Annotated in this window: 39 protein-coding genes and 1 pseudogene; 14 read left to right on the top strand and 26 right to left on the bottom strand. The window is 73.7% G+C overall.

The features are described 5' to 3' along the window. The first annotated feature begins 465 nt into the window (after positions 1–465). Both TR46_RS26205 and ptsP read left to right on the top strand, forming a co-directional pair. Positions 466–915: a PTS sugar transporter subunit IIA gene (locus TR46_RS26205; protein WP_042405633.1), complete on the top strand. Its 450-nt coding sequence runs from the start codon at positions 466–468 to the stop codon at positions 913–915. A 64-nt stretch (positions 916–979) separates the two neighbouring features. Beyond that, positions 980–2,650 (top strand): phosphoenolpyruvate--protein phosphotransferase, encoded by a 1,671-nt coding sequence (gene ptsP / locus TR46_RS26200; protein ID WP_042405672.1) that lies wholly within the window; start codon positions 980–982, stop codon positions 2,648–2,650. 43 nt (positions 2,651–2,693) lie between these two features. Here ptsP and TR46_RS26195 read toward each other — a convergent pair whose 3' ends face one another. From TR46_RS26195 to TR46_RS26185, 3 genes are all read right to left on the bottom strand, one after another. Continuing rightward, positions 2,694–4,706 carry an acetoacetate--CoA ligase gene (locus TR46_RS26195; protein ID WP_042405631.1) on the bottom strand — a complete coding sequence of 671 codons (2,013 nt, stop codon included), beginning with the start codon at positions 4,704–4,706 and terminating at the stop codon, positions 2,694–2,696. 299 nt (positions 4,707–5,005) lie between these two features. Then, the gene (locus TR46_RS26190; protein WP_042405629.1) at positions 5,006–5,842 is read right to left on the bottom strand and encodes an NUDIX hydrolase; all 837 of its coding nucleotides are present in this window, start codon (positions 5,840–5,842) and stop codon (positions 5,006–5,008) included. Between the two features lie 60 nt (positions 5,843–5,902). Beyond that, on the bottom strand, positions 5,903–6,475 hold the full coding sequence (locus TR46_RS26185; protein ID WP_042405627.1) for a TetR/AcrR family transcriptional regulator: 573 nt from the start codon (positions 6,473–6,475) through the stop codon (positions 5,903–5,905). A gap of 91 nt (positions 6,476–6,566) precedes the next feature. Here TR46_RS26185 and TR46_RS26180 point away from each other — a divergent pair, with 91 nt between their 5' ends. The 3 genes from TR46_RS26180 (at position 6,567) to TR46_RS42545 (ending at position 9,332) form a co-directional block, all read left to right on the top strand. Then, positions 6,567–7,280: an SDR family oxidoreductase gene (locus tag TR46_RS26180; protein ID WP_042405625.1), complete on the top strand. Its 714-nt coding sequence runs from the start codon at positions 6,567–6,569 to the stop codon at positions 7,278–7,280. A gap of 124 nt (positions 7,281–7,404) precedes the next feature. Continuing rightward, positions 7,405–8,982: a glycerol kinase GlpK gene (gene glpK / locus TR46_RS26175; protein ID WP_042405624.1), complete on the top strand. Its 1,578-nt coding sequence runs from the start codon at positions 7,405–7,407 to the stop codon at positions 8,980–8,982. 188 nt (positions 8,983–9,170) lie between these two features. After that, on the top strand, positions 9,171–9,332 hold the full coding sequence (locus tag TR46_RS42545; RefSeq protein ID WP_161790195.1) for a hypothetical protein: 162 nt from the start codon (positions 9,171–9,173) through the stop codon (positions 9,330–9,332). Between the two features lie 30 nt (positions 9,333–9,362). Here the strand turns inward: TR46_RS42545 and TR46_RS26165 are convergent, their stop codons facing one another. The 3 genes from TR46_RS26165 to TR46_RS26155 all read right to left on the bottom strand — a co-directional run bounded on the left by TR46_RS26165 (position 9,363) and on the right by TR46_RS26155 (position 16,483). Next, positions 9,363–13,976: a coiled-coil domain-containing protein gene (locus tag TR46_RS26165; protein WP_042405620.1), complete on the bottom strand. Its 4,614-nt coding sequence runs from the start codon at positions 13,974–13,976 to the stop codon at positions 9,363–9,365. 66 nt (positions 13,977–14,042) lie between these two features. Further along, positions 14,043–14,915, bottom strand: a complete 873-nt coding sequence (locus TR46_RS26160) for a hypothetical protein (protein WP_042405618.1) — start codon at positions 14,913–14,915, stop codon at positions 14,043–14,045. Further along, positions 14,912–16,483 carry a hypothetical protein gene (locus tag TR46_RS26155; RefSeq protein ID WP_236655508.1) on the bottom strand — a complete coding sequence of 524 codons (1,572 nt, stop codon included), beginning with the start codon at positions 16,481–16,483 and terminating at the stop codon, positions 14,912–14,914. Before TR46_RS26155 ends, TR46_RS26160 begins: the two co-directional genes overlap by 4 nt. A gap of 112 nt (positions 16,484–16,595) precedes the next feature. On the opposite strand from TR46_RS26155, the gene TR46_RS26150 reads away from it, so the two are divergent. The 4 genes from TR46_RS26150 to TR46_RS26135 all read left to right on the top strand — a co-directional run bounded on the left by TR46_RS26150 (position 16,596) and on the right by TR46_RS26135 (position 20,021). Continuing rightward, positions 16,596–17,366, top strand: a complete 771-nt coding sequence (locus TR46_RS26150; protein ID WP_042405616.1) for a LamB/YcsF family protein — start codon at positions 16,596–16,598, stop codon at positions 17,364–17,366. Next, complete coding sequence (locus tag TR46_RS26145; RefSeq protein ID WP_042405615.1) at positions 17,363–17,983, top strand: 5-oxoprolinase subunit B family protein; 621 nt, start codon at positions 17,363–17,365, stop codon at positions 17,981–17,983. The genes TR46_RS26150 and TR46_RS26145 overlap by 4 nt, the downstream gene beginning before the upstream one ends. Continuing rightward, positions 17,980–18,843 (top strand): 5-oxoprolinase subunit C family protein, encoded by an 864-nt coding sequence (locus tag TR46_RS26140; RefSeq protein WP_042405613.1) that lies wholly within the window; start codon positions 17,980–17,982, stop codon positions 18,841–18,843. The genes TR46_RS26145 and TR46_RS26140 overlap by 4 nt, the downstream gene beginning before the upstream one ends. A gap of 86 nt (positions 18,844–18,929) precedes the next feature. Next, positions 18,930–20,021 (top strand): WD40/YVTN/BNR-like repeat-containing protein, encoded by a 1,092-nt coding sequence (locus TR46_RS26135; protein WP_042405610.1) that lies wholly within the window; start codon positions 18,930–18,932, stop codon positions 20,019–20,021. On the opposite strand, the gene TR46_RS26130 is transcribed toward TR46_RS26135, so the two are convergent. From TR46_RS26130 to TR46_RS26110, 5 genes are all read right to left on the bottom strand, one after another. Then, positions 20,022–20,894 carry an SGNH/GDSL hydrolase family protein gene (locus TR46_RS26130; protein ID WP_152626677.1) on the bottom strand — a complete coding sequence of 291 codons (873 nt, stop codon included), beginning with the start codon at positions 20,892–20,894 and terminating at the stop codon, positions 20,022–20,024. It lies immediately after the preceding gene. Next, a complete protein-coding gene (locus TR46_RS26125; RefSeq protein WP_084718934.1) occupies positions 20,891–22,060 on the bottom strand; it encodes a glycosyltransferase in 1,170 nt (389 codons plus the stop codon). The genes TR46_RS26130 and TR46_RS26125 overlap by 4 nt, the downstream gene beginning before the upstream one ends. Further along, complete coding sequence (locus TR46_RS26120) at positions 22,057–23,205, bottom strand: glycosyltransferase family 4 protein (RefSeq protein WP_042405607.1); 1,149 nt, start codon at positions 23,203–23,205, stop codon at positions 22,057–22,059. The genes TR46_RS26125 and TR46_RS26120 overlap by 4 nt, the downstream gene beginning before the upstream one ends. Positions 23,206–23,352: 147 nt before the next feature. Further along, the gene (locus TR46_RS26115) at positions 23,353–24,777 is read right to left on the bottom strand and encodes a hypothetical protein (RefSeq protein WP_042405605.1); all 1,425 of its coding nucleotides are present in this window, start codon (positions 24,775–24,777) and stop codon (positions 23,353–23,355) included. A 263-nt stretch (positions 24,778–25,040) separates the two neighbouring features. Further along, positions 25,041–26,540 carry a DNA-binding protein NsdB gene (locus TR46_RS26110; protein WP_042405603.1) on the bottom strand — a complete coding sequence of 500 codons (1,500 nt, stop codon included), beginning with the start codon at positions 26,538–26,540 and terminating at the stop codon, positions 25,041–25,043. Positions 26,541–26,970: 430 nt separating this feature from the next. Here TR46_RS26110 and TR46_RS26105 point away from each other — a divergent pair, with 430 nt between their 5' ends. Further along, complete coding sequence (locus TR46_RS26105; RefSeq protein ID WP_042405601.1) at positions 26,971–28,071, top strand: aminoglycoside phosphotransferase family protein; 1,101 nt, start codon at positions 26,971–26,973, stop codon at positions 28,069–28,071. Between the two features lie 49 nt (positions 28,072–28,120). Here TR46_RS26105 and TR46_RS26100 read toward each other — a convergent pair whose 3' ends face one another. From TR46_RS26100 to TR46_RS26070, 7 genes and pseudogenes are all read right to left on the bottom strand, one after another. Continuing rightward, positions 28,121–29,368 carry an acyl-CoA dehydrogenase family protein gene (locus tag TR46_RS26100; RefSeq protein WP_084718933.1) on the bottom strand — a complete coding sequence of 416 codons (1,248 nt, stop codon included), beginning with the start codon at positions 29,366–29,368 and terminating at the stop codon, positions 28,121–28,123. Further along, positions 29,365–29,859 carry a hypothetical protein gene (locus tag TR46_RS26095; protein WP_042405594.1) on the bottom strand — a complete coding sequence of 165 codons (495 nt, stop codon included), beginning with the start codon at positions 29,857–29,859 and terminating at the stop codon, positions 29,365–29,367. The genes TR46_RS26100 and TR46_RS26095 overlap by 4 nt, the downstream gene beginning before the upstream one ends. A 558-nt stretch (positions 29,860–30,417) precedes the next feature. Beyond that, positions 30,418–30,660, bottom strand: coding sequence for a DUF397 domain-containing protein (locus TR46_RS26090; RefSeq protein ID WP_042405663.1), 243 nt, complete (start codon positions 30,658–30,660; stop codon positions 30,418–30,420). A 164-nt stretch (positions 30,661–30,824) separates the two neighbouring features. Beyond that, entirely contained in the window at positions 30,825–32,042 is a 1,218-nt protein-coding gene (locus tag TR46_RS26085) for a thiolase family protein (protein ID WP_042405593.1), read from the bottom strand. Then, positions 32,042–33,130, bottom strand: coding sequence for a thiolase family protein (locus tag TR46_RS26080; protein ID WP_042405591.1), 1,089 nt, complete (start codon positions 33,128–33,130; stop codon positions 32,042–32,044). The genes TR46_RS26085 and TR46_RS26080 overlap by 1 nt, the downstream gene beginning before the upstream one ends. 2 nt (positions 33,131–33,132) lie before the next feature. Beyond that, positions 33,133–34,169, bottom strand: a pseudogene (locus TR46_RS26075) (Zn-ribbon domain-containing OB-fold protein). Between the two features lie 32 nt (positions 34,170–34,201). Next, positions 34,202–35,005: a crotonase/enoyl-CoA hydratase family protein gene (locus TR46_RS26070; protein ID WP_042405589.1), complete on the bottom strand. Its 804-nt coding sequence runs from the start codon at positions 35,003–35,005 to the stop codon at positions 34,202–34,204. A gap of 133 nt (positions 35,006–35,138) precedes the next feature. Here TR46_RS26070 and TR46_RS26065 point away from each other — a divergent pair, with 133 nt between their 5' ends. Continuing rightward, a complete protein-coding gene (locus TR46_RS26065) occupies positions 35,139–36,746 on the top strand; it encodes an acyl-CoA synthetase (protein WP_042405587.1) in 1,608 nt (535 codons plus the stop codon). 139 nt (positions 36,747–36,885) lie between these two features. Here the strand turns inward: TR46_RS26065 and TR46_RS26060 are convergent, their stop codons facing one another. Continuing rightward, positions 36,886–38,007 carry a DUF2332 domain-containing protein gene (locus TR46_RS26060; protein WP_052433098.1) on the bottom strand — a complete coding sequence of 374 codons (1,122 nt, stop codon included), beginning with the start codon at positions 38,005–38,007 and terminating at the stop codon, positions 36,886–36,888. Between the two features lie 210 nt (positions 38,008–38,217). Here TR46_RS26060 and TR46_RS44550 point away from each other — a divergent pair, with 210 nt between their 5' ends. Further along, a complete protein-coding gene (locus tag TR46_RS44550) occupies positions 38,218–38,769 on the top strand; it encodes a DUF2087 domain-containing protein (RefSeq protein ID WP_042405583.1) in 552 nt (183 codons plus the stop codon). Between the two features lie 71 nt (positions 38,770–38,840). Here the strand turns inward: TR46_RS44550 and TR46_RS26050 are convergent, their stop codons facing one another. The 6 genes from TR46_RS26050 to TR46_RS26025 all read right to left on the bottom strand — a co-directional run bounded on the left by TR46_RS26050 (position 38,841) and on the right by TR46_RS26025 (position 46,052). Then, a complete protein-coding gene (locus TR46_RS26050) occupies positions 38,841–40,421 on the bottom strand; it encodes an acyl-CoA synthetase (protein WP_269084273.1) in 1,581 nt (526 codons plus the stop codon). Next, positions 40,418–41,548: a nitronate monooxygenase gene (locus tag TR46_RS26045; protein ID WP_042405581.1), complete on the bottom strand. Its 1,131-nt coding sequence runs from the start codon at positions 41,546–41,548 to the stop codon at positions 40,418–40,420. The genes TR46_RS26050 and TR46_RS26045 overlap by 4 nt, the downstream gene beginning before the upstream one ends. A 54-nt stretch (positions 41,549–41,602) precedes the next feature. Further along, entirely contained in the window at positions 41,603–42,625 is a 1,023-nt protein-coding gene (locus tag TR46_RS26040; RefSeq protein ID WP_052433097.1) for a serine/threonine-protein kinase, read from the bottom strand. Positions 42,626–42,799: 174 nt separating this feature from the next. Then, positions 42,800–43,606, bottom strand: a complete 807-nt coding sequence (locus tag TR46_RS26035; protein WP_042405578.1) for an SDR family NAD(P)-dependent oxidoreductase — start codon at positions 43,604–43,606, stop codon at positions 42,800–42,802. Positions 43,607–43,681: 75 nt separating this feature from the next. Then, positions 43,682–44,896, bottom strand: a complete 1,215-nt coding sequence (locus TR46_RS26030; protein WP_042405577.1) for an acyl-CoA dehydrogenase family protein — start codon at positions 44,894–44,896, stop codon at positions 43,682–43,684. A gap of 154 nt (positions 44,897–45,050) precedes the next feature. Further along, positions 45,051–46,052 carry a ketopantoate reductase family protein gene (locus tag TR46_RS26025; RefSeq protein ID WP_042405573.1) on the bottom strand — a complete coding sequence of 334 codons (1,002 nt, stop codon included), beginning with the start codon at positions 46,050–46,052 and terminating at the stop codon, positions 45,051–45,053. Positions 46,053–46,247: 195 nt separating this feature from the next. Between TR46_RS26025 and TR46_RS26020 the strand changes: the two genes are divergently transcribed. Then, positions 46,248–46,763 carry a PTS sugar transporter subunit IIA domain-containing protein gene (locus TR46_RS26020; protein WP_369406012.1) on the top strand — a complete coding sequence of 172 codons (516 nt, stop codon included), beginning with the start codon at positions 46,248–46,250 and terminating at the stop codon, positions 46,761–46,763. Here TR46_RS26020 and TR46_RS26015 read toward each other — a convergent pair. Beyond that, positions 46,742–47,272, bottom strand: a complete 531-nt coding sequence (locus TR46_RS26015) for an NUDIX hydrolase (RefSeq protein ID WP_084718932.1) — start codon at positions 47,270–47,272, stop codon at positions 46,742–46,744. The genes TR46_RS26020 and TR46_RS26015 overlap by 22 nt on opposite strands. A 125-nt stretch (positions 47,273–47,397) precedes the next feature. Between TR46_RS26015 and TR46_RS26010 the strand changes: the two genes are divergently transcribed. Next, the coding region (locus tag TR46_RS26010) for an O-antigen ligase family protein (protein WP_052433096.1) at positions 47,398–48,452 on the top strand (1,055 nt) is incomplete at its 3' end.

Below are 48,452 nucleotides of genomic sequence, written 5' to 3'. Positions count from 1 at the left end.
GTTCGTGTTTCGATCTTAGCAGACCATTTTCGCGGTCCGTTCCGGCTCGAATTCCGACTGCCGTACGCAGGCAAGACCGAACACCGGTGCAATGGTATTGCGAGTGGTAATTCGAGTGATCTCACCAACGAGCCGCAACCTCTCGGTCGCGGCGGGCAGGGTTCTAACGTACAGGGGCGTGCAGGACGGAGCAAATCCGTCTGCGGACGACCGAGGATGACGGTGTCGGTCGCCGGGCGCGTCACTCGTATGACGTAGAGTTCCCCCGCACCCGAGTGGTCTAGTCCACTTGACAGGTGGTGGCCCAGACCACGTCGTGGGTCGTGGGTGCCGGGTGCCCGGCAACGAACGCGCGCGGTCGGGTCGGAGTCGCGGAGTGTCCTAAGTCGTGGTGTTTTAGGCTGACTCCTGCTGACTACTTCCACTGGATCACCAGATGTTGACGCTGTGATGGAGGCTTGAAGCATGACGACAGTGACGTCCCCTCTCGCCGGTCAGGCAATCGGCCTGGCCGCGGTGCCCGACCCGGTGTTCGCCGGAGCGATGGTCGGGCCCGGCACCGCGATCGATCCTGTTCGTGAAGCGGGGGATGCTGTCGCGCCCGTCGACGGGACCATCGTGTCCATGCACCCGCACGCCTTCGTCGTCATCGACGAGAACGGGCACGGAGTCCTCACCCATCTGGGGATCGACACCGTTCAGCTCAACGGCCAGGGTTTCGAACTGCTGGTCAACAAGGGCGACACGGTGAAGCGCGGCCAGCCGGTGATCCGCTGGGACCCGACCGCGGTCGAGGCCGCCGGGAAGTCCCCCATCTGCCCGGTCGTGGCTCTCGAAGCCACAGCGGACCAGCTCGGCGATGTCCAGGAGACCGGCCGGATCGCGGCCGGGGACAACCTCTTCGTCTGGAAGTAGACGAGCAGCGAATCGCGGCACGTAGAACTGGCAAGTGTGGAAACCCCAAGTGGAGACCGGTGAGATGACAGAGACGCTGCGCGGCGTGGGCGTGAGCCACGGGGTCGCGATCGGACAGGTTCGGCACATGGGGACGGCGGTACTGGAGCCGCCGGCGCAGCAGACGCCGACCGAGGAGGCGCCGCGCGAGCAGGCTCGGGCCCGGCAGGCGGTCGGGGCCGTCGCCGCCGATCTGCAGGCGCGCGGCAATCTGGCCGGCGGCGAGGCCCAGGCCGTGCTGGAGGCGCAGGCGTTGATGGCGCTGGACCCTGAGCTGATGGCGGACGTCGAGCGGCGGATCGCCGTGGGCAGCACCGCCGCGCGCGCCGTCTACGACGCCTTCGCCGCGTACCGGGCACTCCTCGCCAACGCCGGGGAGTACCTGGCGGGGCGGGTCGCCGACCTGGATGACGTGCGGAACCGCATCGTGGCGCGGCTGATGGGAGTCCCGATGCCGGGCGTGCCCGACAGCGACGAGCCCTACGTGCTGTTCGCGCGGGATCTCGCGCCGGCCGACACCGCGCTGCTGGATCCCACGCTGGTGCTCGGCTTCGTCACCGAGGAGGGTGGGCCGACCAGCCACAGCGCGATCCTCGCCCGCGCGCTCGGGGTCCCGGCGGTCGTCGCGATGCCCGGGGCCACCGACATGGCCGAGGGCGTCGTCGTCGCTGTGGACGGCAGCACCGGCGAAGTCCTGGTCAGGCCGTCCGAGGAGAAGCAGGCGGAGTTGCGGCGGGTCGCCGCAGAGCGCAAGGCGGCGCTGTCCGCTTCGACCGGCCCCGGGCAGACCTCGGACGGGCACAAGGTGCCGCTGCTCGCGAACATCGGCGGTCCGGCCGACGTTCCCGCAGCGGTCGAGGCGGGTGCCGAGGGCATCGGCCTGTTCCGTACCGAATTCCTCTTCCTGGACGACTCCAAGCAGGCGCCCAGTGAGGACGCGCAGGTCGAGGCCTATCGCAAGGTCCTGGAGGCGTTTCCCGAGGGGCGCGTCGTCGTGCGGGTGCTGGACGCCGGCGCGGACAAGCCGTTGGACTTCCTGACGCCCGCCGACGAGCCGAACCCCGCCCTCGGGGTGCGCGGCCTCCGCAGTCTGCTGGAGCACCCCGAGGTGCTGCAGGCCCAGCTGCGGGCGCTGGCCAGGGCCGCCGCCGACCTGCCGGTGTACCTGGAGGTCATGGCGCCGATGGTGGCCGACCGCATCGACGCCAAGGCCTTCGCTGACGCCTGCCGGGAGGCGGGGCTGGCGGCCAAGTTCGGGGCGATGGTGGAGATCCCCTCGGCCGCGCTGCGGGCGCGGTCGATCCTGCAGGAGGTCGAGTTCCTCTCCCTCGGCACCAACGACCTGGCCCAGTACGCCTTCGCCGCGGACCGTCAGGTCGGCGCGGTGGCCCGGCTGCAGGACCCGTGGCAGCCGGCGCTGCTGGACCTGATCGCGCTGTCCGCCGAGGCGGCCAAGGCGAACGGCAAGAGCTGCGGCGTCTGCGGCGAGGCCGCCGCCGATCCGGTCCTGGCCTGTGTGCTCACCGGGCTGGGCGTGACCAGCCTGTCCATGGGGGCTGCGTCGATCCCCTATGTACGGGCCACACTGGCGAAGTACACCCTTGCGCAGTGCGCGCGGGCCGCGGCCGCCGCCCGCGCCACCGACACCGCGGACGAGGCGCGGGCAGCCGCCAACCAGGTGCTGTCCGGCGAGTAGGCGGATCCCGCCGGACAAACGAACAGGCAGTCCCTGGACGGGGTCATCCACCGGTGCGGTGGGTGGTCCCTTCCGCGTTGGCGAGGGCCAGGAACGGAGTGAGCGCCTCGGGGTTGTCGAGCGAGCCCGGGTTGACCGCCTGGGCCAGCGGGGTACCCGAGAGGATGCGCTTGACCGGGACTTCGAGGCGCTTGCCGGTGAGGGTGTGCGGCAGTGCCGGGACCGCGATGACCTCGTCGGGGACGTGACGGGGCGAGAGTTGCTCGCGCAGGGCGTTGCGGACCGCCGTACGGAGGTCGTCGTCCAGGACGGCGCCCTCGGCGAGGACCACGAACAGCGGCATCCAGTAGCCGCCGTCGGGCTGTTCGAGGCCGACCACCAGGGATTCGCGGATCTGCGGCAGCCGCTCGACCACCTCGTAGATGTCGGCGGAGCCCATCCTGACGCCCTGTCGGTTCAGGGTCGAGTCGGAGCGGCCGTGGATGACGACGGTGCCGCGCTCGGTGACCGTGATCCAGTCGCCGTGCCGCCAGACGCCCGGGTAGACGTCGAAGTAGCTGTCGTGGAAGCGGGTGCCGTCGGGGTCGTTCCAGAAGTACAGCGGCATCGACGGGATCGGCCGGGTGCAGACCAGCTCGCCCACGTCGCCGACCAGCGGCTTCCCCTGTACGTCCCAGGACTCGACCGCCGCGCCCAGGCTGGGCGCCTGGATCTCCCCCAGGTACACCGGCAGCGTCGGCACGCCGCCGACGAAGCAGCTGCAGAGGTCGGTGCCGCCGCTGACGCTGGTCAGCCAGATGTCGGGGCTGATCTCCTGGTAGATCCAGCGGAAACCGTCGGGCGGCAGCGGGGAGCCGGTGGTGCCGATGGCACGGAGCCGGGAGAGGTCCAGGTCGCGGCCCGGGTGCACGCCGCCCTTGGCGCAGGCGGTGATGTACGCGGCCGAGGTCCCGAAGACCGTTGCGCCGGAGCGCTCGGCAACGCGCCACTGGGCGTCCACGGCCGGGAAGCCGGGGCTGCCGTCGTAGCTGACGATGCTGGCCCCGACCAGCAGGCCTGCCAGCAGGAAGTTCCACATCATCCAGCCGGTGGAGGTGTACCAGAAGAACCGGTCCTCGGGACCCAGGTCGGTGTGCAGCCCGGCCTGCTTCAGGTGTTCGACGACGATGCCGCCGTGTCCCTGGACGATGGCCTTGGGGAGGCCGGTGGTGCCGGAGGAGTAGAGCACCCAGAGCGGGTGGTCGAACGGGACCTGCTCGAAGACCGGCCCCTCGGGTCCGTCCCCGTCGCCGCTGATCAGGTCGTCCCAGGCCAGGGCGGTGTCAGGAGCGGGGGTGCCGAGCAGCGGGATGTGCACGACATGGCGCAGCGAGGGGAGTTCGCGGCGCAGCTCGGCGGTGATCTGGGTGCGGTCGTGCTGCTTGCCGCCGTACCGGTAGCCGTCGACGGCGAAGAGCAGCACCGGTTCGAGCTGGCGGAACCGGTCCAGCACGCTGCGGGCGCCGAAGTCGGGGGCGCAGGAGGTCCAGACGGCGCCGACGGCGGCGGTGGCCAGCAGGGCGACGGCGGCCTGCGGGACGTTGGGGACGTAGGCGCTGACCCGGTCCCCGGGGCTGACGCCCAGTTCGCGCAGCCGGGCGGCCAGGGCGCCGACCTGGCGGCGGAGTTCGGCCCAGGACAGCACGGTCGGCTCGGTGGAGGCCTCGTCCAGGTGCAGGATCGCCGGGCGGTCGGCGTGTGACGGGTCCTCACCGAAGCGCAGGGCGTGCTCGGCGTAGTTGAGCCGGGCGCCGGGGAACCAGACGGCGCCGGGCATGGAGGCGTCGGCGAGGGCGGCGTTCGGCGGGGTGGAGAAGCGGACGTCGAACCACTCGGTGACGGCGGTCCAGAAGCGGTCGAGGTCCTCGGTGGACCAGCTGTGCAGTTCGGCGTAGTCACCCGTCGGGGCGCCGTGGTGTTCGGCCGCCCAGCGTTGGAATCGGGCCATGTTGGAGGCCGCGGCGCGAGCCGGATCGGGTGTCCAGAGCGGGGTGACATGCTGCTCTGCGCTGATCATGCGGGTGCCTCCGACGGTCGGCCTCGTTGCCGGGACTGAATCTGCCATGACGGGGCAGGTCGGGCCAAGAGCGCCATGGCGTTGTCACGGAACCGGCGGTCGGCTGCCCGCTCGGCCCGGCGGTCGCCGGGGCTGCCGGTGAAACGGCTGGTTGAGCGGCCGACGGAGGGTTGTCGGGACGGTCGGCGACACCGGGTCCGTGGTGGAGGAGCAGCACGGATGTGGCGAGCGTCTCGGCGACAGCCTCGGCCCATGCCTGCGGGTCGGGGCGTGCGGGGGTCGTGGCCTGCGGGTCGGGGTCAGCGAACGGCCTCCTCGCGGTCGGGCCGCAGGAGTGCGGGGTGGAGCAGGCGGGCGTCGCCGGCGCGGTAGAGGCGGGCCCTGGGTCCGCCCCGGCTGCCGGCGCGGGTCGCCGTCCCGCCGGTGCTCTCGACGAAACCGGGGACGGAGAGGACCTTGCGGTGGAAGTTGCCCGCGTGCAGCTTCTCCCCCCAGATCTCCTCGTAGACCGAACGCAGTTCCGAGATGGTGAACTCGGAGCCGAGGAAGGCCGTGGCCAGCGGGGTGTACTCGAGCTTGGAACGGGCCCGGTCGAGGGCGTCGGCGAGGATCGCGGCGTGGTCGAACGCGAGTGGGTGCCCGGCGGGACCGGTCCGGCCGCTGGGCCCTCCCCTGTGGGGTCCGGCAGTCGGATCGGTCCCGTCGAGCGGTACCCAGGCGGCCGCGGCCGCGTCGGTGCCCGCCTGCGGATCGGGCAGGTCGGGGGCGAACGCCAGGTAGGCCACGGAGACGATGTGCATCCGCGGGTCGCGGGCGGGAGCGCCGTAGGAGCCGAGCTGTTCCAGGTGGACCCGGCGCAGGGCGGCGGTGTCCACTCCGGTCTCCTCGGCGAGCTCGCGGGCCGCGGCTTGGTCGAGGCCCTCCTCTCCGGCTCGGACGAAGCCCCCGGGCAGCGCCCAGCGGCCCTGGAACGGCGGGCCTGCGCGCTGGACCAGCAGGACGTGCAGCCGGTCCTGGCGCAGCGTCAGAGCGACCACGTCCACAGTGACCGCGACCGGCGGGAAGGCCCGGGGGTCGTAGGCCGCGAGCCAGGCCTGTTCGGACTGGGCCTGCGGCGGCTGGTCCTGGGAGGACATCGGCGCTCCGCTCAGGTTGTTCTCAGTACGAGTCTTTCTCCAGCTGAGAACAACATAGCGCTAGCGGGCCAGCGCGTCGACCACAATGAGCAGTTCCTCTGTCAACTGCGGTCCCACCGAGGCGTGTTCGTTCATCAGCCGGTACCACATGGCACCGAAGGCCAGGTCCACCACGGTGTCCACCGGCACCGCCCAGGCGTCGCCGCAGCGCTCCAGCGCCTCGCGCAGCAGAGCACGGCGGCCGGAGATGTAGTCGCGCCGGACCGCGGCCAGCCCCGGATCGCTCACCGCGTCGGCGGTGATGCCGAGCAGCACATTGGCCACGGGCGCCTCGGCGGCCAGCGCGAAGGTCCGGTCGAGGAAGCGCCGCAGGTCCGCGCGCGGATCGCCGGAGGGCTCGGGCAGCACATGGGCCGCGCCGATCTCGGCGAGCGCCTCGATCAGGACCGCGCCCCGGGTCGGCCACCAGCGGTAGACGGTCTGCCGGCCGACACCCGCGGCCTCGGCGATGCCCTTGATGGTGACGGCCGCGTAGCCGTCGCGGACGGCCAGGGCCACGGCGGCGTCGAGGACCGCCCGGCGGGCGCTCTCGCTGCGGGGACGCCCCTGGGGGGCGCGGGTGGTCTCGTTCATGGTCCGACTTTACAAGTCACTGTGCCTCGTTACATAATCGAGGCACAGTGACTCGAAAGTGGGTCACCGGGAGGGATGGGAAGCGGACGTCATGTCTGAACGTGTAGTGATCGTCGGCGGGACCTCCGGGATCGGCCTGGCCACCGCCGAGCTGCTCCGCGACCGCGGCTACGGAGTCGTCGTGGCCGGCCGCAGCGCCGACCGCCTGGAGTCCGCGCTCAAGCTGCTGGGCGAGGGCGTCGAGGGCCGGACTCTGGACGCCGGCGACGAGGAGCAACTGGCCGCGTTCTTCGGCGAGACCGGACCGTTCGACCACCTGGTGGTGACCGTGTCGCCCCGGGGCGGGATCACCCCGCTGCTGGAGCTGACCGGGGCGGAGCTGCGACGGCACAGCGAGGGCAAGCTGATTCCGCAGCTGCTGACGGTGAAGGCCGCACTGCCGACGCTGCGGGCGGACGGCTCGGTGACCCTGCTGGGCGCGGTGAGCTCGCAGTTGAGCGGGGCGGGTCTGGCCGTGCTCGGTTCGTCCAACGCGGCGGTTGAGACGGCCGCCAGGATCCTCGCGGCGGAACTGGCGCCGCGCCGGGTCAACGCGGTGTCGCCGGGGGTGATCGACACCCCGTGGTGGGACTGGGTGCCCGAGGAGGGCCGGGGCGATGTGGTCGCCGGAGCCTGTTCCGGCACCCCGATGGGGCGGCCCGGCCGCCCGGAGGAGGTGGCGCACGCCATCGGCTTCCTGGTGGAGAACACGTACACCACCGGAATCGTGCTGCCGGTGGACGGCGGTGCCCGACTGGCCTCCTGACGCACGGTCGACCCGCTGCCGACGCGCCCGCGAACGCCTCCGGGAGGTTCGCGGGCGCGTCGGCGCAGGGCAGACCGGTGCCGGGACGGTGGAGCGGACGGGGAGCGGCTGGCAGACTCTTTCCATGTCTCCAGAGCCGCGCCCCACCATCACCGCCGTACCTGCCGCCGGGGGGCGGCCGCAGGGCCGCTACATCGCCGCGATCGACCAGGGCACCACCTCCAGCCGCTGCATCGTCTTCGACGCCGACGGGGCGATCGTCGCCGTCGAGCAGCAGGAGCACCGGCAGATCTTCCCCCGGCCCGGCTGGGTGGAGCACGACGCCGCGGAGATCTGGACCCGGGTGCGGTCGGTGGTCACCGAGGCACTGCGGCGGGCCGGCATCGGTCCGGCGGAGCTGAGCGCGATCGGGATCACCAACCAGCGGGAGACCACCCTGCTGTGGGACCGCCGCACCGGCGAACCGGTGCACAACGCCATCGTCTGGCAGGACACCAGGACCGAGGCGCTCTGCCGCGAACTGGGCCGCAACGTCGGCAAGGACCGCTTCCGCCGGGAGACCGGGCTGCCGCTGACCAGCTACTTCGCCGGCCCGAAGATCCGCTGGCTGCTGGACAACGTGGATGGGCTGCGCGAGCGGGCCGAGGCCGGGGAACTGCTGTTCGGCACCATGGACAGCTGGCTGATCTGGAACCTGACCGGCGGCGTCGACGGCGGGGTGCACGTCACCGACGTCACCAATGCCTCGCGCACCATGCTGATGAACCTGCACACCCTGGAGTGGGACGCGCGTCTGCTGGAGTCCTTCGCCGTCCCGGCCGCGCTGCTGCCGGAGATCCGGTCCTCGGCCGAGGTGTACGGGCACGCGGTGGGCGAGTTGGCGGGTGTGCCGGTGGCGTCCGCACTGGGCGACCAGCAGGCGGCGCTGTTCGGGCAGACCTGCTTCGAGCAGGGCGAGGCCAAGAGCACCTACGGCACCGGCACCTTTCTGCTGCTCAACACCGGTGAGAAGGCCGTGAATTCGTACCATGGCCTGCTGACCACGGTGGGGTACCGGATCGGCGGCCAGAAGCCGGTCTACGCCCTGGAGGGGTCGATCGCGGTCACCGGCTCGCTGGTGCAGTGGCTGCGCGACCAGCTGGGGCTGATCTCCACGGCCGCCGAGATCGAGGAGCTCGCCTCGACGGTGCAGGACAACGGCGGCGCCTACATCGTGCCGGCGTTCTCCGGGCTGTTCGCGCCGTACTGGCGCTCCGACGCGCGCGGGGTGATCACCGGGCTGACCGGCTACGTGAACAAGGGCCATCTGGCCCGCGCCGTGCTGGAGGCGACCGCCTGGCAGACCCGTGAGGTCGTCGACGCCATGGCCAAGGACTCCGGGGTGACCCTCAGCTCGCTCCGGGTGGACGGCGGGATGACGGCCAACAACCTGCTGATGCAGAGCATCTCGGATGTCCTGGACGCGCCGGTCGAGCGGCCGCTGGTGGCGGAGACCACCGCCCTGGGCGCCGCCTACGCGGCCGGACTCGCCGTCGGCTTCTGGCCGGACCTGGACACCCTGCGGGCCAACTGGCACCGCGGCGCGGAGTGGACGCCGCGGATGGCGAAGGAGACCCGGGAGCGGGAGCACCGCAACTGGCTGAAGGCGGTGGAGCGGACCAAGGGGTGGATCGACGAGGACTCCGTTCCGGGCGGGGCATGAGCCCGGCGGGGGTGGGAAGGACTCCAGTCGGTGCTGGTCGGTGGGTTGTTCTGCGTTCGGTGGTTGTTCGGTGGTTGTTCGGTGTTCGGTGAGGCGTGGGGGCGTGCGTGGCGGGTCGGGTTTCGGACAGGTCGCGCAAGGCGCGGGCCCGGCTGCTGGTGGCAGCGGGATTCACGCTGAACGCACTGATGTTCACGATCGTCGGCTCGGCCGCGCATGCCGACTACACCCCGTTGGCATTGGCCGTTACCGGCGCGGGGATCTTCCTGACGACCTGGTTCCTGCTGGACGCGGGCATCGCGCTGCAGGCCGACGTACAGCGGCGCAGGGCCGCGCGGCGGCGGTTCTGACCGTGCCCCGGAACGGGCCCTGACGGCTGGTCAGGTGGTGGCCTCCACCGGGCGGCGGAACATCCGGGTGGCGGTGACCTCGCCGTGGATGTCCGCCTCCTCCGGGTCGATTTCGGGCAGGCCGGGGCGCAGATGCTCCTCGACCGAGATGTACTTGAGGCCGGCCCTCAAGTCGGCGTCGTTGCGCAGCCGGATGATCAGTGGGAATTCCGCCAGCGCATTGGCGTCCAGCAGGCCGGTGGTGTAGATCAGCTGGACGCCGAGGGCCGAGGCCACCGCGCGCTGCAGCTCGATCAGATAGGTGGCGTTGGCGCGGCCGATCGGGTTGTCCAGGAACAGCGTGCCGGCGTGGGCCAGCCGGGCCTGGCCGCGGTCGTTGGCGCGCAGCGCGGCCATGGTGCAGTAGAGGGCGATGGCGGCGGTGAGCAACTGGCCGCCGGAGAAGACGTCCGACATCTGGCTGACCGACACCCTTTCGGCGCGGAGCACCGCGTCCGGCTTGAGGATCTCCACGGCGACGCCCTTGGGCTCGACGGCCGCGTGCACGCCGCGCAGCAGCAGCGACATCCCGTCCCTGCGGCCCCAGTCGCTGGTGCCGCTCGCCGCGCCGGTGCGGCGGACGGCGGCGCGGGTGGCCTCGTCGATGACCACGCCGAGGCGCTCGGTGAGCACGGCGTGGTCCGGATCCTCGAAGCGGATCCGGAGGAACTCCTGGCCGGACCACTCCCCCAGGCCCTCGGGCAGCCGGGAGAGCCGCTGGGCGGCGCGCAGGGTGGCCAGTGAGGTCTCGACCAGCCCGCGCAGCCGGTCCACGATGCTGTCGCGGTTGCGTTCCAGCTGCTCCAACTCGTCGCTCAGGACCCGCAGCCGGGGGGCGAAGGCGACCGCCCAGGCCGCGGCGTGCTCGGGCAGCGCGGCGGCGGGGAGTTCCCGGATCTGCTGGCGGGCGGGGGTGCGGACGGCCTCGTAGCGGGTCGAGTTGGCGTGCCGGACCAGGGCGTCCGAGGCGTCGCGGACGGCGAGGTCGGCGGCGGCCAGGTCGGCGACGGCGGCGCGCAGGGAGCGGCGGCCGTCGGCGGCGGTCTGCCGGGCCTCGGCCAGGGCGCCCTGGTAGGGCGGGGGTGTCTCGTCCTCGCCCTCGGGGGCGGCGGCGGGCTCCCGCAGGCCGTCCCGGAGCTGGGCCGCCGTCTCGTCGAACTCGGCGGCGGCGTGCTGGGTGGCCTCCAGGGCGCGCTGCAGCTCGTTGTGGGCCGAACGGGCGGCGGTCAGCAGATCGGTTCGGCCGGCCAGCTCGGCGGTGGCGGCCCGGAGCAGCCCCTGGGCGTGGTCGGTGTCGGCCGGGACCAGCTCGTCGGGCAGCTCGGTGTGGGCGTCCCCGGTGACCGGGGCGCTGCGTTCGGCCTCGCCGCGCAGCCGGCCGAGCTGCTCGCTGGCGGCCGAGGCGCGGCCCTCGATGGTCTGCACGAGGTCCTCGGCGCGGGCGGCGGCGGCCTGCCGGCCGGGGGCGTCGGCGCCGTCGGGGGTGGTCAGCAGCTCCTCGGCGCGGGTGCGGACCTTGTTGGTGAGCCGGTCCAGCTCGGTGCGGGCGGCGGACTCGTCGCTCTCGGCGCGGGCCTGCTCGGCGCGCAGGTCGGCCCCGACGCCGACCTGTTCGTAGAGCTGGGAGGCGGCGCGGTGGGCCTCCCGCAGGGCGGGAAGCGAGGCGGTGGTCCCCTCGGCGGGGTACGCACCGGACTCGGCGGTGTCGTCCTCGGCGCTGGGCAGTTCGGCCCGTTCGGCCCGCAGCGCGCGGACGGTGCGGCGGGCGTCGTCGGCGGCGCGCTGGGCGGCACGCCGGTCCTCGTCGGCGGCCTGGGCGCGCTCGGTGCAGAGTTGCTGGCGCTGCTCGGCCTGGGCGGTCTCGTCGGCCAGCTCGCGCAGTCGGCCGGTCCAGCCGGCCCGCTCGCGCAGCCGGAAGGCGAGTCCGGCCAGCGCGTCGGCGCGTCGGCGGGCCTGCTGGGCGGCCTCGCCGCGCTCGTCGCGGAGCCGGGAGGCCTGCTGCAGGTCGGCGTCGGCCTCCTGGTGTTCGGCGCGGGCCGAGGCGAGCTCGGCGGAGGCCAGTTCCAGGGCGGTGCGGGCGGCCTCGGCGCTGTGCTCCAAGGCGGCGAGACGGCCGTCGGGACAGCGGGCGCGCCAGGACGCCAGCCGGCCGCCGACCATCCGGTCGGCGCCGAGGCGGGCGGCCAGCGAGCGGATCTGCTCGTCCCTGGCGGTGGCCCGGTCGCGGAGCTGGCGGCGCTCCTCGTCGGCGGCGTTCTCGTCGTGCATGGCCGGGTTCGGCGGGACCAGGAACAGTCCGGTGCTCTCGGCGGTGACCGGGGCGAGCAGGGCTGCCGCAGTGCCGACGGCGACGGCGGAACGGGGCAGCAGGGCTGCTGCGGCCAACGTCTCCCTGGCCCGTTCCAGCGCGGCCGGGTCGGTCACGATGACGCCGTCCACCAGCTGCGGGCGGGCGTCGAGGATCCGGTCGTGGTCGGCCGGGTCCACCGACTGGGCCAGGTAGCGCCAGCCGGGCAGCGCCGGGACGCCGTGTTCGCCCAGGTACTCCACGGTGGCCAGGACGTCGGGTCCGGGCGGCAGCAGCCCGCCGTCGCCGAGGGCGGCCAGGACCCGGGAGTCGGCGGCGGCGGCCGTCCTGAGCTCGAACAGGGTGCGCTCGGCGGCGGTGACGGACTCGTCCAGCAGTTCGCGCAGGCTGTCGGCGGAGCGGTCGAGGGCGTCCGGGGTCAGCTCACCCGGCTGGACGCCCAGGAGTTCGGCGGCGCGGGGTTCCGCGGCGAGTTGGGCCGCCGCGTCCTGTTCGGCGGCCAGCGCGGTCTCGGCGGCGGCGAGACCGTCGCTGGCGCGGGCGGCGGCCAGTTCGGCCCTGGCACCGCGGGCCGCGGCCTCGCGGGCGCGGGCGGCGGCCCGGTCGGCGACCGAACGGGCCTGGTCCCAGGCCGCGGTGGCGTCCTTCTCGGCGTCGGAGGCGGCCAGGGCGGCGCGGGCCGGGTCCACCGCTTCAGCGTCCGGAGCCGCGTTGGCGGAGTCGATCCAGCCCGAGCGGACCGCGGCCTGGGTCTCCTGCTCCACCTCGGCGAGGCGCTGGCGCAGATGCTCGCTCTCGCTGCGGCCCTTCTGCGCGGCGGTCGCGGCGGCGGTGGCGTCGCGGCGGGCGGTCTCGCCCTCGGCCTGGAGCGCGTCGGCCCGCTGCTCCTCGCTGTCGGCCTGCGCCTCGGCCGCGGCTGCTGCCGTCTCCAGCGCTCCGACCAGCGCACGGGCGGCCCGGGTCCGGGCGGCCAGGGCCGGGGCGGCGTCGCGTTCGGCCTCCCGGATGGCGACCGACATCCGCGCCGAGCGGTCCGCGGCGGCGCGGTGACGGAGCACCAGCTCCGTCGCCTGCCAGGCGGAGTGCAGGGTCCTGGCCTCCAGCAGCTCCTTGCGCAGCCCGGCGGCGGTGCCGGTGCCCGCGGCCAGCGCGAGACTGGCATGACGGTGGGTCAGTTCGGCGGTGATCAGCGATTGCCGGGTGCGGCCGTCCTCGGCGTCGGCGACGGCGGCCGCCGCCTCGGCGACCTGCTCGGCCAGCTCGCGGACCTGGTCCCGCTCGGTGGCGGCGCGGGCGGCCAGGGTGCGGGCCAGCCGACGGGTGCGGCGTTCGGCGGAGCGGTGGGTCTCGCGGACCGACTCACGGGCGGTGGCCGCCTCGGCGATGCGGCGCAGCAGGTCCAGCGAGCCGGAGGTGAAGTCGCGTTCGGCGGTGAGCTCGGCGCGGCGGCCCAGCTTGTTGGCGAAGCCGTGCACCAGGTCGGCCAGGCCGTCGGTGTCCCGGGTGTCGGTGACGGCGCGCAGCAGCAGGTCGGTGAAGTCGGCGTCGTTCCGCACCGCGAACAGGCCTGCGGCCTCGCCCTCGTCGGCGTTCATCTCGCGCTGGTAGCGGAAGAGTTCGGGGTCCAGGCCGAGGCCGCCCAGGTGCTCGATCCAGCGGTCGTGGCCCTCCTCCCAGACCAGGTCCAGGGTGGGGTCGGCCTTGCCGGCCTCGGTGAGGGCGTCGCGGAAGCCCTTCATGGTGCGACGGCGGCCCTTGGCACTGACGGTGGGCGCTTCCTGGCCCGGGGCGGGCAGGAAGGTGGTGCGCTCGGCGACCGGGAGGCCGTCCAGGCTGAGGCCGGGGCCCGGCCGGAAGGAGTACCAGGCCTCGGCGAACTTGCGCGGATCGGTGGAGACCTGGCGGCCGCGCCACTCGCTGACCTTGCCGACCACCACGGTCTCGCCGGTGAGGGTGTGCTGCCACTCCAGGGCGACATGACCGCAGTCGTCGGCGAGCAGGAACTTGCGCAGCACGCCGGAGCTGGCGCCGCCCAGGGTGTTGCGGTGGCCCGGCAGCATCACCGAGAAGATCAGCTTGAGCAGCACCGACTTGCCGCCGCCGTTCTCCAGGAACAGCACGCCGGCCGGGGCCGGACGGCGCGGCGGGCCGCTCTGCTCCTCGTCGAAGAAGCCGGGCTGGCTCGGCGCCGGCTCCGGCACCGGGTCGCCGACACCGCTCAGGTCGAGCACGGTGTCGGCGTACCGCGCACCGGCGGGGCCGATGGAGTACAGGCGGACCCGGTTCAGCTCGTACATGGGGTGTCAGGTCTCCGTGCTGGTGGGGATGGGGTTGCGGACGGGGTCGGGGGTCGGGCTCGGGGGTCAGGAGGAGTGGAACGGGAGGCCGGCGTCGGCGACCAGTTCCTCGGTGGGGTCGGGCGGCAGCAGGCTGGCGCTGCCGTCGCTGATCTGGACCACGCCCAGGGCCAGTAGTTCGGCCATCGCGGCACTGCCGGCGAGGTCGCGGACCTGGAGCTGGTAGCGGGCGGTGGTGCGGAAGGTGCCGCCGGCGTCGTCCGAGGTCTTCTGCAGGAAGCCGGTGTCGACCATGAAGGACATGGCCTTGCCGACGATGCCGATGGTGGAGCCGGAGAGCCTGCGGGCGTCCTTGGTCGCGCCGGTGGCGCTGCGCCGTGCGTACACCCGCCAGGCGGCCTCCAGACCGGGGGCGTCGCTGACCGGGTCGGTGTTGGCGCCCTCGGTCTCGGCCTGCTCCTCCAGGCGGCGGCAGACCTGGCGGACGAAGGTGTCCACGCCGTTGACGGTGATCCGGCCCAGGTAGCCGTCGTCGGCCAGGTCCTCCGGGCGCGGGAAGGCCAGCGCGGCGACCGCGAGGTGCGCCAGACCGTGCAGGAAGCGGTCGGTGGACTCGGAGGCGGCGCGCCGGGAGTACTCGCCGAGGCGCACGGCGAAAACCGAGTCCTCGGACGCGGCGACCGCCATCCCGGCCCGGGGCGAGACCTCCAGCACGATCAGCCCCAGTCCGGTGGCGACGGCGTCGGCCAGCCGGGCGAAGCCGGGGTCGTCGCGGTAGCGGCGGACCAGCTCGCCGTACTCCGCGTCCCGGGCGGGCAGCAGTTTCGGCTGGAGGCCGAAGGAGACCAGGCGGGAGGCGTCGGCGACGTCGCCGGGGGTGATCGCGGGCGCGGCCGGGGCGCCGTCCGCGGTCGTGGCGTGCTCGTCGTAGCTGGTCATGGTCGGGACTCCAGGTGGTGCGGCATCCGCCCGGCCGGGATCAGGGTCCGGGCCGGCGGGTCGGTCGGTGCAGAGGCCTCGGCGCGTTCCGCGGCCATGCCGGCGGCGTCCAGCAGGGCGCTGCCGACGATCAGGTCGGCGCCGCCGAACTCCGGGTCGTCCAGCCGGGTGCCGTCGTCGACGGCGAACAGCAGCCGCTCCTCGCCCTGGCGGTACGCCGTTCCCACCGAGGGGCTGGCCGCGTGCACGGCCAGCAGGGCGACCAGGTACGGCAGTTCGGGGTCGCTGCGGCGGGCCTCGGCGAGCAGCCCGGACAGCCGCCGGGGCGCGTCCGGCGGCAGGTCGAGCAGGACGTGCGCGGCGTCCAGCTGGGCCTCGGAGAAGCGGCTGTCGTCGGGGGTGTCCAGCAGGTCCGGCTCGGGCAGCTCGGCGCCCAGGTGCTCGCGCTCGACCGGCGGGGTGAGCAGCACCTCGACCAGGTCGGTGACCCGGACCGAGACCGGGGTGCGCAGCCCTATGGCGCTGCCGAAGAAGGCGTCGGTGACCCGTCCGGCGTGCTCCAGCGGCAGCCGCAGCAGCGGGGCGAGCAACTGGCCGTAGAGGTCCAGGCCGGACCTGGCGGACGGGGCGGCGAAGGCCTGCCGGTCCTGCTCGGCGCGGAACAGCGGGCCGGCCTCCAGCAGCCGGGTCTGCAGCTGGGTGTGGCGGCGGATGCAGTCCTTGACGATGTCGACCAGCTCGGCGGCGCGGCGCTTGTGTTCGGGGTCCTCGGACTCGTCGCGGGCGCGGCGGATGTTGGTCAGGATGGCGTTCTCGTGCCGATAGCGGTCGGCGATGTGCTCCAGCGCCTCACGGATCAGGTCGGGAACGGTCTCCATCCAGTCCACGGCGCGGACGTTGCGGCGGGTGGCCTCCAGGGCGCGGCGCAGTGTCTCGGCGAACTGGACGGTGCGGTAGCGGGCCTGCTCGGCGGCGAGCTGGGCGTCGGCCAGCCGGCCCCGGTTGATCAGCACCTCCAGCTTGACCTCGGCGGCGATCTGGGCGCTGGTGACGTCCGTGTCCAGGGCCCCGACCAGGACGTTGACGGCCTCGTCGGTGGTGCGCAGGTACACCCCGCCGTCCGGGCCCGGCACCTCCTCGATCAGCTTGAAGTCGTAGTCGCGGCGGACGTAGGCGCCGTCGGCCCCGAAGGTGCCGTAGACGGCGCGGAAGCCGCGGTCCACGCTGCCGACGTTGATCAGCGACTCCAGCACCCAGCGGGCTACCCGCTCGTGCTCGGTCCAGGGCCGCTGCGGGGCCTGGGCGGCGACCCGGGGCTGCAGCCGGGCCAGCACCTGGTCCCGGTCGGCGCCGGTGTCGAAGTCCATCTGCAGGGTGACCAGGTCGATCGCCGACAGTGCCACCTCGGCCATGCCGTAGACGGCGTACTCGCCCGCCAGGTTTGCCTTGCGGCTGTCCAGGTCGTGCAGCGGGGCGGTGCACGCGAGCGCGCGGAGCCGCCGGGCCAGCCCCTCGTCGGCGGCTGGGCCCAGCGAGACGCGGGTGCTGGGGTCGGCGGATACGGTCACGATCGACAAGGTTAGGGGGTGGCACTGACAAGCTCCGAAACGCCACGGAATGGCGGTAATTGTGTGACCTTGCACACGTGGCGGCACCGAGGTCGCCCTAGGATCTGGTGCCATGGCGACGATCGATCTCAACGCGGATCTGGGTGAGGGCTTCGGGCGCTGGACGCTGACCGACGACGAGGCCCTGCTGACCGTGGTCACCAGTGCGAATGTCGCCTGCGGCTTCCATGCCGGAGACCCGTCGACGATCCGCCGGGTGTGCGAACTGGCGGCCGAGCGCGGCGTTCGGATCGGGGCCCAGGTCTCCTACCGGGACCTGGCCGGCTTCGGGCGGCGGTCGATGGAGGTGCCGCGCCGGGAGCTGGCCGACGAGGTCGCCTACCAGCTGGGCGCACTGGACCTGTTCGCCCGGGCGGCAGGGACGGCGGTGGCCTATCTGAAGCCGCACGGCGCGCTCTACAACCGGGTGGTCGCGGACCGGGAGCAGGCAGCCGCCGTGGTGGACGCGCTGGAGGCCTACCGGCGGGCGGACGGACGGAGCCTGCCGGTGCTGGGGCTGCCGGGATCCGCGCTGCTGGCGGCGGCGGAGGCGGCAGGACTGCCGGTGGTCGGCGAGGCCTTCGCCGACCGCGCCTACACCCCGCAGGGGACGCTGGTGCCGCGCACCGAGCCGGGGGCGGTGCTGCACGACCCGGACGCGGTGGTGGCCCGGGCGGTGCGGATGGCCCGGGAGGGTGAGGTGGTCGCGGTGGACGGCACTGTGGTGCCGGTGCGGGCGGGCTCGCTGTGCGTGCACGGGGACACGCCCGGGGCCGCGGCGCTGGCGCAGCGGGTACGGGAGTCGCTGGTCACGGCCGGGATCGTCGTGGCGGCGTTCGCATGAGCGTGCGGATCATGGCGGCCGGGCGGTCGGCGCTGCTGCTGGAGGTCGACAGCGATGCCGAAGTGGCCTCGCTGCACCAGGAGTTGGTCGAGCGTCAGGCCGCCGGACTGCTCGGCGGCGTCGCCGAGATCGTCCCTGCGGCTCGGACCGTGCTGCTGGACGGGCTGGACCGGCCGGAGCTGGTCGCCGACCAGTTCGAGGGGTGGTCTCCCGGGGTCGGGGCGGTGCCGGAGGGCCCGGTGGTCACCGTGCCGACCAGCTACGACGGCGAGGACCTGGCGGAGGTCGCGGAGCTGTGGGGGGTGTCCGCCGCTGAGGCGGTGCGGATCCACACCGGCTGCGAGTACCGGGTCGCCTTCTGCGGCTTCGCACCCGGATTCGCCTATCTGACCGGGCTTCCGGAGCAGTACGCCGTACCGCGCCGGTCCACTCCGCGGACCCGCGTCCCGGCCGGGTCGGTGGGGCTGGCCGGTGGCTACACCGGGGTCTACCCCAGCGCCTCACCGGGCGGCTGGCAGCTGATCGGGCGCACCGGACTGCCGGTCTGGGACCTGGCGCGCGACCCCGCGGCGCTGCTACTGCCGGGCACCCGGGTGCGATTCGCGGCAACGGCATGAGGGCCGTCGAGGTGGTCCGACCGGGTCCGCTGACCACGCTGCAGGACGCCGGGCGGGTCGGCGTCGCCGCGCTCGGGGTCCCGCGCGCCGGGGCGCTCGACCCGGAGGCGCACCGGCTCGCCAACCGGCTGGTGGGCAACGCCCCGGAGGCCGCGGTGCTGGAGGCCACCCTCGGCGGGGTCGCGCTCCGGGCCCTGGAGCCGCTGCTGGCCGCGGTCGTCGGCGCCCCCGCGCCGGTACGGGTGGACGGGAGGGCGGCGGCCTGGGGCGCCCCGGTGCGGGTGCCGGCCGGGGCGGTGCTGGCGGTGGGCGCGCCGACCGGCGGGCTGCGCTGCTACCTGGCGGTGGCCGGCGGCTTCACCGTGCCGCCGGTGCTGGGCAGCCGGTCGACGGACCTGCTGGCCGGGCTGGGACCGCCGCGACTGGCCGTCGGGCAGCTGCTGCCGGTGGGCCTGCCGACCGGTCCCCCCTGCTGGATCGACCCGCTGCCGCTGCCCGCGCCCCCGGGCGAACTGCTGCTGCGACTGGACCTCGGGCCACGCGCCGACTGGTTCGTGCCCACGGCGCCGCGGACCCTGGACCGCGGGCGCTGGACGGTGTCGCCCGCGTCCAACCGGGTCGGGCTGCGGCTGCTCGGCCCGGCGTTCGAACGGCTGCCGGACCGCGGCGAACTGCCGAGCGAGGGGATGGTGCTCGGCGCGGTCCAGGTGCCCCCGGACGGACAGCCGGTGGTGTTCCTGGCCGACCACCCCACGACCGGGGGTTATCCGGTGCTGGGCGTGGTCCCGGCGGCCGATCTGACCGCGGCCGCACAGGCCGCTCCCGGAACACCCGTTCGGTTCACTCGCTCGAATCGGTGAACAAACGCCCGAAAACACGACAACCGCCGGCAACCCGAGAAGACTGCTGCCCATCGGACGAACCGGCGAGGACGAAGGAGTCCGCCATGGGTGAGGCAGTGCTGGCGGTCGGTACCGCCAAAGGGCTCTTCCTGGGACGCAGTCGCGACCGGGTGACCTGGGAGTGGAACGAGGAACCGCACTTCCCGATGCAGGGCGTCTACTCGGTGGCCATCGACCGCAGGGGCGGCCGGCCGAGGATCCTGGTCGGCGCGGACAGCAGCCACTGGGGCCCCTCGGTGTTCCACTCCGACGACCTGGGCGCGACCTGGCAGGAGCCCAAACAGCCGGCCGTGCGCTTCCCCGAGTCCACCGGCACCTCGCTGGAGCGGGTCTGGCAGCTCCAGCCGGCCGGGGCGGACCAGCCGACCGTCGTCTACGCGGGCACCGAGCCGGCCGCGCTGTTCCGCTCCGATGACAGGGGCGAGTCGTTCTCGCTGGTGGAGAGCCTGTGGAAACATCCGCAGCGCAAGGACTGGGGCGCGGGCTTCGGCGGCCAGGGGATGCACACCGTGCTGGTCGACCGTGAGGACCCGCAGCGGCTCACGGTGGCGGTGTCCACCGGCGGCGTCTACCGCTCGGCGGACGGCGGGGAGAGCTGGGCGCCGTCCAACACCGGGGTGGAGGCCAGGTTCCAACCGGACCGCAATCCGGAGTTCGGGCAGTGCGTGCACAAGGTCGCGGTGGACGCCGGCGATCCGTCCCGGCTGTACCTGCAGAACCACGGCGGCGTCTACCGCAGTGACGACTCCGGCGCGAACTGGACCCCGATCGACGCCGGACTGCCTGCGGACTTCGGCTTCGCGGTGGCGGCGCACCCGCGCCGCGCGGGCACGGCCTATGTGTTCCCGCTGGTCGCCGACTACGACCGGCTTCCCCCCGAGCACCGCTGCCGGGTCTACCGGACCCGGGACGCCGGGGAGACCTGGGAGCCGCTGTCCGAGGGACTGCCGCAGGAACCGCACTACGGGGTGGTGCTGCGCGACGCGCTCTGCCTGGACGACGCCGATCCGGTGGGCGTGTACTTCGGCAACCGCAACGGCGAGGTGTACGGCAGCTCGGACGAGGGCGACAGCTGGCGGTTGCTGACGGAGCATCTGCCCGCCGTGCTCTGTGTCCGGGCAGCACAGGTGAACTGATCAGCTGACGGCGCGAAGGCCGCCGCGGGAGGCGATGGCAGGGTTCGGGACGGACACGGCGGCCAGCGCCGCGGCGGTGCGGTGGGCGGCCGCCTGGTCGAGGGCCCGGGGGTCGCGCTGCCTGGCCTCGGCCGCGGCCAGGCGGAGCAGGTCGGGGAGGAGGTCGGTGCAGCGCTCGGCGATCCAGCGGGTGCCCTTGGTGGCCATCCACCAGGTCTGGGCGGCCCGGCTCGGTGCGGCGGACTCGGGCTCCGGAGTCGGTGCGGGGCCTGCCGCGGTGCCGTCGGCCGCCAGTACGGCGTGGAACTCGCGGGCCAGTGCGCGGTGGCCGCGCTCGCTGGGGTGCAGCCGGTCCACGCTCCACATCCTCGGATCGTCGATCCAGTCGGCCTCGGCGGCGTGGACATGGACAGCGGCGTAGCGCTCGCTCAGGGCGTGCACGACCTCGTTGACGCAATGCATCCGGCGCGCCAGCGGTCGCGCCAGCGGGCCGGGCAGCCGGAGCAGCCTGCCGGGATCGGGCAGGCAGGCGGTCAGCAGGACGGTGCCGCCGGCGCTGAGCTCGGCCATGACGGCGTCCAGGTCGGCCGTCACCGAATGGATGTCGTAGCTGGCTCGCAGGGTGTCGTTGGCACCGACCAGGACGGAGGCGAGGTGCGGGCGGTGCTCCAGGGCGGTGGGCAGCTGGGTACGGGCCACGTCCGCGGCCCTGGCCCCGCTCACGGCTAGGTTGTGCAGGTCCACGGCCTCGGCCAACGGGGTCAGCCCCGCGGCGAGCAGGGCCGCCCACCCGCGCCAGCCCCCGCCGGGGTCGGGGTCGCCCAGGCCCTCGGTGAGGGAGTCGCCCAGCGCGGCGACTCTGAGCAGCGTCACAGCACTCCTCCTCGGACCTCGGCGTACGACACGGCGTCCCGGTCCTGCTGGGTCGTCCGGTGGGCGGCGAGGAAGCCCGCGACGGCGCGGTCCCAGCCGTAGTGCTCGGCCCGGCCGCGGGCCAGCAGGCGGCGCTCGGTCTCGGGCCGCGCCAGCAGGCGCTGCACCGCGTCGGCGAAGCCCGGGCCGGTGTCGGCCGCGGTCTCGCCGGCATCCCCGACGATCTGCGGCAGCGCCGAGGAGGCACTGACCACGACCGGGGTGCCGCAGGCCATGGCCTCCAGCGCGGCGAGACCGAAGGTCTCGATCGGCCCGGGTGCCAGCACCACGTCGGCGCTGGCCTGCAGCGCCGCCAGAGTGTCGGCGGCGCTGATGTGGCCGACCAGCCGCACCGGCAGCTGCTCGGCCCTGATCCGGGCCTCCAGCCGGGCCCGCTGCGGTCCCTCCCCGGCCACCACCAGCACGGCCGGCACGCCGCGCCGGCGCAGTTCGGCCACCGCGTCCAGGGCGCGTTCGGGCCGCTTCTCCGGCGAGAGCCGCGAGCACAGCACCAGCAGCACCTCGCTCGGGCGGGCGTAGTGGTTGCGCGCCGCCGCATTGCGCTGCCGCGGGTGGCAGCGCTCCAGGTCGACGCCGAGCGGGGCGCGGACCACATTGCGGGCGCCGATCCGGTGGAACTCGGCGGCGGCCCATTCCGTGGTGCAGATGACGGCGCTGTAGTCGCGAGCTGTCCCCCGGTTCAGCCGGTCGGCGGCACGGCGGGCGATGGTCTCCCCCATGCCCCAGGACCGCAGCAGCCCGTCCAGGCTCTCGTGCGAGACCATCGCGGCCGGTACCCCGTTCCGCCTGGCCCAGCCGCCGGTCCAGCGCAGCGTGGTGCGGTCGGAGACCTCCAGCCGGTCCGGGCGCAGGTCGGCCAGCAGGTCGGCCACGGCGGAACGGTCGAGCAGCACCCGGTAGCCGCCCATGCCGGGCACCCGGCGACCGGGCAGAGTGATCACCCGGCCCTGGTCGGTCTCCTCGTCCCGGTGGCCCGGACCCGGGACCACCAGCACCGGTTGGTGACCAGCGGCGAGGTAGCCCGCGCCCAGGTGGCGCAGCGCGGTGCGCAGGCCCCCGGACACGGGGGTGACGAAGTTGGCGAGGCGAACGATCCGCTGGCTCATGCCGCCACCCCGCCCGGCTCCGGCGCCACGGCGGCGGCCCCCAGCAGGACCTCCTGGTAGTGGTCGAGCAGTTGGTCGCCGACCGACTCCCAGGTGCGTCCGGCCACCTCGCGGCGCGCCTGGGCGCCGTAGCGCTCACGCAGCTCCGGGTCGGCGGCCAGCGCCGTGACGGCCGCGGTGACCGCGCGGGCGTCCCTGGGCTGGACCAGCAGGCCGGTGCGGTGGTGGCCGACCAGGTCGAGCGGGCCGCCGACGGCGGGGCCCACCACGGCGACGCCGCTGGCCATGGCCTCCTGGATGGTCTGGCAGAAGGTCTCCATCGGCCCGGTGTGGACGAAGACGTCCAGCGAGGCGAAGACGGCGGCGAGCTCGTCGCCCTCGCGCCGACCCAGGAACACGGCTCCGGGCAGCGCCTGGCGCAGTGCCGGTTCGCTCGGGCCCTCGCCCACGATCACCAGCCGCACGCCCGGCAGCCCGCAGACCCCGCTGAGCAGGTCCACCCGCTTCTCGGGCGCCAGCCGGCCGACGTAGCCGACCAGCACCTCCCCGTCCGGGGCGAGGGCGTCGCGCAGCGCCTGGTCGCGGTGGCGCGGGTGGAACCGCACGGAGTCCACACCGCGCTGCCAGAGCTTCACCCTCGGCACGCCGTGGGCGGTGAGGTCCTGGGCGGCCGGGGTGGACGGCGCCAGGGTGCGGGCGGCGGCGCAGTGGACGGCGCGGATCCGCCGCCAGGCGGCGGCCTCACCGAGGCCGCTGCCGGCCCGGTAGGCGCGGGCGTAGCCGGCCAGGTCGGTCTGGTAGACGGCGACGGCGGGCAGTCCGAGCCGGTCGGCGGCGGCCATGGCCCGGGCGCCGAGGACGAAGGGGCTCGCCAGGTGGACCACGTCCGGGCGGTGCCCGGCGATCAGCTGCTCCAGTCGGCGGCTGGGCAGGGCCAGCCTCACCTGGGGGTAGCCGGGCAGCGGCAGCGCGGGGACGCGCACCACCGGGCAGGGGTCGGGGGCTGACAGCGGCACGGCCGGGGCCGGGGCGATCACCAGGGGCTGGTGGCCGCGCCGTACCAGGTGCTCGGCGGTGCGCAGGACGGAGTGGGCGACGCCGTTGATGTCCGGCGGGAAGGATTCTGTGACGATGGCGACACGCATGTCTGCGTTATCCCGACGCCACACGTGCTCACGGCCACGACGATCTGTCGAGTGAACGAACGACTACCGAACGCTCAGCCCGACGCCGAACCGGCCGACTACACCGCCACCCACCGGCATGGGGTTCGCCGGGGTACGGGGGGTCGGTCAACCGCCGCTCAGTCGGCCCCGGACGGCGGCGTGGACCTCGGCCTCCTCGCCGGGATCCGCGGCCAGGCGGCGGAGCCGGTCCAGCACCCGGCCGTCACCCTTGGTGAACACATGCCGGGCGGCCAGTTCCCTGGTCGACTCCTCGCAGTCCCAGAGGCACTCGACCGCGGCTCCGGTCGGGAAGCAGGTGTCGACGGCGGCGAGGCTGCGCGCGGCGCTGCCCCGCAGTTGCGAGCAGCTGGTCTCGGCATAGACGTGGCGCAGTGCGGTGACCCCTGCGGCGGCCGCAAGCCGCCCGACGCCCTCCACCAGGACGGCCAGGCCGTCCCCGTCCGCGCCCTTGAAGTAGATCCAGCGGTGCAGCGCGGCCACCACGGCCGGGGCGTCGGCCGCCGCGCCGGCCCGGGCCAGCAGCCGGGCCGAGGCGTCGGCCAGCGGTCCGCCGTCGGGATCGACGGCCCAGACTCTGGCCCGGGCCAGGAACCGCGGGGTGTGCGCCCGGCAGAGGGTGGCAAGGGCGAAATCGGCCGTCTGCCGGGAGAGGTCTGCGGCGGCCAGCTCGACCAGGTCGGGAGCGGACTCGTCGTCGTGGTCGGCGAGGTGCCGCAGGGCCGCGCAGCGGGCGCCGTCCTGGCCGTCCTGGGCGGTCCGCCGCAGCAGCGGCAGGTCCTCGGGGGCGACCACGGCGGCCAGGCATCGGACGGCGGCGCCCACCCGGCGTTCGAACTGTTCGGGAGAGTCGGCCCGTTCGGGGCCGGAGCCGGCGTCTGCCCAGGCCAGTACCGCCGCGGTACTCCACGCGGGGGCGTTGCCCGGCCGGTCCAGCTGGCGCTGCCACAGGTCGAAGGGGGCCTGCTCGGTGGCGGCGGCCACCCTGGGATGGGTCTGCGCCCACAGGTGCCAGGGCCGGGGCTCGTAGGCGTCGCGGACGGTGGCGCGCAGCGCGGCGTCGCCCTCGGGGCCCTCGGGGAAGCGGGCCAGCACCGGTTCGGCGAGCGCCGTCAGCGCGGCGTCGTCGTCCCGTACGGCCAGCTCGTCCAGGGCCCAGGCCCAGTTGCCGCCGCCGGCGGCGTAGCGGCGCAGCAGCAGCAGGGCGTCGTGGCGGCCGTACCCGGCCAGCCGGCCGAGCACGGCGAGGGTGAGCCCGGTGCGTGACTCCTCGTCGTCGAGCAGGTCCTCGGCGCAGAAGAGATGGTCCTCGAGGCCCTGGAGCGGGGCTTCGAGCTCCATGAACAGGCGTGCGTAGTAGAGCGAACGGTTCTCGACCTGCCAGTCGCGGCGGGGGTCGCTCGTGACGCACTCCTCAAGGGCGGCGAGAGCGTCGGAACGCTCGGCCGCCAGAGCGTGCAGGGTGCCGTCCCCCCGGCCCCGCTGAAGCAGGCCGAGAAGGGAGGCGCTGGGCGCTATCGCGGGCTCGAACATGAGGTCAGCATCCGGTGCGGCGGTCCTGGTGGCAAAGGAATTTCGTGAATGGGGGTGTGGCGATGACGGTACGAGTCTGCTATGTCGCCTGCGGGGGCGGGAATACATGGTTCCCGTTCGCAGGAGGCACGAAATCGTACCGTTCGACCGCCTTCCTCTGCACCTTTCCCAGGTTCGGTCTCACCTGGAGGACGCTGACACTCTGCTGGGTACGCCCCCGTCCGCCGGTGGACCGTCTGTGGGGGCGTCTGTCGGACCGTCTGCTAGATCGTCTGCGGGCGCGTGCGCTGGGACGCCGGGACGGCCTTGCGGATCTCGGCGCGAAGTTCCTTGACCTCGTTGAGCTGTTCGTAGGGTGCGGTGAGCTCGTACATGCCCTTGAGCCGGTCCCAGGTACGCAGCGAGGACATCTCCTTGGTGGAGTCCAGCGCCTGGTGCGCGTAGCCCGTGCCCTCCTCGGGGCGGCCGCCGATGTAGCAGGCCGAGGCCATCGACAGGTAGTCGAAGAGCTTGGAGCGCTCATGGCCCTCGCCGCGCAGGTCCAGCGCCTGTCGGGCGTGGTACTGGGCCAGCTGGGCGGCGCTGGGGTCGTGCACCGCGAGGGTGCGGTAGGTGAGCGCCTCCATGCCGTGCAGGTCGGCGCGGTCGAAGAACTGCAGCCAGCTGGGTCCCGGGTCGTTGTGGTCCTGGGCGAAGAGGTCCTCGGCCTCGCCGAGGGTGCGCCGGGTGGCCTGGGAGTGGCCCATCGAGGCGTGCGCCCAGGCCTCCACGGTCCGCAGCATCGCCCTGGTCCGCGGCAGGTTGCGCTCACCGCTGCCGGTCTCGGCGACCCGCATCAGGTCCAGCGCGTCGGCGGGACGGTTGAGGTGGACCATCTGCCGGGCGGCCCGGGACAGCGCCTCGCCGGCCCTCGGCTTGTCGCCGGCCTCCCTGGCCGAACGGGCCGCCATCACGAAGTAGCGCTGCGCGGTCGGCTCCAGGCCGACGTCGTGGGACATCCAGCCGGCCAGCACCGAGAGGTTGGCCGCCACCGCCCACAACCGCCGTGCCAGCGGCTCGGGGTGATGGAAGGTCAGCATCCCGCCCACCTCGTTGAGCTGGCCGACGACGGCCTTGCGCTGCAGACCGCCGCCGCGTGAGGCGTCCCAGGCCCGGAACACCGTGACGGAGGACTCCAGCGCCTCCACCTCGTCCAGGCCGACCGGGCCCGCCTCGTAGAAGTCGCTCGCCGGCAGGGCGGCGGCCATCGGGCTGCGCAGTATGGCGCCCGAGGTGGGGCCCTCGGCGGCCACGGCCGAATCGGATCCGGCCATCCAGTCGTGGAGCGGGCCCGCAATGGCGGCGCCCGCCAGGAGCGCGGTGCTCGCGCTCATCATTCCGCGTCGGTTGAGCATGAGGTCCATTCCCGTGAACTCGGTGAGGTCCTCGGCTGTGCGCTCCGGCTGCGGGTGCGGGGAGGGGACGTCCGACGAGGCATACGCCGCGCCGCCCGAACCAGAATGCCGCTGTCGCTGGAACCCGAGGTCCTCAGTGGTGACAACACGTCCGAGCCGCTCGGTGAACAGCGCCGCCAGCACCCGCGGCACCGGGTCGCGCGGTATCTCTCCGCGTTCGATCCAGCGCCGGACCCGCGAGGTGTCGGTGGACAGCTGCTGCTGTCCGGCCGCCGCACCACGCCGGTTGACCAGTCGCGCCAGCTCGCCCTTGGACCATCCGGTCAGGGCGAACAGGTCTGCGAATCGGGTGTTGGTACCTCTGCTCACGTCAAGCCCCCAGGTTCCTCGGCGCTTTCGAGGCTATCCGCGCGTCATGTGCCAGGCGAGCATTCGCCAGGGTTCGCCAGGGTGCGCTTCCTGATGCGCCACGAGCCGTCGGGTGTCATGTAGACATGCGCCACCCCAACCCCGCAGTCAACGGGCAGCAGTTGCCCCGGTGACCGTGGAGCGAGGGAGTGGCGCAAGGGGTGGCGCGGACCGGAAGGGCACCGCGCAGGGGCTGTTCGGGACCACACACTCCCCAGGGTGCGCGGTCGGCGGCGGTCCCGGTACGGGTCCGCGGCCCGCGCCATCCCTAACTCCGCAGCAGTTCGTGGCAGTGCCGGAACGACCGCAACGTCCTCGGCACGAGAAGTGATCGCGGTGGGCCGTCCGGCCCGCCGGCGGCAGCCCGCCAGGAAGGGACCCGGAACCACCCATGTACTCACCCTCGATCTCCCCCGCCCCCGTAGGGCCCACCACCACCCGGGTCACCCAGCCGCCGCGCCACCGTCCGGCCATCGGCACCGATCCACGCACCCGCGACCGCGCCCTGGCACCCGTCGGGCCGCGCCGCATGGTGGCCCCGCGGCCGGCCGCCGGAGGAGCGCCGAGGCTGGACAACCCCGCCGAGCAGTCGCCGGCGCTGCGCGCCGCGCTGGCAGGCGTCTCGCGGATATGCCCCGCCTTCGTCCCCCGGCAGCTGGTGCGGGAGGACGAACAGCACATCCTGGTGGTCGGCACCGCCGGGCGCACCCCCGTGGTCGCCAAGTGCCTGACCCCCACCCCGGCCGGACGGGAGGTCACCCGGTCCGGACGGGAGGCGGCGGAACGGCTGCGGCACGAGGTCGCGGCCTACCGCACCTTCGTCCGGCACCGCCCGCCGGCCCGGCTGCCCAAGCTGGTCGCGGCCGACTCGGACCGCTGCGTCCTGCTGATGGAGCGGGTGCCGGGGCGGCCCGCCGCGTACGAGCGGCACCCCTGCAACACGCCGTCGCCCGGGGAGGTCCGCGCGATCCTCGGCGCGGTGCGCTCGCTCAACCTGTGGCGGCCGCCGGCCGGCTCCTTCCAGGCGCCGCTCGACTACCCCAGGGAGATCGCCCGCTACCACGCGCTGGGCCTGCTCACCGACCGGGATGCCGGCGACCTGCAGCACCTGCTGCACGGACTGGCCCACACCGCACCACAGTTCTGCCACGGGGACGCGCTGCTCACCAATGTCCTGCTGGCGCCCTCGGGCCCGGTGCTGGTCGACTGGGAGCAGGCCGGCTGGTACCTGCCCGGCTACGACCTGGCGGTGCTGTGGACCGTGCTGTCGGGGGACACCGCCGCGCGGCGGCAGATCAGCCAGGTGGCGCAGTCCTCGGGCACGCTGCCCAGGGACGCCTTCCTGGTGAACCTGATCCTGGTGCTGATGCGGGAGCTGCGGATGCACGACGTGCCGGGGGCCGGCGAGGAGCAGCGGATACTGATCCGCCGACTGCACGAGGACACGGCGCTGGCGCGGCGTGCGGTACGGGCCGCGGTGGGCACCCGCTGAGCCGCCGACCAGGAGAGGGGTTGCGAGCGGGCGGCGGGCGGAGGGACCGTCAGCGGCCTTCCAGAGCCCGGCGGCCGGCCTCGGCGAGCAGTTCGTGCTCGCGCTCCCCGTGGCCCCTGGCGTGCAGGACGTCACGGAGGTGCCGCTCCAGGGGGTGGGCGCGGCTCAGTCCGGCGCGGCCGCTCAGGGCCACGGCCTGCTCCACCACGGACACGGCCGAGCGGTTGGCGACGATGCGGCCTGCGGCGGTGCGGCGCAGGGCCTCGGGTGCGCCCTCGTCGACGCCCCGGGCCAGCGCGAGCAGCAGCTCCTCGGCGGCCGTCAGCTCGACCTCGATGCTGCCGACCGCGGCCTGGAGCCTGCCGTCGGAGCCACGGCCTTCACCCGGCGCCGGGCGCAGCGCGCGGACCAGCCAGTCGCGGGCCGCGCGGGCGACTCCGAGGTACACGGCAGGCAGGGCCAGGTCGACCCAGGCGTGGTCCAGCGGGTCCCCGTCCACCGGGTTCCCATCCAGAGGCTCTCGGTCCAGCGGGTCGCCGCCGAGGCGCACCACCGCCTCGTCGCCGACCTCGACGGACTCGAAGACCACGTCGTGGCAGGCGGTGGCACGCAGCCCGAGCTGCTCCCAGGTCGGCTCGACCTGCACCCCGGGGCTGTCGCCCTGGACCAGGAAGACGCCCTCCCTGCGCTGCTCCTCGTCGGTGCGCGCGGTGACCACCATCCAGGCGAGCGCCTCGGCTCCGGCCACACCGGGCTCACGGCCCGTCAACAGCCAGCACCCGTCGCCCCGGTGGGCGGTCACGCCGGTGGTCCCGGTCCGTTCGGGGTCGCCCCCGTCCGAGCCCGGGCCCAGCTCGGCGACCAGGGCGGGGCCGCGCACCGAGTCGGCGAGCAGATCGGCGTAGACCGGCTCGGGCCACTGCGGGGTACGGGCCTGCCGGGCGTGCACCAGCAGGGTGAGCGCGGTGACCAGGGCCACCGACGGGTCCCCGCGGCCCAGCGCCAGCAGCGTCCGCACGGTGTCGGCGAGCCCGGCGCCGGCGCCGCCGTGGCGCTCGGCCACGGTCAGCGTGAGCAGCCCGGCGTCGTGCACCACCTCGATGCCCTGGTAGGGGAAGCCGGCGTCGCGGTCGTGCTCCTCGGCGCGGGCGGCGAGCAGGTCCACCACCCGGGGCAGCCCGGCGAAGGCCTCGGCGACACCCGGATGCGCACCCGGGCCGCGCCGCCGACCAGGGCCGAGCGGCCGGGCGGGGGTCGTGCCGGGGCTCGTCGGCGTCGGCCGGGCGGGGGCTGTCATGCCTGGAACATCGACGCCGGCAGCGGCTTGAGCAGCTTGTACAGGTCGTCGGTGATCGGGCGGTCCCAGGTCGCCACGGTCACCTGGATGCCGTCGCTGCGCCCGAACTGCACGCAGGACACCCGGCTCTCCGAGAGCTTGACCTTCTTCACGATCAGCAGGTCGTCGCCGAGCATCACCGGGAAGTCCTCCAGCTCGACCACGCCGACCGGCTCGTCGTTGCCGATCGCCGCGAACAGCTGGCGCACCTCGAACGGCACCCCGTCCTCGGGCTCCCGGGCCGGGGATCCCTCGCACAGATTGCCGATCAGCATGGACGGACCGCGGCCGCCGAGCAGGTCGTAGCGGAGGAAGATCCCCTGGCAGCTGCCGTCCTCGGGATCGGCGAGCAGGGCGGCTCCGAAGTCGCCGGGCCAGTCGCCCGGGTCCATCGCGAGAACGTCGAAGTCCGGACCTGCCGGTGTGCCGGAACGGCGGCGGAGGAAAGCCATGGAGACATCGTACGTGGCGTCCGGACCTGTGCGGACAGCTGCCCGTCCGCACCCGACCGATGCCCGCCGGGCCCGGGGCGCGAGCGGGTGCGGCAGGCAACGTTCCGTTCATCCCGTGTTCTCGGACGGCAGTTGACGAGCCCATCACGTTCCGATTACGGTCGGCGACATGGGGAGAGCAGTACGACTTGTCCGCAGAGGTTGTGTCGACCTGCAGCGCGTGGCGTCCGCCCGCTGCCGGTGACCTCAGGACCGGCTCGCACACCCTGCTGAGCTGCGGCCTTCCGCAACCATGGCGGTCTCATGGCGCGGATCGCAGCGGCGGCCCGGCAGCGCGGGCGCCGAGCCGGTTCCCACCGAGCACGTCCGCGGGTCCTGACCACATGCCGAGACGGCAGTGGTTCCGTGGGCGGGTCCGTCCGCTTCGCCGCGTGGGGGTGTGCGAGGCACGGACCAAAAGGATGCGCCGCGTCGGCCCCGTGGGGGTGGTCGGCGCGGCGCATCCCTGTCGTCCCCGTTGCAGGACCCCTCGTTGCCGGACCCGTCGTTGCAGAACCCTCAGGTCAGGTCGAACTCACCGTCACGTGCTCCCAGAACGAAGGCACGCCACTCCGCCGGGGTGAAGATCAACGCAGGGCCGTCCGGGCTCCGCCCGTCCCGCATGGCGATGTAACCCTCCACAAAGGCGATCTGCACATCGCCGACCCCGTTGCTGCCGGACATCCACTCGGCCTCGCCCAGGTCGAGTTCCGGCTTCTTCCCGTCGGATCCCTCATCGAGCGGACTGCGCTGGGTGAGGATGCCCGCACCCGCACTGTCACCAAAGAATGAGTCGCTTGCCACGTCGTGATCCTCCCGTCTCGTGATGCCACTGTAACTTCCGGCGACGGGCCGGGAGGAGGCCTTTGACGTGATCCACTCGTGCGGATTCGCGCACTTCCCGGCGGCATACGGCAAGGATTCGATCAGCTGTCCGGACGCTCGCTCCCGACCAGCCACATGGAGAAGAACTGGGCGCCGCCCCCGTAGGCGTGGCCGAGCGCCAACCGGGCCCCGTCGATCTGGTGCTCGCCGGCCTCGCCACGCACCTGGAGTGCGGCCTCAGCGAAGCGGATCATGCCGGAGGCCCCGATCGGGTTGCTGGAGAGCACCCCGCCGGAGGGGTTGACCGGCAGGTCGCCGTCCATCTCGGTGACCCCCGACTCGACCAGTTTCCAGCCCTCGCCCTGGTCGGCGAAGCCCAGGTTCTCCAGCCACATCGGCTCGTACCAGGAGAACGGGACGTAGATCTCGGCCAGGTCGATCTGCCGGCGCGGGTCCACCACCCCGGCCTGGTGGTAGACGTCGGCGGCGCAGTCCCGGCCCGCCTGCGGGCTGACGTAGTCCTTTCCGGCGAAGATGGTGGGCTCGCTGCGCATGGCGCCGCCGTGCATCCAGGCGGCCGGCCTGGGGGCGCGGGCCGCGCCCCGCACGCCGGTGAGCACCATGGCGCAGGCGCCGTCGGAGGAGGGACAGGTCTCCGAGTAGCGGATCGGGTCCCAGAGCATCGGCGCCGAACGCACCTTCTCCAGCGTCAGATCGTGTTCGTGCAGGTGCGCGTAGGGGTTCTTGAGGGCGTTGCGGCGGTCCTTGAAGGCCACCAGCGAGCCGATGTGGTCCGGGGCCCCGGTACGGCGCATGTAGGCGCGCACATGGGGCGCGAAGAAACCGCCCGCGCCGGCGGTCAGCGGGGCCTGGAACGGCACCGGCAGCGACAGCCCCCACATGGCGTTGGACTCGGACTGCTTCTCGAACGCCACGGTCAGCACCGTGCCGTGGACCCTGGCCGCGACCAGGTTCGCGGCCACCAGCGCGGTCGAGCCGCCGACCGATCCGGCGGTGTGCACCCGCAGCATCGGCTTGCTTACCGCGCCCAGCGCCTCGGCCAGGTACAGCTCGGGCATCATCACGCCCTCGAAGAAGTCCGGGGCCTTGCCGATGACCACGGCGTCGATGTCGGCCCAGGTCAGCTCGGCGTCCTCAAGGGCCCGCACGGCCGCCTCGCGGAGCAGGCCGGCGATGGACACGTCATGGCGGGCCGAGACGTGCCTGGTCTGGCCCACGCCTACGACGGCGACCGGCTCCTGCCCTACCGCCCGGTGCGGTCCGGCCGGGACGGCGGCCGGGTTCACGGCTGCGCTCATCACTGCTCCCCCTCCAGTACGGCCACCAGGTTCTGCTGCAGGCAGGGCCCCGAGGTGGCGTGGGCCAGGGCCCGGCGGGACTCGCCGCGCTGGATCCGGGACGCGGCCTCGCCGATCCGGATCAGTCCGGCGGCCATCACCGGGTTGGCGGCCAGAGCGCCCCCGGACGGGTTGACCTCGGTGCCGTCGGACAGGTCCAGTGCCCGGCGCAGGATCAACTCCTGGGCGCTGAACGGCGCATGCAGCTCGGCCGTGTCCGGCGGGGCGTCGAACGCCCCGGCGTGGACGGCGGCCAGCCGGGTGGACGGCGACTCGGTGAGGTCGCGGACACCGGGCTGGTGCGCCTCGATCCGGTGGTCGATGCCGCGGATCCAGGCCGGACGGGTGTGCAGGGCCCGGGCGGTGTCGCCGACGGCCAGGACCACCGCGGCGGCTCCGTCGCTGACCGGCGGGCAGTCGTGCCGGCGCAGCGGCCGCACCTCGTAGGGTTGCTTCAGCAGTTCCTCGACGTCGGCGCTGCCGCGCAGCTGGGCGTGCGGATTGGCCTCGGCGGCGCGCCGCGAGCGCATCGCGGTGGCGGCCAGGGCGCGTTCGTCGGCGAGGCCGGCGTCGATCAGGGCCTGGGTCTGCAGCGCGGCCAGTGCGATCGCGTCCGGCCACAGCGGGGCCAGGGTGTAGGGGTCGAGCTGGCGGGTCAGCACATCGCGGACACAGCCCGGCGAGGACTTGCCGTAGGAGTACACCAGCGCGGTGTCGGCCTGCCCGGTGCGCAGCTTCACCCACGCCTCGTAGAGCGCCCAGGCGCCGTCCATCTCCACATGGGACTCGGAGATCGGCGGCCAGGCGCCGACCCCGTCCAACGCCATGGTGAAGGAGAAGGCGCGGCCGGCCAGGTAGTCGCTGCTGCCGGAGCAGGTGAAGCCGATCCGGTCGGTTGTCAGACCCGTCTGCTTGAGTACGTCGTGGAGGACCGGCAGCACCAGCTCCACCTCGGAGAGCTGGTCGGTGCTGCGCCGGTGCACGGTCTGGGCGAAGGCGACGACGGCGACCTCCCGGCCGGGCCCCGCTGTGCTGTTGTCGGCGGCCATGGCTACATCCACCTCCGGTAGCTCTCGGGATCGGCGTCGGGTTCGCCGGTGGGACGGAAATGACTGATGGCGGCGAGGCTGGGGCGGCTCTGCACCCCGGTCTGGTCCGGTTCGCGCCAGACCGGCTCGACCCGCTGGCCGACGTGGACCTGGTCGTGCGGGATGCCTCCGATCCGCGCGTGCAGGCCGACATGCGCACCGTCGAGCAGCACGTAGGCGTAGCAGTACGGGACTTCCACATCGAGGCCGCGGGCCGCGATGTTGACGATGCAGAAGGTGGTGACGGTTCCGACATGGGGCAGATCAACGGGCTCGCTGGTGGCGACGCCGCAGGTGGGGCAGACGCCGCGGGGCGGGATGTAGACCCGGGTGCACTGGGGACAGCGCTCGCCGAGCAGCCGCTGCTCGGTGAGCGCGTTCAGGAAGCGGGACTGGGCGGCCCCGGGGGTGTAGGTGTAGTCCAGCCGCGCCGGAATGGTGACCCTGGTGACGGGTTCCGCACCGGCCAGGGCGGGGATGCCGGCGAGCAGGTCGGATGTCTTCATCGCTCTCCCCCGGCACTCCCGCTGCCGTCTGCCAGCGGCTCGAAGCAGGCGATGTCGGTGATCGCCCCGGTCCGCCGGTCGGCCCAGCGGACGGCCACGCGCAGTCCGGTGCGGACCGCGCGGGGGTCGCCGCTGTCCGGCGGCGGGGCGTCCAGGGCGTGCAGCAGCGCGGTGTCCGCGCCGTCCAGCCGCACCAGCGCCCAGGCGAAGGGCCGGTCCAGCGGCTGGTACGGGCGGGGGCGTTCGTTCCAGGCCCAGGTGGTGACGGTGCCGGTGCCCGGGAGGGCGACCAGTTGGTCCAGCTCCGCCGCCGTGACCGGGTCGTACTCGGCGGGCGGGCACAGCACCCGGCCGTCGCTGCCGCGGATGCCCAGCACCACGCGTTCGCGCAGCCCGGTCAGGAAGGCCCCGACGACCGGGCCGGTGGAACGGGTGAAGGGGAACTCTACGACCAGCGGGGCGCTGAGCACTGCTGGGTTCTGCACGTCGGACATGGGTGGCTCTCCTCAGTGGCGATCAGTGGCGATCAGTGCCGGCGGTAGACGGGCGCGCGGTGCTCGGCGAAGGCCCGTGGGCCCTCCTCGGCGTCCTCGGTGGCGAAGATCGGCCAGCCGATCTCCAGCTCCCGGGCCAGCCCGGCCTGCTCACCGAGGTCCGCCGTCTCGTACACCGAGCGCTTGACGGCCTCGACGGCGAGCGGCGCGGCCTGGTTGACCGCCTCGGCCAGCTCCAGCGCACGCTTGAGCGCGGTCCCGTCCGGGACCACGCTGCCGACCAGCCCGATGTCGCGGGCCTCGGCGGCGCTGTAGCGGCGGCCGGTGAGCAGCATCTCCAGTGCGTGGGTGCGCGGGATCTGATGCTGCAGCCGGACCGTGGAGCCGCCCACCGGGAACAGCCCGCGGCGCACCTCGAAGAGCCCGAAGCTCGCCGACTCCGCGGCCACCCGGATGTCGGTGGCCTGCAGCACCTCGGTGCCGCCGGCCACGCAGACGCCCTCGACGGCGGCGATCACCGGCTTGCGCGGGCGGTAGTGCCGCAGCATCGCCTTCCAGTGCAGGTCCGGGTCGGCCTTGAGCCGCGCCCGGTAGGCGTCGTCCTCGCTGAACCCACCCCGGGCCAGGGCCTTCAGGTCCATGCCGGCGCAGAAGGCGCCGCCTGCGCCGGTGAGCACCACGGAGCGGATGTCGTCGTCGGCGTCGGCCTCCAGCCAGGCGTCGTGCAGCCCGACCAGCATCGGAATGGAGAACGCGTTCTTGGCCTCGGGGCGGTTCAGGGTGAGCACCAGGGTGGCCCCGTGCCGCTCCGTGCTGAGGTGTTCGGTGCCGGTCATGCCGGAGCCCTCCGCTTGTGATGCATCGCTTTTGACGCATCGTCAGATCTAGAACAGGTTGCAGTCTTGCCCGGTTGATTTCAAGGGCGTCAGCGCTCTGGAGTTCTCCACCTGCGGCTCCTACTCTCCGCGCATGGAATTCAACCTGGCCGATCTGTTCGAGCAAGCGGTTGACCACTTCCCTGGGCGCGAGGCGATCACCTGTGCCCGCGCCGACGGACCCGCGGTGCAGCGGCGCACCTTCGCCGAGCTCGACGAACGCGCCAACCGGCTGGCCCACCACCTCCTGGAGTCGGGAGTCGGCGCCGGGGACCGGGTCGGCGTCTACGCCCTGAACCGGGCCGAGTGGGTGGAGTCGCTGCTCGCGATCTGCAAGATCCGGGCGGTCTGCGTCAATGTCAACTACCGCTATGTGGCCGACGAGCTGAGCTATCTGCTGACGATGGCCGAGCCGGTGGCGATGATCTTCCAGGAACGCTATGCACCGCAGGTCGCCGCGGTGCTCCCCGGCCTGCCCGGCCTGCGCCGGCTACTGGTGATCGAGGACGGGACGGGGGGCGCGGAGGCGCTGCCGGCGGTTCCCTTCGAGAAGGCGATGGCCTCGGGCTCCCCCGAACGCGACTTCGCCGCCCGCTCGGGCGACGACCACTACCTGCTCTTCACCGGGGGGACGACCGGTCTGCCCAAGGGCGTGGTCTGGCGCCAGGAGGACGTCTTCTTCGCCCTGGGCGGCGGCATCGACGTCACCAACGGCCACCGGATGGCGACCCCCGAGGAGATCGTCACCACCGCCTACGACAACCAGCTCACCTTCTTCCCGATCGCCCCGCTGATGCACGGAGCCACCCAGTGGGGCCTGATGCAGCAGTTGTTCCGCGGCAACCGGGCGGTCCTGCTGGACCGCTTCGACCCGCGGCGGGTCTGGGGACTGACCGAGTCGGAGAAGGTCAACCTGGTCATGATCACGGGAGACGCGATGGGCCGCCCGCTGATCGAGTCGCTGGACGCCGAGGACACCGACTACGACCTCAGCTCCCTCTTCGGCCTGGTCAGCAGCGCCGCCCTGTTCTCCGCCCCGGTGAAGCAGCGCTTCCTGGACCGCTTCCCCCACCTCTATCTGAGCGACGCCATCGGCTCCTCCGAGGGCGGCGCGGGCGGCGTCAGCCAGTACCGGGGCGGCTCCGGCGACCAGGCCGGGGTCACCACCACCGCGATCAGCGACTCCGAGGTGCTCGACGACGACCTGAACCCGCTGCCGGCCGGGGTGGTCGGCCGGCTGGCCCGCCGGGGCAACGTCCCGCTGCGGTACCTGGGCGACCCGGTGAAGAGCGCCGAGGTGTTCCGCACCGCGCCCGACGGAACCCGCTACGCCGTCCCGGGCGACTGGGCGGTGCGTGAGGAGGACGGCAGGATCACCCTGCTCGGGCGCGGTTCCTCATGCATCAACTCGGGTGGGGAGAAGATCTTCCCCGAGGAGGTCGAGTCGGTCATCAAGGGCCACCCCGCGGTGTACGACACCGTGGTCGTGGGCGCGGCGGACGAACGCTGGGGCGAGACCGTGGTCGCCCTGGTCCAGCCTCGACCGGAGGCCGAGCTGACGCTCCAGCAGCTCCAGGCCCACTGCCGCGAGCACCTGGCCGGCTACAAGGTCCCCCGCCGCCTTCACCTCGTCCCCGAGGTGCACCGCACGCCCACGGGCAAGCCGGACATGCGCTGGGCCCAGGGGTTGGCGGCGCCCTGACCTCGTCCGCAGCGTGTGCCTGGCTCGTCGCGCACCCGCGCCCCCAGGGGTCTGCAACGGAACCACCGTGAGTCAGCGGCACCAACCCAGGGGCGCGGGGAACCGCGCGGCAACCCCTACGGCTCGCAGAAGAAAGCAGTCAGACCCCCCGCACCGCCACCCACGCCGGCAGGCCGTGCGGCTTCGCCTCCGCGAGAACCCGGCGTTCCGCACCGCCCTGACGGACACTCAGCAAGCATGGCCAGTCCTCCCCCACCCGCTCCGGCTCGAACGCGATGTAGGCGAACGGAGCCTCCGGCGTACTCGCTGCCGCGAGACGGGCGAGCTCGGCGTCCACCCGGGCCCACTCCTCCGCCTGGACGTACTGGCGCATGATCGAGTGCCAGACCACGGTGAGCGTGCCTGCCCGGAGCCCCACCCCGGCCAGGAACTCCGCCGCACCCACCGCCTCGACCGCCTCGGCCGCGGCAGGATCCGCCGCCGCCAGGCGCACCGCACCGTCCAGCCGGGCGAACCGCGCCCCCTGGTCCGCCCAGACGTAGGCGTGCAGCGCCAGCGCCCCGGCCTCCGACAGCGGATCGATCGGCGTCAGGTCGCAGCCTCGGCGCTCCACCACGGTCAGTTCCGGCTGCTCCGCGCCGGCCTCGACGAGCCAGGCCGGCGGCCCGCCCCGCCAGGCGTCGGCGAGTTGCACCGGCGAGTCGACCGGACCCCAGGCGAATCCGTCCGCCGACACACGGAACCGCTCGGGCCGCAGATTGAGCCCGGCGCTCGACCCCAGTTCGAACAGCCGGACCGGCAGCGGTGCGCTCCGGGCCGCCCACAGGAGTCCGGTGAGCAGCAGACTGGCCCGGCCCACCTCATTGGTCTGCGGCGGCCGGGTCATCCACTCGCGTACCCGGGGAAGCTCCGCCCCGACGGTCGCACGGAACGCCGCCCAGCAGTCCTCCGCCCGACCCGGGTCGTACTCACCGCCGACGGAGGCGTAGTACGCCGCGAGCCGAGGGGCCCTGCCGGTGAGCACCAGCGCGTGCACCCCGCCCATCAGCCGGAGGGCCACCGCGTCCGGGCCGGGCGCGTCCTCGTACCCGGCCAGCGCGTCGGCGCAGGGTCCACCCGCCCTGGTGTCAGCCGCGGCCCGCGCGAGCAGTTCGGCGTAGAGCGGCGAGCCCAGCGAGGCGCAGGCGTGCGACTGCCACTCCAGCATCGTCGCGGCCCGCTCACGCGCGGCCTCGACGGTCGGGGACTGGGGTGCGCTCATCGACGCTTCCTCTCACCGGGGTACTCACTGCGGGCCTGGAGTTGATCATGCACCCGGAGCCCCCGGACGCACACCACACCGGCCCGGTGAGCTGGATCACGGTGAGGCCGCGAACCCGGCGGTTCCACCGGGCCCCGGGGATAACCCGTGGTGTCCCCGCACCCGTTCCGCCTAGCGTGGTGGGATCGCCACTCCGGAAGGACCGAACGCATGTCCCAGCTCGCCGCCCTCGCCCCGCTCGCCTCAGCCCTCGCAGACCCCGGTCGGCTCCGGCTGCACGCACGGCTGGTGCTCGCCGGTACGGCCGGGCTGGACCCCGAGGCGCTGCGCGCCGAGGACCCGGCGACGGCGAAACAGCTCGGCCGGCTGCTGCAGGCCGGGCTGGCGGAGCTGAGCGAGGACGGCACCCGCGCCGTCGCCTGCCCGGGCGCGTTCGCCGAGGCGCTGCGCCCGGCACCGGCCGCCGCCTCGGCTTCCGAGCAGACGCCGGAGGCGGAAGCGGTCGCGCAGCTGTTCAAGGACGGCCGCCTCACCGCCATGCCGGTCCGCCCGGCCCGACGCCTCGCCCTGCTGGAATACCTGACCCGCCGCGTGTTCGAACCCGGCGTCAGCTACGGCGAGCCCGAGGTCAACATCGCCCTCCGGCAGTACTGGGACGACCCGTCAGCGCTGCGCCGCTACCTGATCGACGCCCGGCTGCTCACCCGCAGCGCCGACGGCCGCAGCTACCGCGTGGCGGCCGCGGGCACCGCCGCCGCCTGAACCTCGCCCCAAACCGAGCCTCGCTCGGACCGCCGCTTCGGCGGGGACGGTCCGCCCGCGGAGCCGTCCCGTCAGACCTGCCTGGTCCGCCCCTCCCAGTACGGGTCCCGCAGCCGCCGCTTGTAGAGCTTGCCGTTGGGGTCGCGGGGCAGCTCGGCCACGAAGTCGACCGACTTGGGCCGCTTGTAGGCGGCCAGTCGGCGCTCGCAGTGGGCGAGGATGTCGGCGGCCAGGTCCGGTCCCGGGGTGAATCCCGGGGCCGGCTCGATGACGGCCTTGACCTCCTCGCCCCAGTCGTCGTGGGGGATGCCGAAGGCCGCGGCGTCCGCGACCGCCGGGTGCGAGAGCAGGACCGACTCGATCTCGGCGGGGTAGATGTTGACGCCGCCGGAGATGATCATGTCGATCTTGCGGTCGCGCAGGTAGAGGTAGCCGTCGGAGTCGAGCAGCCCCAGGTCGCCTACGGTGAAGAAGTCGCCGACCCGGTTCTTCCGGGTCTTGCCCTCGTCCTTGTGGTAGCTGAAGCCGCCGGTGCTCATCTTCATGTAGACGGTGCCCAACTCCCCCGCCGGGAGCGGCTTCCCGTCGTCGTCCAGGACCACGACCTCGCTGATCGGCCAGGGCTTGCCGACCGTCCCCGGCCGCTCCAGCCAGTCCCTCGCGGTGGCGAAGGTGCCGCCGCCCTCGCTGGCCGCGTAGTACTCCTCCACGCTCTCGCCCCACCACTCGATCATGGCGCGCTTCACGTGGTCGGGGCACGGGGCCGCGCCGTGGATGGCGTGGCGCATGGACGAGACGTCGTAGCGGGCCCGGGTCTCCGCGGGCAGGGCGAGCAACCGGTGGAACTGGGTGGGCACCATGTGCGTGTGGGTCACCCGGTGACGGTCGATCAGACGCAGCATCTCCTCCGGCGTCCAACGGTCCATCAGCACCACCGTGTGCCCGATGTGCAGCGAGGCGGCGGCGAACTGGAGCACGGCCGTGTGGTAGAGCGGCGAGCAGACCAGGTGCACATTGCCGCCGGCCGGCCTGATGCCGAAGATCCCGAGGAATCCGCCGAGCGCGGTCTGCTCCGGCGGCCGTCCCGGCAGCGGGCGGCGGATGCCGCGCGGCCGTCCGGTCGTCCCGGAGGTGTAGTTCATCACCCGGCCCGCGGTGCGGTCCTCGGGCTCCGCCTCGGACTGCCCCTCCAGCAGGTCCCGGTACGGCCGGAAGCCCGGCAGCTCGCCCACCGCGTAGCGGCGCTCCTTGGGCAGCCCCACCTCGTCGGCGGCGGCCGTCGCGGCCTCGGCGAAGCGCTCGTGCGCGATCAGCACCTTGGCGCCGCTGTCGGAGACGATCCAGGCGATCTCCGGGCCGACCAGGTGGTGGTTGACCGGGACGAGGTAGAACCCGGCCTGGGTGGCGGCGAGATAGGCGGTGAACAGCTCGATCCCGTTGGGCAGGACGACCGCGAACGCGTCGCCCGCGTCCAGGCCGGCCTCGCGCAGTCCGTGCACCAGCCGGTTGGCGGCGGCGAGCAGCCGGCCCGCCGTCCAGGCCTCGCCGTCCGGGGCGACCATCACCACCCGGTCGGGCTCGGCGGCCGCCTGGGCCCAGAAGCCGACGGGGGACGCGGGGGACGCGGGCACGGGACCGGGTGCGGCGGTCACGCGCCCGCCTCCTCGACCGAACCGGCGGCGGCCCCGGCGATGCGGTCCAGCCGGGCCACCGCCTGCTCGAAACCGCGGGTCAGCTCGTCCATCACCGCCGCGACCGGCCGCTCCTCGGTCATCTGGCCGACGATCTGGCCGATCGGCGTGCCGATGAGCTCCGGCGCCTCGTAGGTCTGGATCCGGCTCAGCGCGTCGGCGACCAGCAGTCCCTGCAGCGGCATCGGCAGCGTGCCCGGGCTGTCCGGCTGGTCCCAGGCGTCCGTCCACTCGGTGCGCAGCTGGCGGGCCGGCTTGCCGGTCAGCGAGCGGGAGCGGACGGTGTCGCCGGATCCCGCCGCCAGCAGCTTGGCGCGGAGCACCGGCGAGCGCAGCTCCGATTCGGCGACGGTCAGCCAGACCGAGCCGAGCCAGACCCCCTGCGCGCCCAGCGCCAGCCCGGCCGCCGCCTGGGCGCCGGTGCCGATGCCGCCGGCGGCGAGCACCGGGAGCGGGGCGACGGCCGCGGCGATCTCGGGGACCAGCACCATGGTGCCGATCTCGCCGGTGTGGCCGCCGGCCTCGTAGCCCTGGGCGACGACGATGTCGATGCCCGCCTCCGCGTGGTGCCGGGCATGCCGTGCGCTTCCGGCGAGGGCGGCGACCAGCACGCCGGCCGCGTGGGCCCGCTCGACCACATCCTCCGGCGGATGTCCGAGCGCGCTGGCGAGCAGCTTGATCGGATGCTCCAGCGCGACGTCGACATGGGAACGGGCGACCTCCTCCATCCAGCCGGTGATCCGCCAGCCGGCCCGCTCGCCCTCGGGCATCTCCGGCACGCCGTAGCGGGCCAGGGTCGCCCGGACGAAGGCGCGGTGCCCCTCGGGGATCATCGCCTCGATGTCGGCGACGGTGACGTTCTCGACCTTCCTGGCGGGCATCACCACGTCCACGCCGTAGGGAAGGCCGCCGACATGGGCGTCCATCCAGTCGAGGTCCTTGGCCAGCTCCTCCGCCTCGCCGTAGCGGACCGCGCCGAGGACGCCGAGGCCCCCGGCCCTGCTGATGGCCGCCGCGACAGCGGGGAAGGGCGTGAAGCCGAAGATGGCGTGCTCGATTCCGAGCCGTTCGCTGAGTTCCGTCCTCATGGGGGCAGCATGGCGCAGCGCTTCGCAGACTGGAAGAGATTATCTGACGCTCTGTCAGTTATTCTCGCGGCCACCGGCGCTGCGGACGGCACGGAGCTGCCCGCCGACCGGGACGGTCCAGCGCCGGGTCAGTTCCACCACCGCCGGGTGCTCGCGGACCACCCGGGCCAGCGAGACCGGGATCGGCCCCACCTCCAGGGCCCAGGGCGGAATTTCGGGCCGCCGGACCAGCGAGGGGGCCAGCCGCCGGAGCACCTCGCCCGCGTCCGAGGGCCGCTGCTCCGGTTCCTTGGCCAGCAGGTCCAGCACCACGGCCTGCAGGCTCTCCGGGATCTCCGGACGCAGCTCGCGCGGCGGCCGCGGCGGGGTGTCCCGGTGGTCCAGCAGGATCACCAGCGGATCCCCCACGGCGAACGGCGGCGCCCCGACCAGCAGTTCGTAGATCACGCAGCCGAAGGAGTAGAGGTCGCTGCGGTGGTCGACGTCCGTCCCCTCGATCTGCTCCGGGGACATGTAGTACGGGGTGCCGACCGGGAAGGCGCCGCCGCCGAGCCGGGCGGTCAGCCCCGCCTGGCCCGATCCCAGCCGGGCGATGCCGAAGTCGCAGATCTTGACGGTGCCGTCGTGGCAGCGGACCAGGTTGCCGGGCTTGAGGTCGCGGTGGATCACGTCCCGGGCATGGGTGTAGGCGAGGGCGGCGGCGATCTGACGGGCGATCGACACCACCTCGTCGATCGGCAGCTGCCGCCCCGGCTCCTCGTCCAGCACCGCGCCCAGGTCGCTGCCGTCCAGCAGCTCCATCACCAGGTACGGCACCCCGTCGTCCTGGCCGAAGTCGTGCACCACGGTGATGCCCGGGTGCTGCAGCCCGGCGGCCAGCCGGGCCTCCCGGCGGAAGCGCTCCTGCAGCAGCTCGGCCTGGCGCGGATTGCGGTGCGGCTCCTCGGCGCGCAGGCACTTGATCGCGACGAGCCGGCCCAGCGCCTCGTCCTCGCCGCGCCAGACCTCCCCCATCCCGCCGCGCCCGAGCAGGCCGATGAGGCGGTAGCGACCCTGGATCAGGGTTCCTTCCTTCACCGCGCTCCCGCCCTCGCTCGTTCACCAGCGCCGTACACCACCCCACGCTGCCCACACCCTAACTCCGCAGCCAGTGTGGACCCAGGGGGTGACAGCCAGGACGGCAGGGGCGGCGGTCCGCCCGGCCACAGGCCCCGCGGATAGTCCCACCGGGCCGCGGCATGGGCGGGCCGTTCAGTAGTGGATCGCGCCCCGGGCGCCGCCGCCCACGGCGATGGCGTCGCCGTTGATCGCCACGCTCAGCGGGGAGGCCAGGAAGGCGACGGTGTCGGCGACCTCGGCGGCGGTGACCAGGCGGCCGATGCTCACCGCCGATTCGAGCCGCCGGACGATCTCCGCCTCGTCGACCCCGGCGGCCGCGGCCATCGCGGCGAACTTGGCGGGGCTGGACTCGGTGATCGTCATCCCGGGGTGAACGACCGTCACATTGACGCCGTGCGGGCCGAGTTCGTCGGCCAGGTTCTTGGTCATGGCCGCCACCGCGACATTGCGGACCGAACCGACCAGGTTTCCGGCCTGCCGGGCGTTGAGGCCGCTCACATTGACGATCCGACCCCAGCCCTGGGCCACCATCAGCGGCGCCGCGGCCCGCGCGCAGCGCAGATAGCCGAGCACCTTGGTCTCGACCTCCTGCCGCAGGCTGTCGTCCTCGATCCCGGCGAGCCCGGGCGGGGCGCCGCCCGCGCTGGCCGGCGTCGCCGCCGCGTTGACCAGGATGTCGACCCCGCCGAACGCGTCCGCGGTCCGCCGGACCAGCTCACGCACCGACTCGTCGTCGGTGGTGTCCGTGACCACGGCCAGCACCCGGCCGCCGCCGTCCACCGCGGCGATCTCCGCCGCTGCGGTGTCCAGTGCCTCCTTGCCCCGGGACGCGAGCGCGACATCCGCCCCCTCGGCGGCCAGCGCCCGGGCGACGGCCAGCCCGATGCCCCGGCTCGCGCCGGTGACGACGGCGCGCTTCCCAGCAAGCTGGAGATCCATGTGACAGCCCTTCCGACGAGCGAAGACAGGCCGCCATCATCGCAAACGCCCGGCGTGGGCCCGGTTCGCAGGGTCTCAGCGGCGGACGCGGGGCATGCCGAGGCCGATCCAGGAGATGATCTCACGCTGGATCTCGTTGTTGCCGCCGCCGAAGGTGAAGATGACGGCGCTGCGGTAGCCGCGTTCCAGGTTGCCCTGGAGGACCGACCCGGCCGAGCCCTCCTTGAGCGGGCCGGCCGCGCCGACGACCTCCATCAGCCAGGAGTAGGCGTCGCGCCGGGCCTCGCTGCCGAAGACCTTGACCGCGGAGGCGTCCTGCGGGGTCAGCGCATTGCGCTGGAGGGCGTCCACCATCTGCCAGTTGAGCAGTTTCACGGCGTCCAGCCTGGTGTGCGTGCGGGCCAGCCGCTGGCGCACCCAGGGCAGGTCGATGACCCGCCTGCCGTCACCGAGCCCGGTGTCCCTGGCCCACTGCTGCACCTCGGCCAGGGCGCGGTTGGCCATGGTGGCGTGGGCGGCCAGGGTGACCCGCTCGTGGTTGAGCTGGTTGGTGATCAGCCGCCAGCCCTGGTTCTCGGCGCCGACCAGATTGGCCACCGGCACCCGGACGTCCTGGTAGTAGCTGGCAGTGGTGTCGTGCCCGGCCAGGGTGCGGATGACGGTGGCGGAGTAGCCCGGGTCGGTGGTGTCCACCAGCAGGATGCTGATGCCCTTGTGCGGCGGGGCCTCCGGGTCGGTGCGGACGGCGAGCCAGACCCAGTCGGCGGTGTCGCCGTTGGTGGTCCAGATCTTCTGGCCGTTGACCACGTAGTGTCCCCCACTCTCGGCTCCGCTCGAGCGGGAGGTACCCCCTTCCTCCCGCACCGCGCGGGTCTTCAGCGCGGCGAGGTCGGTGCCCGCGTCCGGCTCCGAGTAGCCGATGGCGATGTCCAGTTCGCCGGCCAGGATCCGCGGCAGGAAGTACTCCTTCTGCGCGTCGGTGCCGAACTTCATGATCGAGGGCCCGACCGTGTTCAGTGCCATGATCGGCAGCGGCACCCCCGCCTGGGCCGCCTCGTCGAAGAAGACGAACTGGTCGACCGGGCTCATCCCGCGTCCGCCGTACTCGACCGGCCAGCCGACACCCAGCCAGCGGTCGGCTCCCAGGCGGCGGTTGACGTCGCGGTAGAAGCGCTTCGCCCGTTTCGGGTCGTTCAACCGCCCGTGCGCCTCGGGCGGCATCAACTCGGCGAAGTAGGTCCGCAGTTCGCTGCGCAGCCGCTGCTGCTCGGGGGTGTGGGCGAGGTGCATGGCGATCCCCTCGGGTGCTCGGGTCGGCACGGCGGCAACGCCGTGGGAGCGGCAGTCACGCCCGCCGGGCGCCACGCTAGAACACGTTCTAGAAGAAGGGAAGGCGCGCCGTCCACCTGGATTGACGGCCCGTCAGCTCATGACCGACATTCCGTCAGTCCTCCTTGGCGATCAGCTCGGCGAGCTCCGCCGGGGTCGTCGAACCGGGCCCGCGCCCCAACCTGGCGGCCCGGCCGGCCAGCCGCTGCAGCACGCTGTTCACCGGCGTGGCCAGCCCGTGGCTGCGCCCCAGCAGCACGATCTCGCCGTTGAGGTAGTCCGCCTCGATGCTGCCGGTGCCCCGGGCCAGGCTCTGCCAGGAGGAGCCGCCGCCGCGCTCCACGCCCGGCACCGGCCGGAACCGCAGCCGGTCGCCGGCCACGTCCGCCCGCTCCTGGTCGCTGGTGTAGCCGATGCCGGCGGCGTCCAGCACCCTGGTCCCCTCGGCCATGGTGGCGTGGTGGAGCTCCAGTGCCTGGGCGCTCTCGATCCGCCCGGTGAGCGCCTCCAGGGCGTTGGAGAGGTTGCTGATCAGCTTCCCGTACTTCCAGCGCATCACGTCCTGCGTGACCGGCGCCAGCAGCATGCAGGCCTCCAGGTCCGCGGAGATCGCGCGGGCGGTGTCGTCGGCGCCGCGCGGGTAACGGCCTAGGTGCAGGATGCCGGTCAGTGGGAAGCCCTCGGCGCCGATCACGCCGGGTTCCAGATGGGTGGACGGCAGCCAGACGCACATCCCGTACACCCGGCGGAAGCGCCGCAGGGCGGTCCGCTCGTTGTCCACCGCGTTCTGTGCGCAGACCAGGGGCAGCGCCTCCGCCGCCGTGCCGCCGCCCGCGACCGGGCGGTCCGCCCAGGCGTCCAGCGCGGCCAGGGTGTCCTGGCTCTTCACGGCGAGCACCAGCACATCGTCCGGGCGCAGGTCCACCGCCTCGGGCCGGTCCGCCGCCGGCACCGGCAGGACGACCCTGCCGCCCGGCGTGGCCAGGGTCAGCCCCTGCCCGGCGAGGGCGCGGTAGTGCGCACCCCGGGCGACCAGCACGACCTCCCGACCGCCCTCGAACAGACGTCCACCGATGGCTCCGCCGACCGCACCCGCTCCGATGATGATGTAGCGCATGGGCCGAACCCTTTCAGCTCAACCGGGCAGCGATCAAGGCCGGGGGCCCGACGGGCCAGGCAGTTCCGGCGCGGAGGAAGGAGCGGCGTCCCGTGCGTGCCCACGGCGTGCCGGGGCCGTGACGCCGCGCCAGAACTCCGGACAGGCCCTAGCCTGGCGGAATCAGCGCGGACGGCACGGCCGAGGAGCAGGTACATGGGTGGCGAGGCACAGGTAGTGGCGCTGCGGCCGGGGTCGGAAGCGGCGGAGGAGGCCGGCACGCACACGGTGCCGCGCCCGCTGCGGATGCTGCCGCTGGCCGGTCTGGACCGGGTCGGGGTGGTGCTGGTCTCGCACAGCCGGGTGGTGGCCGAGGCCGTCGCGGCGATGGCGGTCGAGCTGCTGGGCAGCGGCGACCCGGCACCCACCGCGACGGCCGGGAGCATGCCCGAGGACGGCCTGGGCACCGGCCCGGCGCTGGTGGCGGCCGCGGCCCGGGAGGTCGACCAGGGCATGGGCGTCGCCGTCATCGCGGACCTGGACGCATCCGTCGGCACCGTCCGGGGTGTGCTCGCCGCCGCGGAGGCGCACGGGCTTCCGTTCCCGGTCCGGCTGGCTGACGCCCCGTTCGTCGAGGGCGCGGTCGCCGCGGTGGCCACCGCCTCGGCGGGCGGCGACCTGTCAGCGGTGATCGAGGCGGCCGAGGACTGCTACGTGGTGCGCAAGCTCTGACCGTCCGTTCCCGGCAGGTCCTGGACCGGCTTGGCGTCGAAGCTGAAGTACGCCTCCGCGGCGCCGCTCAGCGCGTGCCGCAGCCGGGTCCGCCCGCGCTCGTCCAGTTCCTCCGGCAGGGCGTCCAGCGCGAACCAGCCCACCTCCAGCGACTCGTCGTCGTTGACCCGGGCCTCCCCGCCCACCGCGCGGCAGAAAAAGGTCAGCTCCAGGTACTGCGCCTGGTCGCCGTTGGCGTGGACGATCGGCGGGGAGACCGTCACACTGGTGAGGCGCTCGGGGACGGCGTGCACGCCGGTCTCCTCCAGGCACTCGCGCGCCGCAGCGTCCGCGGGCTGCTCGCCCGGGTCCAGAATGCCGGTGATCAGCGCCCAGCGGCCGGTGTCCACCCGACGTCCCAGCAGCAGCCGGCGCCGATCGTCCAGGACGACGGCGGTGACCCCGGACATCCACAGCGGCTGCTGTCCCACCTTGCTGCGCAACTCGCGTACAAACTCTGGAATGGGCATGTGCCCGACCCTATCCGGACGCCGAATCACCCCTCCGCATTGTCATGGCCAGCGAATATCTGTGCGAAGGGGCGTCATCCGGCCAGCTCCGGTCTACCGTGGACCGATGAGAATCGGGGGGTGCCATGGGGGCTGCGCGCACACCGACCATCGGCACACCCGACCTTGACGGTCCGTCGGGCGGCGCCCCCTCCGACACGGCCGTGGACGTACTCGGCGCCCTGCTGCTGACCGGTTGCGCGAGCTGGTCGCTCTACGCCGCCAGTGGGCGCGACGCCCATCCCGAAGGGGTCCTGCTCGGACTGCTCGCCGTCGCCGCAGGTTATGCGGCCGGCCGGATAGCCGGAGCCGTCGCACCGGTCGGCTCGCCCGCGGTGATCGCGGTCGCGGTGGGCGTGCTGGCCCTGGTCGCGCCCGGCGGGCTGTCCGGCGACCCCGCCGCTCCGCCGCTGCACGACGCCGACGCCAACGGCGCGCTGATCGCCCTGGCCGTCGGCGCCGCCTGCTGCGCCGCGCAGACGGCGCGGGCCACCGGCCCCGGGCTGCGGCACGTCCGTCCGGCCCTGCTGCTCGCCGCACTCGCCCTGCTCGCCTGCGCACTGACGGTCGAGGCGGTGACGACCGGCTCCACCGCCGCGGTACTCGCCTGCCTGGGCATCGTGATCCTGGCCGTGGCGGTCCGCACGGCCGGACGCCGACTGCCCGCCCTGCTGCTGCTCGGGCTGTGCGCGGCGCTGGCCGTCGCCGCCCCGCTGCTGCTGGCCCGCTCCGGCGCCGACCTGACCGCCCGCGGCGGCGGGCTGCCGCTGTCCGAGCAGCGGGCGGCGCTGTGGCACGACGCGGTCCAGGAGGCGGGCCGGGAGCCGCTGCGCGGGGTCGGCCCCGGCCGCTTCACCGAACTGAGCCCCGCCGCCCAGGACTTCTCCACTCCCGGCGGCCCTTCCTCGGCGGCCCTGGAGGTGGCGGCGGAGCAGGGGGTGCCCGGGCTGTGCCTGCTCATCGCGTCCTACGGCTGGATGATGTGGACCCTGCGGCGAGCCCCCGGCCCCACCTCCACCGCACTCACCGCAGCCGGTGCGCTCACCGCTCTCGCGGTGGAGGCGGCCATCTCGCCGGTCCTGAGCTTTCCTGGGATCACGGCGGGGGCCGGGCCGCCGGGCGGCCTGGGCCGCGGCGCGGG

Source organism: Streptacidiphilus carbonis (genome assembly GCF_000787775.1).
In the GTDB taxonomy this organism is placed as follows: Bacteria; Actinomycetota; Actinomycetes; order Streptomycetales; family Streptomycetaceae; genus Streptacidiphilus; species Streptacidiphilus carbonis.
Note: the sequence above shows the minus strand (reverse complement) of the source record. Positions and strands in the feature narration are given on the sequence as shown.

What these genes read in the sequence shown, in the direction of transcription:
- TR46_RS26060 (WP_052433098.1), bottom strand. Translation starts at nt 38,007, where the DNA reads ATGAGCGCACCCCAGTCCCCGACCGTCGAGGCCGCGCGTGAGCGGGCC.
- TR46_RS26035 (WP_042405578.1), bottom strand. Translation starts at nt 43,606, where the DNA reads ATGGATCTCCAGCTTGCTGGGAAGCGCGCCGTCGTCACCGGCGCGAGC.
- TR46_RS42545 (WP_161790195.1), top strand. Translation starts at nt 9,171, where the DNA reads ATGTTCACGATCGTCGGCTCGGCCGCGCATGCCGACTACACCCCGTTG.
- TR46_RS26165 (WP_042405620.1), bottom strand. Translation starts at nt 13,976, where the DNA reads ATGTACGAGCTGAACCGGGTCCGCCTGTACTCCATCGGCCCCGCCGGT.
- TR46_RS26180 (WP_042405625.1), top strand. Translation starts at nt 6,567, where the DNA reads ATGTCTGAACGTGTAGTGATCGTCGGCGGGACCTCCGGGATCGGCCTG.
- TR46_RS26145 (WP_042405615.1), top strand. Translation starts at nt 17,363, where the DNA reads ATGAGCGTGCGGATCATGGCGGCCGGGCGGTCGGCGCTGCTGCTGGAG.
- TR46_RS26025 (WP_042405573.1), bottom strand. Translation starts at nt 46,052, where the DNA reads ATGCGCTACATCATCATCGGAGCGGGTGCGGTCGGCGGAGCCATCGGT.
- TR46_RS26205 (WP_042405633.1), top strand. Translation starts at nt 466, where the DNA reads ATGACGACAGTGACGTCCCCTCTCGCCGGTCAGGCAATCGGCCTGGCC.
- TR46_RS26065 (WP_042405587.1), top strand. Translation starts at nt 35,139, where the DNA reads ATGGAATTCAACCTGGCCGATCTGTTCGAGCAAGCGGTTGACCACTTC.
- TR46_RS26160 (WP_042405618.1), bottom strand. Translation starts at nt 14,915, where the DNA reads ATGACCAGCTACGACGAGCACGCCACGACCGCGGACGGCGCCCCGGCC.
- TR46_RS26070 (WP_042405589.1), bottom strand. Translation starts at nt 35,005, where the DNA reads ATGACCGGCACCGAACACCTCAGCACGGAGCGGCACGGGGCCACCCTG.
- TR46_RS44550 (WP_042405583.1), top strand. Translation starts at nt 38,218, where the DNA reads ATGTCCCAGCTCGCCGCCCTCGCCCCGCTCGCCTCAGCCCTCGCAGAC.
- TR46_RS26045 (WP_042405581.1), bottom strand. Translation starts at nt 41,548, where the DNA reads ATGAGGACGGAACTCAGCGAACGGCTCGGAATCGAGCACGCCATCTTC.
- ptsP (WP_042405672.1), top strand. Translation starts at nt 980, where the DNA reads ATGACAGAGACGCTGCGCGGCGTGGGCGTGAGCCACGGGGTCGCGATC.
- TR46_RS26095 (WP_042405594.1), bottom strand. Translation starts at nt 29,859, where the DNA reads ATGGCTTTCCTCCGCCGCCGTTCCGGCACACCGGCAGGTCCGGACTTC.
- TR46_RS26085 (WP_042405593.1), bottom strand. Translation starts at nt 32,042, where the DNA reads ATGAGCGCAGCCGTGAACCCGGCCGCCGTCCCGGCCGGACCGCACCGG.
- TR46_RS26190 (WP_042405629.1), bottom strand. Translation starts at nt 5,842, where the DNA reads ATGTCCTCCCAGGACCAGCCGCCGCAGGCCCAGTCCGAACAGGCCTGG.
- TR46_RS26135 (WP_042405610.1), top strand. Translation starts at nt 18,930, where the DNA reads ATGGGTGAGGCAGTGCTGGCGGTCGGTACCGCCAAAGGGCTCTTCCTG.
- TR46_RS26125 (WP_084718934.1), bottom strand. Translation starts at nt 22,060, where the DNA reads ATGAGCCAGCGGATCGTTCGCCTCGCCAACTTCGTCACCCCCGTGTCC.
- TR46_RS26185 (WP_042405627.1), bottom strand. Translation starts at nt 6,475, where the DNA reads ATGAACGAGACCACCCGCGCCCCCCAGGGGCGTCCCCGCAGCGAGAGC.
- TR46_RS26105 (WP_042405601.1), top strand. Translation starts at nt 26,971, where the DNA reads ATGTACTCACCCTCGATCTCCCCCGCCCCCGTAGGGCCCACCACCACC.
- TR46_RS26015 (WP_084718932.1), bottom strand. Translation starts at nt 47,272, where the DNA reads ATGCCCATTCCAGAGTTTGTACGCGAGTTGCGCAGCAAGGTGGGACAG.
- TR46_RS26120 (WP_042405607.1), bottom strand. Translation starts at nt 23,205, where the DNA reads ATGCGTGTCGCCATCGTCACAGAATCCTTCCCGCCGGACATCAACGGC.
- glpK (WP_042405624.1), top strand. Translation starts at nt 7,405, where the DNA reads ATGTCTCCAGAGCCGCGCCCCACCATCACCGCCGTACCTGCCGCCGGG.
- TR46_RS26150 (WP_042405616.1), top strand. Translation starts at nt 16,596, where the DNA reads ATGGCGACGATCGATCTCAACGCGGATCTGGGTGAGGGCTTCGGGCGC.
- TR46_RS26080 (WP_042405591.1), bottom strand. Translation starts at nt 33,130, where the DNA reads ATGGCCGCCGACAACAGCACAGCGGGGCCCGGCCGGGAGGTCGCCGTC.
- TR46_RS26115 (WP_042405605.1), bottom strand. Translation starts at nt 24,777, where the DNA reads ATGTTCGAGCCCGCGATAGCGCCCAGCGCCTCCCTTCTCGGCCTGCTT.
- TR46_RS26020 (WP_369406012.1), top strand. Translation starts at nt 46,248, where the DNA reads ATGGGTGGCGAGGCACAGGTAGTGGCGCTGCGGCCGGGGTCGGAAGCG.
- TR46_RS26100 (WP_084718933.1), bottom strand. Translation starts at nt 29,368, where the DNA reads ATGACAGCCCCCGCCCGGCCGACGCCGACGAGCCCCGGCACGACCCCC.
- TR46_RS26195 (WP_042405631.1), bottom strand. Translation starts at nt 4,706, where the DNA reads ATGATCAGCGCAGAGCAGCATGTCACCCCGCTCTGGACACCCGATCCG.
- TR46_RS26140 (WP_042405613.1), top strand. Translation starts at nt 17,980, where the DNA reads ATGAGGGCCGTCGAGGTGGTCCGACCGGGTCCGCTGACCACGCTGCAG.
- TR46_RS26030 (WP_042405577.1), bottom strand. Translation starts at nt 44,896, where the DNA reads ATGCACCTCGCCCACACCCCCGAGCAGCAGCGGCTGCGCAGCGAACTG.